The 51403-nt window shown below is 33.4% G+C and carries 43 protein-coding genes and 6 pseudogenes; 34 read left to right on the forward strand and 15 right to left on the reverse strand.

Going from position 1 to position 51403, the window contains the following annotated elements; genetic code table 11:
• Positions 1 to 281: 281 nt before the first annotated feature.
• Both DN410_RS26435 and DN410_RS26440 read right to left on the reverse strand, forming a co-directional pair.
• A complete protein-coding gene (locus tag DN410_RS26435) occupies positions 282 to 1106 on the reverse strand; it encodes a class I SAM-dependent methyltransferase (RefSeq protein ID WP_149178678.1) in 825 nt (274 codons plus the stop codon).
• Between the two features lie 33 nt (positions 1107 to 1139).
• A complete protein-coding gene (locus tag DN410_RS26440; protein WP_149178679.1) occupies positions 1140 to 1580 on the reverse strand; it encodes a MarR family winged helix-turn-helix transcriptional regulator in 441 nt (146 codons plus the stop codon).
• Positions 1581 to 2112: 532 nt separating this feature from the next.
• Here DN410_RS26440 and DN410_RS26445 point away from each other — a divergent pair.
• Entirely contained in the window at positions 2113 to 2523 is a 411-nt protein-coding gene (locus tag DN410_RS26445; protein WP_149178680.1) for a GNAT family N-acetyltransferase, read from the forward strand.
• Positions 2524 to 2632: 109 nt separating this feature from the next.
• Here the strand turns inward: DN410_RS26445 and DN410_RS26450 are convergent, their stop codons facing one another.
• Positions 2633 to 3250: a TetR/AcrR family transcriptional regulator gene (locus DN410_RS26450; RefSeq protein WP_149178681.1), complete on the reverse strand. Its 618-nt coding sequence runs from the start codon at positions 3248 to 3250 to the stop codon at positions 2633 to 2635.
• 123 nt (positions 3251 to 3373) lie between these two features.
• On the opposite strand from DN410_RS26450, the gene DN410_RS26455 reads away from it, so the two are divergent.
• A complete protein-coding gene (locus tag DN410_RS26455) occupies positions 3374 to 5605 on the forward strand; it encodes an MMPL family transporter (protein WP_149178682.1) in 2232 nt (743 codons plus the stop codon).
• A 43-nt stretch (positions 5606 to 5648) separates the two neighbouring features.
• On the opposite strand, the gene DN410_RS26460 is transcribed toward DN410_RS26455, so the two are convergent.
• Positions 5649 to 5831: a DUF4021 family protein gene (locus DN410_RS26460; RefSeq protein ID WP_149178683.1), complete on the reverse strand. Its 183-nt coding sequence runs from the start codon at positions 5829 to 5831 to the stop codon at positions 5649 to 5651.
• 200 nt (positions 5832 to 6031) lie between these two features.
• On the opposite strand from DN410_RS26460, the gene catA reads away from it, so the two are divergent.
• The 5 genes from catA to DN410_RS28850 all read left to right on the forward strand — a co-directional run bounded on the left by catA (position 6032) and on the right by DN410_RS28850 (position 16042).
• Positions 6032 to 6682, forward strand: coding sequence for a type A chloramphenicol O-acetyltransferase (gene catA / locus DN410_RS26465; protein WP_149178684.1), 651 nt, complete (start codon positions 6032 to 6034; stop codon positions 6680 to 6682).
• Between the two features lie 194 nt (positions 6683 to 6876).
• The gene (locus DN410_RS26470; RefSeq protein ID WP_149178685.1) at positions 6877 to 7407 is read left to right on the forward strand and encodes a GNAT family N-acetyltransferase; all 531 of its coding nucleotides are present in this window, start codon (positions 6877 to 6879) and stop codon (positions 7405 to 7407) included.
• A 20-nt stretch (positions 7408 to 7427) separates the two neighbouring features.
• Positions 7428 to 8354 (forward strand): GNAT family N-acetyltransferase, encoded by a 927-nt coding sequence (locus DN410_RS26475; RefSeq protein WP_149178686.1) that lies wholly within the window; start codon positions 7428 to 7430, stop codon positions 8352 to 8354.
• Positions 8355 to 8495: 141 nt separating this feature from the next.
• The gene (locus DN410_RS26480) at positions 8496 to 9008 is read left to right on the forward strand and encodes a GNAT family N-acetyltransferase (protein WP_149178687.1); all 513 of its coding nucleotides are present in this window, start codon (positions 8496 to 8498) and stop codon (positions 9006 to 9008) included.
• A gap of 497 nt (positions 9009 to 9505) precedes the next feature.
• Positions 9506 to 16042 (forward strand): DUF7507 domain-containing protein, encoded by a 6537-nt coding sequence (locus tag DN410_RS28850; protein ID WP_179958649.1) that lies wholly within the window; start codon positions 9506 to 9508, stop codon positions 16040 to 16042.
• A 223-nt stretch (positions 16043 to 16265) separates the two neighbouring features.
• Here DN410_RS28850 and DN410_RS28855 read toward each other — a convergent pair.
• Positions 16266 to 16343 (reverse strand): annotated as a pseudogene (locus DN410_RS28855) (FMN-binding negative transcriptional regulator); the annotation flags it as partial.
• A gap of 135 nt (positions 16344 to 16478) precedes the next feature.
• A complete protein-coding gene (locus DN410_RS26490; protein ID WP_149178689.1) occupies positions 16479 to 17366 on the reverse strand; it encodes a DMT family transporter in 888 nt (295 codons plus the stop codon).
• A 138-nt stretch (positions 17367 to 17504) separates the two neighbouring features.
• Between DN410_RS26490 and DN410_RS26495 the strand changes: the two genes are divergently transcribed.
• The 4 genes from DN410_RS26495 to DN410_RS26510 all read left to right on the forward strand — a co-directional run bounded on the left by DN410_RS26495 (position 17505) and on the right by DN410_RS26510 (position 21008).
• The gene (locus tag DN410_RS26495) at positions 17505 to 18098 is read left to right on the forward strand and encodes a helix-turn-helix domain-containing protein (RefSeq protein WP_370456832.1); all 594 of its coding nucleotides are present in this window, start codon (positions 17505 to 17507) and stop codon (positions 18096 to 18098) included.
• Positions 18099 to 18132: 34 nt separating this feature from the next.
• Positions 18133 to 19080 carry a hypothetical protein gene (locus DN410_RS26500; RefSeq protein ID WP_149178691.1) on the forward strand — a complete coding sequence of 316 codons (948 nt, stop codon included), beginning with the start codon at positions 18133 to 18135 and terminating at the stop codon, positions 19078 to 19080.
• Positions 19081 to 19244: 164 nt separating this feature from the next.
• Complete coding sequence (locus DN410_RS26505; protein ID WP_149178692.1) at positions 19245 to 19394, forward strand: aspartyl-phosphate phosphatase Spo0E family protein; 150 nt, start codon at positions 19245 to 19247, stop codon at positions 19392 to 19394.
• Positions 19395 to 19607: 213 nt separating this feature from the next.
• Complete coding sequence (locus tag DN410_RS26510; protein ID WP_149178693.1) at positions 19608 to 21008, forward strand: protoporphyrinogen oxidase; 1401 nt, start codon at positions 19608 to 19610, stop codon at positions 21006 to 21008.
• 60 nt (positions 21009 to 21068) lie between these two features.
• Here the strand turns inward: DN410_RS26510 and DN410_RS26515 are convergent, their stop codons facing one another.
• Positions 21069 to 21617 carry a hypothetical protein gene (locus DN410_RS26515; RefSeq protein WP_149178694.1) on the reverse strand — a complete coding sequence of 183 codons (549 nt, stop codon included), beginning with the start codon at positions 21615 to 21617 and terminating at the stop codon, positions 21069 to 21071.
• Between the two features lie 444 nt (positions 21618 to 22061).
• Between DN410_RS26515 and DN410_RS26525 the strand changes: the two genes are divergently transcribed.
• Positions 22062 to 22613, forward strand: coding sequence for a GNAT family N-acetyltransferase (locus DN410_RS26525; protein ID WP_149178714.1), 552 nt, complete (start codon positions 22062 to 22064; stop codon positions 22611 to 22613).
• 38 nt (positions 22614 to 22651) lie between these two features.
• Here DN410_RS26525 and DN410_RS26530 read toward each other — a convergent pair whose 3' ends face one another.
• Both DN410_RS26530 and cspD read right to left on the reverse strand, forming a co-directional pair.
• Positions 22652 to 22837 (reverse strand): cold-shock protein, encoded by a 186-nt coding sequence (locus tag DN410_RS26530; RefSeq protein ID WP_000286203.1) that lies wholly within the window; start codon positions 22835 to 22837, stop codon positions 22652 to 22654.
• Between the two features lie 85 nt (positions 22838 to 22922).
• Positions 22923 to 23126, reverse strand: a complete 204-nt coding sequence (cspD, locus tag DN410_RS26535; protein ID WP_000176365.1) for a cold-shock protein CspD — start codon at positions 23124 to 23126, stop codon at positions 22923 to 22925.
• A 381-nt stretch (positions 23127 to 23507) separates the two neighbouring features.
• Here cspD and DN410_RS26540 point away from each other — a divergent pair, with 381 nt between their 5' ends.
• A complete protein-coding gene (locus DN410_RS26540) occupies positions 23508 to 24404 on the forward strand; it encodes a CPBP family intramembrane glutamic endopeptidase (protein ID WP_149178695.1) in 897 nt (298 codons plus the stop codon).
• On the forward strand, positions 24404 to 25063 hold the full coding sequence (locus tag DN410_RS26545; RefSeq protein ID WP_116758437.1) for a DEAD/DEAH box helicase family protein: 660 nt from the start codon (positions 24404 to 24406) through the stop codon (positions 25061 to 25063). The genes DN410_RS26540 and DN410_RS26545 overlap by 1 nt, the downstream gene beginning before the upstream one ends.
• Positions 25064 to 25099: 36 nt before the next feature.
• On the opposite strand, the pseudogene DN410_RS26550 reads toward DN410_RS26545, so the two are convergent.
• A pseudogene (locus DN410_RS26550) lies at positions 25100 to 25866 on the reverse strand (arginase family protein).
• A 316-nt stretch (positions 25867 to 26182) separates the two neighbouring features.
• Here DN410_RS26550 and DN410_RS26555 point away from each other — a divergent pair.
• From DN410_RS26555 to DN410_RS26625, 14 genes and pseudogenes are all read left to right on the forward strand, one after another.
• Positions 26183 to 26956, forward strand: coding sequence for an HAD family hydrolase (locus DN410_RS26555; protein ID WP_149178696.1), 774 nt, complete (start codon positions 26183 to 26185; stop codon positions 26954 to 26956).
• Between the two features lie 103 nt (positions 26957 to 27059).
• The gene (locus DN410_RS26560; RefSeq protein WP_149178697.1) at positions 27060 to 27665 is read left to right on the forward strand and encodes a PRK06770 family protein; all 606 of its coding nucleotides are present in this window, start codon (positions 27060 to 27062) and stop codon (positions 27663 to 27665) included.
• Between the two features lie 121 nt (positions 27666 to 27786).
• A complete protein-coding gene (locus DN410_RS26565) occupies positions 27787 to 28203 on the forward strand; it encodes a MarR family winged helix-turn-helix transcriptional regulator (protein WP_149178698.1) in 417 nt (138 codons plus the stop codon).
• A gap of 139 nt (positions 28204 to 28342) precedes the next feature.
• Positions 28343 to 29539, forward strand: a complete 1197-nt coding sequence (locus tag DN410_RS26570; protein ID WP_149178699.1) for an MFS transporter — start codon at positions 28343 to 28345, stop codon at positions 29537 to 29539.
• 285 nt (positions 29540 to 29824) lie between these two features.
• Positions 29825 to 29944 (forward strand): annotated as a pseudogene (locus DN410_RS28940) (IS200/IS605 family transposase); the annotation flags it as partial.
• Between the two features lie 36 nt (positions 29945 to 29980).
• Positions 29981 to 31336, forward strand: coding sequence for an RNA-guided endonuclease TnpB family protein (locus DN410_RS26580; protein ID WP_149178715.1), 1356 nt, complete (start codon positions 29981 to 29983; stop codon positions 31334 to 31336).
• A 400-nt stretch (positions 31337 to 31736) separates the two neighbouring features.
• Positions 31737 to 32780, forward strand: a complete 1044-nt coding sequence (locus DN410_RS26590; RefSeq protein ID WP_149178700.1) for an aspartate-semialdehyde dehydrogenase — start codon at positions 31737 to 31739, stop codon at positions 32778 to 32780.
• A gap of 166 nt (positions 32781 to 32946) precedes the next feature.
• A complete protein-coding gene (locus DN410_RS26595; RefSeq protein WP_149178701.1) occupies positions 32947 to 34071 on the forward strand; it encodes a C45 family autoproteolytic acyltransferase/hydrolase in 1125 nt (374 codons plus the stop codon).
• 53 nt (positions 34072 to 34124) lie between these two features.
• Positions 34125 to 34388 carry a hypothetical protein gene (locus tag DN410_RS26600; RefSeq protein WP_149178716.1) on the forward strand — a complete coding sequence of 88 codons (264 nt, stop codon included), beginning with the start codon at positions 34125 to 34127 and terminating at the stop codon, positions 34386 to 34388.
• 110 nt (positions 34389 to 34498) lie between these two features.
• Positions 34499 to 34813 (forward strand): annotated as a pseudogene (locus DN410_RS26605) (3-alpha domain-containing protein); the annotation flags it as partial.
• A gap of 271 nt (positions 34814 to 35084) precedes the next feature.
• A complete protein-coding gene (locus tag DN410_RS26610; RefSeq protein ID WP_149178702.1) occupies positions 35085 to 35969 on the forward strand; it encodes a GNAT family N-acetyltransferase in 885 nt (294 codons plus the stop codon).
• Positions 35970 to 36002: 33 nt separating this feature from the next.
• Entirely contained in the window at positions 36003 to 36599 is a 597-nt protein-coding gene (locus tag DN410_RS26615) for a DUF1349 domain-containing protein (protein ID WP_149178703.1), read from the forward strand.
• A 221-nt stretch (positions 36600 to 36820) separates the two neighbouring features.
• On the forward strand, positions 36821 to 38575 hold the full coding sequence (locus DN410_RS26620; protein WP_149178704.1) for an ABC transporter ATP-binding protein: 1755 nt from the start codon (positions 36821 to 36823) through the stop codon (positions 38573 to 38575).
• Positions 38568 to 40364 (forward strand): ABC transporter ATP-binding protein, encoded by a 1797-nt coding sequence (locus DN410_RS26625; protein ID WP_149178705.1) that lies wholly within the window; start codon positions 38568 to 38570, stop codon positions 40362 to 40364. Before DN410_RS26620 ends, DN410_RS26625 begins: the two co-directional genes overlap by 8 nt.
• Positions 40365 to 41078: 714 nt before the next feature.
• Here DN410_RS26625 and DN410_RS26630 read toward each other — a convergent pair.
• A pseudogene (locus tag DN410_RS26630) lies at positions 41079 to 41320 on the reverse strand (hypothetical protein).
• Positions 41321 to 41650: 330 nt separating this feature from the next.
• Between DN410_RS26630 and DN410_RS26640 the strand changes: the two are divergent.
• Positions 41651 to 42388: an N-acetylmuramoyl-L-alanine amidase gene (locus tag DN410_RS26640; protein WP_149178706.1), complete on the forward strand. Its 738-nt coding sequence runs from the start codon at positions 41651 to 41653 to the stop codon at positions 42386 to 42388.
• Positions 42389 to 42637: 249 nt separating this feature from the next.
• Here the strand turns inward: DN410_RS26640 and DN410_RS26645 are convergent, their stop codons facing one another.
• A complete protein-coding gene (locus tag DN410_RS26645) occupies positions 42638 to 43222 on the reverse strand; it encodes a LysE family transporter (protein ID WP_149178707.1) in 585 nt (194 codons plus the stop codon).
• Positions 43223 to 43336: 114 nt separating this feature from the next.
• On the opposite strand from DN410_RS26645, the gene DN410_RS26650 reads away from it, so the two are divergent.
• A complete protein-coding gene (locus DN410_RS26650; protein WP_149178708.1) occupies positions 43337 to 43894 on the forward strand; it encodes a helix-turn-helix domain-containing protein in 558 nt (185 codons plus the stop codon).
• A gap of 518 nt (positions 43895 to 44412) precedes the next feature.
• Positions 44413 to 45576 (forward strand): exosporium glycoprotein BclB-related protein, encoded by a 1164-nt coding sequence (locus DN410_RS26655; protein ID WP_149178709.1) that lies wholly within the window; start codon positions 44413 to 44415, stop codon positions 45574 to 45576.
• A gap of 541 nt (positions 45577 to 46117) precedes the next feature.
• Here the strand turns inward: DN410_RS26655 and DN410_RS28220 are convergent.
• The 3 genes and pseudogenes from DN410_RS28220 to DN410_RS26665 all read right to left on the reverse strand — a co-directional run bounded on the left by DN410_RS28220 (position 46118) and on the right by DN410_RS26665 (position 48634).
• The gene (locus DN410_RS28220) at positions 46118 to 46285 is read right to left on the reverse strand and encodes a hypothetical protein (protein WP_218947491.1); all 168 of its coding nucleotides are present in this window, start codon (positions 46283 to 46285) and stop codon (positions 46118 to 46120) included.
• A gap of 149 nt (positions 46286 to 46434) precedes the next feature.
• Positions 46435 to 47067, reverse strand: coding sequence for a cupin domain-containing protein (locus tag DN410_RS26660; RefSeq protein ID WP_149178710.1), 633 nt, complete (start codon positions 47065 to 47067; stop codon positions 46435 to 46437).
• A gap of 178 nt (positions 47068 to 47245) precedes the next feature.
• Positions 47246 to 48634: pseudogene (locus DN410_RS26665) on the reverse strand (HD domain-containing protein).
• Positions 48635 to 48837: 203 nt separating this feature from the next.
• Between DN410_RS26665 and DN410_RS26670 the strand changes: the two are divergent.
• The 3 genes from DN410_RS26670 to DN410_RS26680 all read left to right on the forward strand — a co-directional run bounded on the left by DN410_RS26670 (position 48838) and on the right by DN410_RS26680 (position 51392).
• Positions 48838 to 49143, forward strand: coding sequence for a luciferase domain-containing protein (locus DN410_RS26670; RefSeq protein WP_149178711.1), 306 nt, complete (start codon positions 48838 to 48840; stop codon positions 49141 to 49143).
• Positions 49144 to 49237: 94 nt separating this feature from the next.
• Complete coding sequence (locus tag DN410_RS26675; protein ID WP_149178712.1) at positions 49238 to 50548, forward strand: phytoene desaturase family protein; 1311 nt, start codon at positions 49238 to 49240, stop codon at positions 50546 to 50548.
• A complete protein-coding gene (locus tag DN410_RS26680; RefSeq protein WP_149178713.1) occupies positions 50526 to 51392 on the forward strand; it encodes a sigma-70 family RNA polymerase sigma factor in 867 nt (288 codons plus the stop codon). Before DN410_RS26675 ends, DN410_RS26680 begins: the two co-directional genes overlap by 23 nt.
• Positions 51393 to 51403: the final 11 nt, after the last annotated feature.

Consider the following 51403-nt stretch of genomic DNA (forward strand, 5'->3'; position numbering starts at 1 on the left):
AAATCCAGAGAGTCTTATTTTTTAAACTTGATGGCTATGGTCCGTATGGGCAGCTTATTGTGATTTTTTATTTAGTTTGTTTTTCTTCAAAAATGCACTGGATTTTCATAGGAAATTGTGTTGTGATGAAATTTTTGATTTTGAAATATTTCAAAGTCTTAGCTAGATGGTTATGAATCGGTACCCCATAATAAAAAGACAGGAATATTTTGTACCTATCAAATATGTTCCTGTCTTTGATTTTATTAAGTTTAACATCTATGATCTAAAAATAAATTTATTTATTTTTTTTCGAATCGCAAATGAACAAATTTCAACATTTTTATTAAGTTTACAATTCTTATCATTATACGTGTGCTTCCATCCCAATCTTTATTTGTAGGTATATCTTTAAAGAACGGGGAACAATTTAACACTTTTATGTTAGATGACCATTTTTCTATTGTCTTTGGATTGTTTACGTAAAAATACATCATTGCGCCGCTATTACCAGATTTTTTTACAGTAGAATTCGAAAGCTTAAGTGCGAATTTTGATTCAGCATCAAAATATAATTCTCCTCCAGGAAACTGGTTTGACATAGCGACTATGATTTCTTTTAAATCTTCTTCTTTAAAGTAATAAAACACACCTGCTGATATAAAAAGAATACCATCGTTCGGATCATATTTTATATCGCCAAACCAAGAAGTATCAAAAAAGGATTTAGAAATGCTAATATTTCTCGGTGTATCTTCAATTAACGTTTTTCGAAAAGAGATTGCATTGGGTAAATCAAGGTTATACCAGTGTATTGTACCATTATCAATTCTTGAAAAAGTAGTGTCTAGTCCAGAACCGATATTTACAATAGTAGCATTCGGATGTTTTGTTATAAATCTTTTTATCGTATCGTCTATTTTTCGTGCCCGGGTAATGTATGTGATACATCCGTATTCACCAAAGGTATTTGCTATTGTTGAAAAGTTAAAATCATATTCTTTAATAATCCGAATAGCTTCTGTATCATCTAAAATATCCTTGTTTTTCTCACTACCATTTGCTCGCCCCCAGAATGGAATAAGCATCGTACCTTGTACGGATTGTAAATCTAATTCTTTAACCATGAAACATCCTCCGTTTAATAATAAACAATATATTTAGTCGTTATTTAACATTTTTGAAAGCATTCTATTTGTTTTATATAGTCCGTAAGTTAAATCTCGTTGCTCTTCTTCAGATAATTTATCGAGATTAACTGTGAAATTATTATAAATTTGTTTCCACCTCTCATAGTGCACCTTTTCAGCTTTTTCTGTCAGAGAAATTAATATAGCTCTTTTGTCTATAGTATCTTGTTTTTTTACAATATATCCGTTTAATTCTAAGTTACGTACTGTCACACTTAATTGTTGCTTAGGGATGTTTAAATAACTAGCAATCATTTTTAAATTTACAGGCACCTTTTGTTGAGCGATATACTCCACTACATGTTGCTCCAAATGTGTAAATTCAGAGGATTTCTCCGATAGTAATTTAAAAGTACCTGACATGTTTAATAATAAATTCATGTATTCGTTTAATAATTTTTTATGGGCCATTGTTTTCTCTTCCTTTATGAATTTAGTCATTATTTTATTACTAATTTAACTATAAATCAATTAATTAAATTTAATATGGTAAATTTTTATTTGCTAATTTGTCGTTTTTGAATTTATGTGGACTGAAGTGGATGTGTTTGAGTAGTTGTTTTAGGAAAGGAAAATATGATCGAAAATAAAATATTACTAAACGTATATAACTAATGAATATAATGTCTTTTTCAGTTATTATGTTGTAAATCATTTTATGATAAAATCTATTACATAATTTAATAAAGGGGTAGTATTATATGGGTTATTTCTCAAATGGTTTATTAGTTTTGTTTGTTCTTATCGTATGTAGCTGTATGATTTTTGGTTGATAATATAATGGTAGTTTTATATAAAAGAAGTTAACTGTGGTGAGGTTAACTTCTTTTTATTATATGTTGAGAAGGAATTATATCGTTCATATGGAAGTTTGTTTAAGTTAATTTCATATTAAGGGTAATTTTACGAAATACAAACAAACGAGAGAATAAGGAGTATTCACATGAATAATAGTATAAGCTACACAATTGAACACCCAACAGACCTCAATGGATTATTAGCGTTATATGAATCTTTAGGATGGAACTCTCTTAAATTAACGGTTAACGAGTTAGAACGAATGTGTAAACAAAGTTGGTATGCAATTTATGTTTTTGATGATAAGAGGTTAGTAGGGATGGGGCGTGTCATATCAGATGGAGTCATAACAGGCATTATTTGTGGAGTGGGTGTATTGCCAAAATATCAGTCTAGTGGCATCGGGAAAGAAATAGTGAAACGATTAATCCAGCATTGTGAACAACATAAGGTTATTCCGCAACTTATGTGTGTAGAAAAATTGCAATCTTACTATGAAGCTATCGGATTTGAAGCATTCTCGATTGGGATGACAAAACACATTAAACGATGTTAAAAAAATAATTTAATTACTATTTTATAAATCGAACTCTTAATAAATAATAAAAGAGCATGTTTAAAATTACTTCAAACATGCTCTTTTATTAGAGTGGATATATTTCATATTAATGATTTAACCCGTTCCAATAAAAAGAAACGATTTCTTGTGCTAATTCATCTATATTTGGAAGAATAGGATTGTGATTTTCATCTTTAAAATTCCCGATTGATAATAAAGATACGAAAGCATGAGCGGCAAATTCAGCGTTTCTTTTCGGGATTTCTCCAATCTGCATTGCATTCTCGATTGCTTTTTCTAATACTTCATACATGCTGTCTTCAGCCTCTTTTAATTCTTTCAATTGCTCTTCAGATAACGATAGTTTTGCATCTTTCATAAAATTCTTCATATCAATATCCATCGTTGCATGTAAATAGACTTTAGCGAAGTCCAATAATCTTTCTTCTAAAGTCTTATTTGTAGAGAGTATTTGAGACATATTTTCTCGTATACGCACCATCATTTCAATCATAGTAGCGGTAAATAAATCGGCTTTTGTTGAATAATAATAGTAGACGGTTGCTTTCGTAACACCGCATTCCTTCGCGACCTCATCCATGGAAACTACTTGAAAATTTTGAGTAAGAAATAATCGAGTTGCAACTTCTAAAATTAGTTCTTTTGTAGATTTTGTATTTTTATTTTGACGAGGCCTTCCGAGAGGACGTTGTTTTTGTTCCAAATTCATTCGCTCCTGACATGTATTGTTAAGATAATTATAACACAAATTTTTATTCATTCTTGATTAATTAACCGACCAGTATATATAATTAATAATGGAGGAAAAAAGGAAGGTGGGTTTTTTATGAAAAAGCACCCGTTACATATGTTAGGGAGGCTTGTAGCAGGGAAGAATACGCAATGGATAACTTTATCGGTTTGGGTTCTTATTACATTATTACTTTCATTTACGTTACCACAAGTAAATAATACGAAAGAACCGAATCCGAAAAATTTACCTGAAACTGCTATGTCGCAGCAAGCTGAAGCAGTAATGAAAAAAGAATTTCCTAATAATGCAGGAAATCCGCTGTTAGTAGTATGGCATAGAGATGGTGGACTACAGTCAAAGGACTATAAACTCATACGGGACGTTTATAAAGAGTTAAAGACTAGTCCTTTAAAAGAACAATCAACGTTACCACCATTTGATACAATTCCAGAGCAAGTATTATCAAAAAGCGCATCAAAAGATGGTACATCGTTCGTTACACCGGTATTCTTTAACAAGTCAGCTGGAACAGATATATTAAAAGGAAATCTTGATGATTTAAGAAAGATAGTGAATAGTAAGGTCGATGAAGATCCATTTAAACAAAAAATAAGTGATTCTGGGTTACATGTTCGATTATCTGGACCAGTAGGTATTCAAACGGATGCAGTTAGTTTATTTAGTCAAGCAGATGTGAAATTGTTAGTTGCTACTGTATTACTCGTATTGGTTCTATTAATTTTATTGTACCGTTCACCAATTTTAGCAATCTTACCTTTACTTGTTGTTGGCTTTGCATACGGTATTATTAGTCCTACACTCGGTTTTTTAGCTGATCACGGATGGATTAAAGTAGATGCCCAAGCGATTTCAATTATGACAGTATTATTGTTTGGTGCTGGAACGGACTATTGTTTATTTTTAATTTCAAGATATCGAGAATACTTGTTAGAAGAAGAAAATAAATATAAGGCGCTGCAACTTGCAATTAAAGCCTCTGGCGGGGCAATAATAATGAGTGCATTAACTGTTGTACTTGGATTAGGAACGTTATTACTTGCTCATTATGGAGCCTTTCATCGATTCGCAGTACCATTTAGTGTTGCTGTATTCATAATGGGACTTGCTGCTTTAACAATTTTACCAGCGTTTTTATTAATTTTCGGTAGAGCGGCATTCTTCCCATTTATACCAAGAACAACTTCGATGAATGAGGAATTGATAAGAAAGAAAAAGAAAGTAGTAAAAGTTAAAAAATCAAAAGGTGCCTTTAGTAAAAAGCTTGGAGATGTTGTAGTACGAAGACCGTGGACAATAATTATGCTTACTGTATTTGTATTAGGTGGATTGGCATCATTTGTACCACGTATTCAATACACATATGACCTATTAGAATCGTTTCCTAAAGATATGCTTTCACGTGAAGGGTTTACGTTAATTAGTGATCATTTTTCAGCTGGTGAACTAGCGCCAATAAAAGTTGTTGTTGATGCGAAAGGAAAAGAGCTTCCTGTTAAACAAGAACTGGAGAAATTTTCTTTCGTAAAAACAGTGAAAGAGCCAAAGGAGGGTAAAGAAAATAAGCAAATTAAAATGTATGAAGTTTCTTTAGCTGAAAATCCATACTCAATTGAAGCATTAGATCAAATCCCTAAATTGAGAAACAGTGTAGAAAAAGTATTAAAAGATGCAGAGATTAGTAATGCTGAAGATCAACTATGGATTGGTGGAGAAACGGCTTCATTATATGATACAAAGCAAATTACAGAACGTGATGAAGCAGTTATTATTCCAGTAATGATTAGTATTATAGCTTTATTGTTACTAGTTTACTTACGATCAATTGTTGCGATGATTTATTTAATTGTAACGGTTGTTTTATCATTCTTCTCGGCATTAGGAGCAGGATGGATATTACTTCATTTCGGTATGGGAGCACCGGCTATTCAGGGTGCAATACCGTTATACGCATTCGTATTTTTAGTTGCTTTAGGTGAAGATTATAATATCTTTATGGTTTCAGAAATATGGAAAAACAGAAAGACACAAAATCATTTGGATGCAGTAAGAAATGGTGTTATACAAACAGGTAGTGTCATTACATCGGCAGGTTTAATTTTAGCAGGAACTTTTGCGGTGTTAGGTACACTTCCAATTCAAGTACTCGTTCAATTTGGTATTGTAACAGCAATTGGTGTATTATTAGATACATTTATTGTTAGACCATTACTTGTACCGGCAATCACAGTCGTGTTAGGCCGCTTTGCTTTTTGGCCAGGAAAACTTTCAAGAAAGAATGAAGAAATCCAAAAAGTGGATGCATAGTTGAAAAAGCCAAGGATACTTTCCTTGGCTTTTTTCAATGTAATTAATTTTTTGAAGTCAAATCATCAGTTGCAGCATGATCAGAATCTTCAATATCGGTTTCTGGCATTCCATATAAGCCGTTCATTGCTTGTTCTTCGATAGTAAGATTTACAGTGTTATTATTTTGAATTGGTGTAGCGTTTTCGATAACATTTTCTTTTTTATTTATATTTTTGTTATTCATGTATGAATCCTCCAAATTTCATTTGATTTATTTATAGTATGTGGATAGCTTTCCAGAAATATGTGAATAGATTCTTATAGATGTTATATAATTAAATAAACAATTAGGGTGAAATGTAAACTGTTAGGAGTGAACAAGTATGGTGAAAGCAAGGAAATTAGCCTTCTAAAATAAAAAGAAAATTTTAGGAGGCTATTAAAATGAAGTTTCATGTAATTGATAGAGAAAATTGGAATAGAGAGCAGTATTTTGAACATTATTTAAAATTAAAATGTACGTTTAGTATGACAGTAAATGTTGATATTACGCTTCTGATAGAGAAAGTACATCAAAAGGGAATTAAATTTTATCCGACTATTATTTATATAATTTCGAGAATAATAAATAAACATAAAGAATTTCGAACATGTTTTAATGAAGAAGGAGTTTTGGGCTATTGGGAGAAAATGATACCTAGCTATACAATCTTTCATAAAGATGATAAGTCTTTTTCAAGTATATGGACGGATTATTCAAGTGATTTCCACATTTTCTATAAAAATTATGAAGAAGATATGAGATGCTATGCTAGTATTCATGGTCTTTTCACGAAAGAAAATATTCCGCCTAATGTATTTCCGATTTCTAGCATACCTTGGACTAGTTTTACTGGATTTAATCTTAATATTAATAATGATGCTGATTTTCTATTACCAATTATAACTTGTGGGAAATATTTTAATGAAGAAAATAAGGTTATGCTACCAGTTTCATTGCAAGTTCATCATGCGGTTTGTGATGGATATCATGCGAGTCGATTTATAGAAGGTTTGCAGGAGTTAAGTCATACTTGCAACGAGTGGCTGAAATAACAACTAATTTTTAATTATATACAATTGAAAATGAATAATAGAAGAGATCCTGTTTATATTGCATGGTCTCTTTTTATTATTCATTAATACTAAGTAATTGTGGAAAATATAGGGTGATTTGTAGTTTAATAGTAAAGAGAGTGATTAGTGTTAATTTTCTTTGTTTTTAAATGTTTTAATAAGGGGGAATTAAAGTGAAATTCGTAAGCATTGAAAGAGATGAGATCCTAATTCATAATATAGCAAATTTGTATTGTAAAGCATTTGAGAAAACAAATTTCAATGAAATGATCGAGCGAGTGAAAAGACATATAGAATATGAAGATTTTAAAGGTATAGTAGCGATAAATGATGAAAATGAAGTAGTTGGTTTTACGTATGGTTATCGCTCATTAGAAGGACAGTACTATAATCAATTAATGAGGGAAGCGTTACATCTAGAGCAAGTAAACGAATGGTTACAGGATTGTTTTGAATTTGTAGAGTTAGCAGTTCACCCCAAATATCAAAAGGAAGGTCTTGGAACGAAATTACATAATAGATTATTAGACGGTATTTCAAATAGAACGAGTGTATTAACAACACAAATAAACAATGTAAAGGCACGTTCGTTATATGAAAGATTAGATTGGGTAAATATATTGGATCCATTTTATCCAAGTAAAGATGATGTTCCTTGTGTAATAATGGGAAAAGTATTAAAAACAAAAGTTATTGGTTTGTAAGCATAAAGGAGAAAACAAAAATGACGATAATATCTATAGAAAAAGCTACAATTTTAGACGCAGAAGAGTTAACGGAAATAATGAAAAGAACTTTTGATGAAGAAGCAAAACAATGGTTATGTGGCCAAGAAGATGTCATTGATTATAACATTCAACCACCAGGGTATTCTTCCGTTGAAATGATGAAATATTCGATTGAAGAATTGGATTCTTTCAAAGTGATAATGGATAAAGAAATAATCGGAGGAATTATAATTACGATCTCTGGTAAATCTTACGGCAGAATCGATCGTATTTTTGTAGATCCTAAATACCAAGGAAGAGGAATAGGATCACAAGTTATAAAATTAATAGAAGATCAATTTATAAGTGTAAGGATTTGGGATCTCGAAACATCGAGTAGACAAATTAATAATCACCACTTTTATACAAAGATGGGCTACCAAACAATTTTTGAATCGGAAGATGAGTATTGTTACGTGAAAAGAATAGGGACGAGCTCAAACAAAGAAAGTGTATTTAAAAATGAAGACATGAAAAATAGCCAATACGAAAACTGTAACTTGGAAAATACAGGGTATTATCAAGTGAATTTAAAAAATAGTTCATTTGTTGGTAGCAATGTAATGCATATGAATATGAGTAATTGTAATGTAAGTCAATCAAAGTTTAGAAATATTAATTTTAGAAGTTCTTCATATGCAGATTTAAATCTTTCTGGCAGTAAATTTAGTTTGGTGGCTTTAGGTGGAGTTCAATTTAAAGATACAAATCTTGGGGAAGATAAGGCCCCTATTTCGTTTAATAGATGTGAATTGGAACGTAGCAAGCTAAGTAATAGTAATCTTAAAAATATGGAAATAGAAAATTGTGATGTGACCGGTATGAAAATAAACGGTATTCCAATAGAAGATTTGTTGGCGTTGTATAATCGAGTAAATAATTAAACAACCCAACCAATTAAGGGAAGTTAGTTAGTTGAATGATATATAAATATAATTATATAAAAATAACATAAAGAAATACGAATGAGAAGGAATTTAATATGGGTCATAAGAATGTAGGTTGTTTATTTGGAGGGAAGAAAAATGGAGATTAACGTTAGAGCAGTAGAAATACAAGATGCTAGAGCGATTCATCGTATATGTGTTCAAGATGACGTTTTACCTTATATGGTTTTCTTACCTAGCATGCGTGTGGACGCGATGGAAAATAGAATTCGAAACTTAGCACCAAATCAATTTGAATTCGTTGCAGAGTATGATGGGAAAGTTGTAGGTTTTATTGGCTTAACTCAAAGTACGGGACGAAGGTCTCATTCGGCTGATTTGTTTATCGGGGTAGATAGCAAATACCATAATAAAGGTATAGGGAAAGCTCTTCTTACAAAGATGCTTGATTTAGCAGATAATTGGTTAATGTTAGAGAGAGTAGAACTTGGCGTTTTAGAAACGAATCCGAAAGCAAAAGTATTATATGAAAAATTCGGATTTGTAGAAGAGGGGGTAAAGGTAGGAAATTTAAAGGCTCACGGAAAGTTTATTAATGAAATTATGATGAGTCGTTTTAGACCTGATGGTTTAATTGTACAAACTAAATAGTTGTGGACTTAAAAGAAAGTAGTACAATTCAAAACAAAGTTGTAGACTTATTGTGAAGTTAAGAATAATACATAACAAAAAGGATGATATATAACTGTCATCCTTTTTTGAAATTGTAAAAAAGTAATCTTACCTTTTATTACTTAGTAATTTAAGATATAGGCTTTTCTTATCAATCCATTACGGGTTTAATGTATATTTAACTTAGCACTTTGTAATTTTTATTTAACTTCACTTTTTCATCTTACTATAATTTAATATGGGGACAAACTCTCTTTAATCCACTGTACCTCTTTGTAAGAAACCTACAAATTTGCTAATTACTCACATAAAAACATACATTGCATAAAATACAACGAAATTACAGGGAAAACAATTATATCTTCATTAGCATGTCCTTCTTAAAAACCTAGGGATCTCAGCATATATATGACATTTAGCATGATTTTGTTTCTTTAGTGTGAAGAATGTGAAAAGCAAGACAGGAGAGGATGAGCATGGCTGCAACTATTACCGGAACAGTATTCAATGATTTGAACCACAATGGTCAATTGAATCCTGGAGAACCGGGAATACCTAATGTTTTTATTGTTTTATTTAGCAGTTTGGGTGGTACATGTGTTACCACCCAAACTGACATAAACGGAAATTATAGTTTTATTGTCAATACAGCAGGAACTTATACTGTATATGAACCTGTGGCTAATCCAGAAGGTATTTGTCCACCAACTGTTTTTACTCAACCCAGTGGATTTACAATGTCAAACGGACCGAGAAAATTAACAATCACAGTTACCGCGACTCAAATTACTAATAATGCAACAATTGCTAACCAAAACTTCAGTCATGATACAGTGAACAACCCATTAGGTTGCACGACAAGTATGATTCAATTTGCAGGCGCCCCTACGACTTGGTTTGACATCAATGTCATAACTGGTCAAGCAATAAATCAGGGTACAGTTACTCCTTCTGTTACTGTAAACGCCATTGGATATAACACTTTGGATAATTATATTTACGGATATGACCAAACAAACGATAACATTGTACGAGTAGACGATGATAAAAATGTAATAACACTTTCTCCACGACCACCAGGATTACCTACGGGTGACTTCAACGTAGGAACTTTCGATCTTAACGGTTTTTTATATATTACTATATTTGATACCGCAAGATTCTATGTTGTCGATTTGCGGCCAAACTCCGCAACATTTATGAAGCTAGTGAATCCAGCAACAGGATACACAGAACAAACTAGTAATTTCGGCGTCGCTTTAAGCACAACTCTAGATGCTAGTGACTGGGTGTATAATCCGACAGATAATTTTTTATATGGAATTACTGCAACAGGAGTTATGCGGAGGATTTCTCCAACCACAGGACAAATCACTAATTTATCTACAACGCCACTAAATCAGGGTCCTTTCGGAGCGATTGCAATGGACTCAAGCGGTATAATTTATGCAATTTCCAATCAAACCGGGAATATATATAGATATTTAATTTCTGGCAATACAGCAACTGCGGCAGTGTTCTCCTCTACGGTAATCACCTCAAATAACGATGCAACTATGTGTCTACTAGCTGAAATTAAAGTTGATTTCGGTGATGCCCCAGATACCGGTCCAGGTAACGGACCAAATAATTACTCTACGTTACTTTCTGAAAATGGGCCCCGGCATGGAATTGTAAATGAATTATTTTTAGGTCGAGTAGTAACAGCAGAAACAGATGCCCATCAAAATCCTACTGCAACAGGCGATGATATATTACTAGGGATTCAAGATGACGCCTTATCATTTATAGAGGTACATTCTATAAGTGCAGTCACTTATACGTTAAATGTAACTGTAACTAATAATTCAGGCAGCGCTACTAATTTATATGGATGGATAGATTATAATGAGGATGGAATATTTCAAGGTAATGAAGCAGCAGATGTTATTATAGTTCCTTCTGCACCAGGGACTCAAAACTTTTTTCAAACCTTTACGGTACCTCCGGGCACAATCTTAACCCCTAGTCAAACCTTCATAAGACTTAGACTAACAACAGACGCACTTATAAATCAAAATACTGGTATACCAACGTTAGTGGATACAAGAAGCATTGGCCCAGCATCTGATGGCGAAGTAGAAGATTATATGCTACAAGTGAATAATGTTGCAGATTTAATGGTGTTTAAAGAGAACGATCCATCGCCAGTACAACCGTTACAGCTACTTACCTATTCAATAAAAGTAATTAATGATGGACCTGATGATGCTCTAGACGTCATCTTGGTGGATAATATCCCCCCTGAAATTTTGAATCCAGAGTATAGTCTAGATGGGGGCAACACCTTCCAACCTTGGCCCGGAATTTTACCCCTAGGAACACTTCCGCCAGGTTTTTCACTACCCATTTTAATACAAGGAACAGTTGCTGCCACTGCTACGGGAGTGATACAAAACACAGCTACCGTGCATACTAGTTCATTCGACCCAAATTTAAGCAATAACACCGATACCTCTTTTGCTTCAGTTAAATTTGCAGCAGATATTTCTGTTGTAAAAATAGCAAGTCCGACACCTGTTGTAGCTGGCGAACTACTCACATATACATTAACAGTATCAAATGCAGGACCAAATGATGCAGAAAATGTAACACTAACAGATTTTATACCAAGTGAAGTAGTAAATCCGGAATTCTCAACAGACGGTGGTGTTACATTTAGTCCGTGGCCCGGTATTCTCCCTTTAGGAACATTGCCAACTGGTTCCACACTACCCATTTTGATTCGAGGAACAGTAAATTCCACAGCTGTTGACTCCATCACGAACACAGCGACAGTGGAATCCTCTACACCTGACCCTGATCCATCCAATAACAGCTCAACAACCACTACCCCTGTTATCACGTCAGCAGATGTCGCTATTATTAAAACAGCAAGTCCAAGTCCAGTGACCAGTGGAGATTTGCTCACTTACACATTAACTATTTCTAATTTTGGTCCATCAGTTGCAGAAAATGTAACGCTTACCGATCTTATACCAAGTGAAGTAGCAAATCCGGAATTCTCAACAGACGGCGGTGTCACATTTAACCCTTGGCCAGGTATCCTTCCTTTAGGAACATTGCCAATTGGCTCAACAATAACCATCTTGATTCGAGGAACAGTAAGTTCCGCAGCTATTGATTCCATCACGAACACAGCGATAGTGGAATCCTCTACCCCAGACCCAGACCCATCTAATAATACCTCAACGGTCACTACCCCAGTTATTAATTCAGCAGATATCGCTATTGTTAAAACAGCAAGTCCAAGTCCAGTGAATGGCGGAGACTTACTCACTTACACATTGACTGTTACTAATTTTGGTCCAACAGATGCAGTTAATGTAACGTTAACAGACGATGTGCCAAGTGAAATTTTAAATCCGGAGTATTCCATTGACGATGGAATTACGTTTAACCCTTGGCCGGGTGCAATCTCTCTAGGAACTTTGGAAAGTGGCGCAACAACAACCATCTTGGTCAGAGGAACAGTAAGTCCTTTAGCTACGGGAATCATCACGAACACAGCAACCGTAGATTCTACTACACCAGATCCTGATCCAACCAACAACACCTCAACAGTTGATACACCAGTGAATGCATCGGCGGATATTTCCGTAGTCAAATTAGATAACCCTAACCCAGTGCTTGCAGGTGAAACCCTCACGTATACAATCGTAGTTTCAAACGCAGGACCATCGGATGCAGAGAATGTAACTCTAACAGATGCTATACCAAGTGAAATTTTAAACCCTGAATTTTCAATTGATGAAGGAATCACATTTAATCCATGGCCGGGTGTTATCGATTTAGGCACAGTGCTAAATGGCACAACAAGAACAGTGTTAATTCGAGGAACAGTAAGCCCTTCTGCCACTGGATTTATAACGAACACAGCAACCGTAGATTCTACTACACCAGATCCTGACCCGGACAACAACACCTCTACCTTCGAAACACCAGTTGAAACTTTAGCTGATATCTCAGTAGTGAAAACGGGCAGCCCGAATCCAGTACTTTCGGGAAGCGTGTTGACCTACACAATCTTAGTATCGAATGCTGGGCCATCAGACGCTCAAGATGTTACTCTCTCAGATGCAGTACCAAGTGAGATTTTGAATCCTGAATATTCAATAGACGGGGGAATTACGTTTAACCCATGGCCAGGTTTTATTAATCTAGGTACACTTGCAACTGCGGCCTCACAAACAGTTATCCTAAGAGGAACTGTGAACGGGTCTGCTACGGGATTAATTACAAACACAGCGGTAGTAAGTAGCGCTACCCCAGACCCCGATCCGACCAACAACATCTCCACTGAGTTTACCGGGGTAAATACTTTGGCTGATATTTCTGTGGTTAAAACAGACAGCCCAAGTCCAGTACTTTCTGGAGGTTTACTAACTTATACTGTGGTAGTATCAAATGCAGGTCCAAACGATGCATTGAATGTAACTTTGACAGATGCAATCCCCAATGAAGTTTTAAATCCAGAATTCTCAACAGACGGGGGCGTTACGTTTAATCCATGGCCGGGTGCTATCGTTATAGGTACACTTGCAAACGGCACTTCACAAACAATTATCATTAGGGGAACCGTAGATCCTTTGGCTACTGACTTGATAACGAACACAGCAACCGTAGATTCTACTACCCCAGACCCTAATCCAGAAGACAACACCTCAACAGTCGTTACACCAATTAATGCCGAAGCTAATATTTCCGTGGTTAAAACAGCTAGCCCAGACCCTGCTATTGCTGGTGAAGTATTAACTTATACTGTGGTAGTATCAAATGCAGGTCCAAACGATGCATTGAATGTAACTTTGACAGATACTATCCCAGGTGAGATTTTAAATCCAGAGTTTTCGTTAGATGGAGGCGTTACGTTTAATCCATGGCTTGGTTCTGTCGATTTAGGAACAGTGGTAAATGGAGCTTCAGTAACTGTCTTAATTCGTGGAACGGTAAATGCTTCTGCTACGGGAACAATCATAAACACAGCAGTCGTAGATTCTACTACTCCTGATACAGATCCAGAAGATAACACAACAACAATTGAGACACCTATTATTTCTTCAGCTGATATTTCTGTGGTTAAAACAGCTAGCCCAACTCCAGTAATTGCAGGAGAGCTGCTCACTTATACACTGGTTGTTTCAAATGCTGGACCGTCAGATGCAGACGCTGTATCATTGGTGGATGCTATATCAAAAAGAATCCTAAATCCAGAGTTCTCATTAGATGGAGGAGCTACGTTTAACCCATGGCTTGGCTCTATCGAACTAGGTGCATTGGCAAATGGAGCTTCAGTAACTGTCATAATTCGAGGAACAGTAATTACATCTTCTACTGGATTCATTCGAAATTCGGCAGTTGTAGTCTCTCCGACACCAGATCCAGATTTATCTAATAACACTTCGGATACTCTTACGCCTGTAACTGAATCAGCGGACCTTTCAATTGTAAAATTGAGTCGTCCTAACCCAGTAATTGCAGGAGAACTACTCACTTACAGATTATTTATCTCAAATGCAGGTCCGGGAGATGCACAAAATGTAACGCTTACAGATACAATACCAAGTGAGGTCTTGAATCCAGAATTTTCAATAGATGGTGGAAATACATTTAATCCATGGCTGGGTTTTATTGAATTAGGAACTTTAGCAAGTGGAACATCATTGTCCGTCTTAATTCAAGGAAGGATAAGTTCATCTGCAACCGGAACAATAGAAAACACGGCTATCATAGATTCTACTACTCCTGACCCAGACCCAACCAATAATTCCTCTACTAACGTTACAACAGTCGCTTCTTCTGCTGATATTTTAGTTGTAAAAGTGGGAAGTACTGTACCGGCGACAGTAGGTCAATTCCTCACGTATACTATCTTGGTTGTAAACGCAGGACCATCAGATGCAGAATCTGTAATTATAAATGATATAGGTCCAAGTGAACTTACAGACCTAGAATTTTCAATTGACGGAGGAGCCACGTTTAATCCATGGCCGGGGTCTACCAATATAGGGAACTTAGCAGCAGGTGCAATATATACGATCTTACTAAGAGGCATAGTGGATTCTACTGTTAGTGAATTGATTACTAACACTGTAACTGTAAGTTCTATAACACCGGACCCAAATCCCGATAACAACACATTTACTGTTGTTACGCCAGTAGAAGATTCGGCTGACCTTTCTATTATTAAAACAGCAAATACAACCTCTGTCTCTCCAGGTGGTCTCTTAACTTATACTATATTCGTATCAAATGCGGGTCCATCAAGCGCACAGAATGTAGTTGTAACAGAGGCGTTACCTTCTCAATTAGACAATGCGGAGTTTTCAGTCGATGGAGGAGTCACATTCAATGCATGGCCGGGTGCTATTAATTTAGGAACTTTAGCAAGTGGTGCTTTGGTCACTATATTACTAAGAGGAACTGTAAATTTAAATGCAACTGGGTCTATAACGAATACAGCTGTTGTTAGTAGTGATACCCCGGATCCTAACCCTGACAACAACGTATCCACAACTGATACGCCAGCAAGTGAATTAACGGATGTTTCAATTATAAAAACTGTAAACACAAATACAGTCCCTCCAGGTAGCTTCTTAACTTATACCTTATTCGTATCAAATACTGGTTCATTAAGCGCACAGAATGTAGTAGTAACGGATGTAATACCTCCTCAATTAAATAATGTGGAGTTTTCCATTGATGGAGGGGCAACGTTCAATGCATGGCCGGGCGCTGTTAATTTAGGAATTTTAGCAAGCGGCTCTCTTCGCACTATAATAATAAGAGGATTCGTAAATCAAAATGCTATCGGGTTTATAAGGAATACAGCTGTTGTTAGTAGCGATACACCAGACTCTAATCCTTCAAATGACTCTTCAACTGTTATTATACCGATAGTACCTGAAATTGTTACAGTTCTACCTTGTATTCCTAAACCTGATTGCAACAAGCACAAGCGTAGAAAGTGTTGATCTTTATCTAGATTACTTTCATATAATTACAAATTTACTAAGTTAAAAAAGTGGAGTCTATTTTTAGACTTCGCTTTTTTTAGAAGCCTTGTCACATGTCCAAATTAAGATATTGTGTATTAACCTTTTTTACAGCTCTTAGTGTAATTTCTAAAAAACAAGTTATACAACAAGAAAACCACAAAGGATGATCAGTTGATTTTTATGAAACTGCATTAGACATATTTCGGTTTTGACTTAATTTATATGCAGCCTGAATGTCCCTCACCTTAATTTAAAATCCAACTATACCTCTCAGTTCACCTTATAAGAGATCAGGACAAAGTTTATTCTATAGGTAGAAAAGGTACAGATAAAATGACCACAGCAAATCGTGAAAAAATGCCATTGCTGTGGTCAAAGAAGCATGGTGAATTGTCGCCATGCTTCTTTATTGTTATTTATGATTTGGAAGCTTCGGCTGTAATAAAAATAATGCCAATCCAATGAAAATAATTGAAATTCCTAGTGCTTGTTGTAGAGAAATGGTCTCATTCAAAATAAAATAGGCTAGAACACAAGTGCCAATTGTTTCTCCTAAAATACTCATTGAAATTACAGTAGTACTCATCCATTTTAATAACCAATTGAATATCGTTTGTCCTAAAATCGTTGCAAGGAAAGCTAATCCTATGAAGGACAACCATGTTTGTGTAGAGTAATGGAAGAAAGATTCTTGCTGCATGTAAGCAAATATACCGAGAAAGCAGGCACTACTTCCATAACTAATTACCGAATACGGAATAAGTGATAAATCTTTACGAACGTGTTGGCTAATGAAAAAATAAGCAGTAATTATTCCGGCTGCAATAAATGCTAAAATATCTCCGTATAAAGCTTCTCCACTAATTTGGAAATCTTGCCATCCAATGACGATACTTCCTGAAATAGCGATGAGGCAACCAATAACCGCTCCTTTCGTAAACCTCTCCTTGAATAAAAAATAACCACCAATCATTGAGAATAAAGGTTGTAACGTCACGATAACTGTCGAGCTTGCTACAGAAGTATATCGTAATGATTCAAACCATAATACATAATGTGCAGCTAAAAATAGCCCAGATATGAAACCGAATCTCCACTGTTTTTTCGTTAATGTTTTTAGCTCATTTCGATTATTTTTATTACATATTAGAAATGGTAGTAGAATGATTGTTGCAAATAATAAGCGGTAAAAAGCAATGATTACCGCAGGAGCATCGGCCAATTTTACAAAAATGGCTGAAGTTGATAAGGCGAATACACCGAAAAATAAGATGAAATATGAAAGAGTAGATGATTTCAAAGTCTGTCCCTCCGATAGTTTGTTTATTATAATGAAATATTTACGATATAATGTACAAAGGTAAGTATATAAGGGCTAGAAGATGAAAGGAAGTATTATTTGACTTTGTTTAATATGTCAGCACAACGGGAATGAAACATACATTATGATGGACGAAAGGGAGTAGTTATTTTGATTCACTATCGACTTGGACAAACTGTTTTAAGTTATCGTAAGAAAAATAATATGACAATTCGTGAATTCGCTGAGTATGCAGGGATTAGTACGTCACTAATTAGTCAAATTGAAAGAGGACATGCGAATCCTTCTTTAAGTGTTTTGGAATTAATAGCAAAAGCATTGAATGTACCACTATTTACACTGTTTATTAACGATATTGATACAGATTCACTCATTTCTAGGAAGAAAGATCGAAAGAAAGTATATCGGGAAAATAGCGATCACATAGTATATGATGTGTTAACACCGGATTTCATGAAAGCACGTATTGAAATGTTAATGATGGATTTAAATAAACAAGCAAATACAACAGAAAGTCACTATTCACATGAAGAGAAGGAAGAAATTGCTGTTGTTATGAAAGGAGAAGTGTATGTGGAATTAGAAGGAAAAGAATACTTTTTAGAAGAAGGTGATGTTGTGCGTATCCCGCCGAACGTGAAGCATCGCTTTTTGAATAAGGGTGATGAAGTGAATCACATCTTGTTTGTGTTAACACCATCTCTAGGATGAAAATAAATTGAGTTTTAGTATGGGGGAGAGAAAGATGAAAGATAATAGTGTTTTAAAAGATGGGCTTTCAATTATATCTCAATGTAAAAAAGAAACAAATGATATTTGGCACGCACATTTCGGAGCAGCTGCAATTGCTAGTTATTTTTTCATGAAGGATAATAATATTGATGAAGAAACAGCACGTAATATTTATTCGCAAACAAGGATGATGTTGAATAAGCAAAAAATAGGTGGAATTATTAATCATAAAGAAGAAATTGATTTTCAAATTGCTGAGAATATGATTCTAAAATCTTTGGAACAAACGATTGATGAACTTCATTGGGTGGGCCATAACGTCATTTATGCAGCATTAAGCTTATTAGCTATGCAAGAGTTGCGAAATTGGGGAAATCATCAAGATATTGAGGGGATTACTAACTTGATATTATCGTTTCAAAAAACAATTCCCGGTAGATCATGGATTGGTTTTAAGACGAAAGAAGTAAAACAATTAAGTATAGAGGGGGAGATACAAAGTGAATTGAAAAGTCCGAAACAATTATCTAAATTTATTTTAAATGAGCTAACAAAATTTAATATTATTTATCGAGCGGAATCGCATCATGATTTAATTGGGCATATGCTTACTTATTCTCACGCAATTAATATCATGTATGATTTAGGGCATAGAGATATATTTCAACGAGGGATACGTCCACTTTTGAAACTAGTATATGTACTGCGAGCGAGCCAAAAACTCAAGCCGAATACTGAAATAACTTTACACTCACCTATAGATCGATTACCTTTAATCCAATCTAAACGTGCAAATGTATTACCAATTGAAAATATATTTTGGGAAAAAGACTATAGTGAATTAGATTGGGATTTTGGGCATATCTTTAAATTTTCATATAGTTATTTTGATCATATAAAGAGGGCCCCAGAATATAAAGATATAACATTAGAAAAATTTTGTTATATTATAAATTCTTAATGGTATGTGATAATCGGAAGGGACTTAATTTGAGTCTCTTATTTATTAGTAGTATATTATTTTAAAATTTGTAAGATTTTACATGCGCGTTTTGCTTTTACTAATTATGTAAGTAGGCTATACTAAAATACATACATTTTATTATTGGAGAGAAATAAAACGACATGGAATTATCGAAATTAGAAAAAGTAATTGAGGTTAAAAAAGAAGAGCTATTATATTTAGTATCGGATTATGGATTTCAACATGAAAAAGTACTGGCATTGAGTCAAGAAATAGACAAATTGATTAATTACTTTATGTTTGTAAAATAGAAAGAACTATGACGTGATTTGAAACTGTTATAGTTCTTTTTTATTGAGTAATAATACATTTAGGACATTTATTAATTAAGAGTATAAACATAAATGTGTTCGTATATATTGTCTAATTTCTTACAGAATGATCAAGCTGCTAGTCGGATATGAGGACTTTTGGGTATAATAAAAAAGGAATTATTAATTGTATCGGTTAGGAGCGCAGCAAATATGAAAACAGTTGTTGTTATCGGTGGAGGTATAACTGGACTTTCTACTATGTTTTATTTAGAAAAATTAAAAAAGGATTATGATATCGATTTAAATTTAGTCCTTGTCGAAAAAGAAGAGTATTTAGGTGGTAAAATCCATAGTGTAGAAGAAAATGATTTTATTATGGAATCAGGAGCAGATTCTATCGTTGCACGTAATGAACATGTTATGCCACTTGTAAAAGATTTAAATTTAGAAGAAGAAATGGTATATAATGAAACGGGTATTTCTTACATATATTCTGATAATATGTTACATCCAATTCCTTCTGACACTATATTTGGGATACCGATGAGTGTCGAGTCGTTGTTTAGCAGTACGCTAGTCTCGACGAAAGGGAAAATTGTTGCTTTAAAAGATTTTATAACGAAAAATAAAGAGTTTACGAAAGATACATCACTTGCTGTATTTTTAGAAAGCTTTTTAGGGAAAGAGTTAGTAGAAAGGCAAATTGCCCCTGTACTTTCAGGTGTATATTCTGGTAAATTGAATGAACTTACAATGGCATCTACATTGCCGTATTTACTGGATTATAAAAATAAATATGGAAGTATTATTAAAGGTTTTGAAGAGAATAAAAAACAATTTCAATCAGCAGGAAATAAAAAATTTGTATCATTTAAAAGAGGATTATCTACTATAATAGATCGCTTAGAAGAAATGCTGAATGAGACTGACATAAAAAAAGGTGCTGTAACGACAGCTGTAAGTAAACGAGAAAATCGATATGAGGTCTCTCTTGCGAATCATGAGTCAATCCAAGCAGATTATGTTGTTTTAGCAGCTCCGCATGATATCGCACAAACTTTATTACAGTCTAATGAGTTGAATAAACAGTTTAATACATTTAAAAACTCATCTCTTATAAGCATTTACTTAGGTTTTGACATACTAGATGAACAACTACCGGCTGATGGAACAGGATTTATCGTGACGGAAAACAGTGATTTGCATTGTGATGCTTGTACATGGACAAGTCGGAAGTGGAAACATACATCGGGTAAACAAAAGCTATTAGTAAGAATGTTTTATAAGAGCACAAACCCGGTATATGAAACGATCAAAAATTATAGTGAAGAAGAATTAGTACGAGTAGCTTTATATCATATTGAAAAAAGTCTCGGAATAAAAGGTGAACCAGAAGTAGTTGAAGTTACGAATTGGAAAGATTTAATGCCGAAATATCATTTAGAACATAATCAAGCAGTTCAATCATTACAAGAAAAAATGACGGATCTTTATCCGAATGTATACTTAGCTGGCGCTTCTTATTACGGTGTTGGGATTGGTGCTTGTATTGGAAATGGAAAAAATGTGGCTAATGAAATAATAACTACATTAAATGAACAGTCAAAATAATACTGTAGCATACATCTGTAAAAACTGTCCCTTCAGCATAATAGAGGGACAGTTTTTTATTTATTTCACTTGAATTGTAACCTTGTTACTTACTGTGTTATTTTCTTTAATTGTTAATTTGATTTTTCCAGACTCTTTAAATGAATATGGCGAGAGGTGATAAATCTCTTTTATACGATGTTTTTCTTTTAAATTATTTGTAGATATTGATACTATGTTTGGTTTCCATATTTCTTGTTTGCCTGAAGGATAATCTATTAATATTTCTGGATTTTTAAACTGCAGTGTTTCCCAAGAAGTGAAATAGAGTTCTACTTCTGCATCTTTTTTTGGTAATTCCGATGAGAAATAACCGAACTCGCCCACTTTACCGAAAACGGTGTAGTTTTGATTTTGTAATTTAATATCTAAATAGTTAGGTTGATATGTTGCGGCATGGTATATTCCGTAAGAAAGCGAGAGGGTAGCTGCGACTAAAATACTAATTGAAAATATCTTAAAGCTATTTCCTTTAAAGCTAGTCATCATGAATGAGTTTGGTGTGAATTTTTTAGCGAATAAAAAAATGAGTAATATGAGTAAGAGGGATAAGCCGATGAATATATACATAATAGGAAATTTACACCTCCGCAAATAATATATTAACTATATTTTACCATAAATGTATGGGGTAGGGTGTTATTTTAGAAGGGAAAAGTGAGGATGGAATCGAAAGTATAAGGTATATTATTACAGGCGGAGTGATGGAAATGAGTTAGATACACTACTTAGAGAAACTGGTTTTTCAAGTATAAATTGGAGACAGACAGCTCCATGTCATTGGGCGTTAGTTGCACATAAATAGGGAATAAAGAGATAATCATAGTATTTTGATCATCTCTTTATTTTTTCTAATCATGCAAAAGCAAGAAGGGTTCCTCTTAGTTCGTATTGAATTAAGAGGATAAGCTTCTCTTGAAATATTTGATTAATGGGACATTGAGGACTTTCCTAATTATAAATATGTTTTCTGCTATAATAAATGAGTAGAGAGAAAGGAGTGATCCTATGGTTATGGCATTTCCTATATTAGAAACAGAACGCTTGCGTTTAGTAGAAATAGAACAATCTTATTGTCAAAAAATATATGAAATCTTTTCATTGGATGAAGTAACATGTTATTATGGTATGAATTCTTTTACAGAGTTTGGACAAGCTTCTCGTATGATTGAGTCTTTTTCAAAAAATTACTTTGAGAAAAAAGCGATAAGATGGGGGATTGTGTTAAAAGAAACAAATACCTTAATAGGAACAATTGGACTAAATAATTTACAACTATGGAGTAAACGATCTGAGATTGGATATGACTTACACCCTCAATATTGGGGAAATGGTTATGCGTCAGAGGCAGCTAGAGAAATTATTCATTACGGATTTCGAGATTTGGGTTTATTTAGAATAGGAGCTATTACATATCCTGAAAATATAACTTCGTGTAATATGTTATCTAAAATAGGATTTCACAAGGAAGGATTGTTACGTGGGTATATTCATCAAGGAAATAGGCAACATGATGCATTAGTATATTCTGTTGTACGAACGGATTTAGAGGACATAAATTTATAATAAAAAACCCCTCTTATTAAAAGAGGGGTTAAGTAAAATTAACCTAACTTAGGTAATAAACGTTCTCCGCTTTTCATGCTACTTTTACATAAAGGGCATTTAGGCTCTTCTTCAAATGAAAAGTTCTTTCTCATCCATCCTAAACAATCCTCTGATTCACATTCCCAAACAGGGGTTTGTTCTGGTGGTACTTCTGCTACATCGTTCTTTCGATTGCGATACATGTAACCACTCCTTTTATGTAAAAATTTTAGTTATATATTAAAAAGGTTGTTAACCGAGCTGGTAACAACCTTTTTATTGTTTGAATTATAGCTTTACAACGTTTTTAGCTTGAGGTCCACGGTTACCGTCTTCAACTTCGAAGCTAACTTCTTGACCTTCGTCAAGAGACTTGAAGCCGTCGCCAGTGATAGCTGAGAAGTGAACGAATACGTCGTTACCGTCTGCAACTTCGATGAAACCGAAACCTTTTTCGCTGTTAAACCATTTTACTTTACCTGTTAATGTCATGGTAATGCCTCCTAAAATTTAAAAAGATTACAATATGATCGGCCTTATTTGAATGAAAATAAAATTTCACATATTATCAAAGACCCATAAGGAGGACGAAATGTCCCTGATTGATACTTGATAATATGCAAAGAAAATGCAGTGTTAAATTGACCTTAATTACTATCTTACAACAAATGGTGTGAAATAGCAAGTGCTGGTAATACCAGTAAGAAATAGGATGGGAAATTGGTAAAAGACACAAAGGCATCTCTTTTATTTATATATTATTCCTAATTTTGGTTTATGCTAAACTAAGAACATTTTTATTAAGAATTTGTATGAGGGAAACGATATATATTTAGGAATAAAAGTGATGTATTTGTTAAGGAGGAAAGAGTATTGCAACCTAATCAATTTAAAATAATTGAAGCAGCAAAAGAAGGAAGAAGAAAGGTTCATCCTGTATTCGCTGTTATACTTGCAATTGTATTTTTAACGTTAGGTGAATTATTTATGTTATTTATGCTGTTTTTACCGAAAGCAGAAACAACGTTTTCTAAGGCGATTTATAGTGATATTGAGATGATACTTACGTTTGGCGGGGCTATATTTTTTGTGTTTTTTTGGATTAGATTTGTAGAGAAAAGATCAATTTCATCAATTGGATTTTGGAGAAATCAGTGGATTGGAAAATATTTGAGAGGTGCATTAATAGGTTTTGTTTTTATTTCAATACCAGTAATGCTACTTCTATTAACGGGAATTGTACAACTACAAATGCAACAAATTACACCAACCGCTATACTTGGAATTGTGGGATCTTTAGTTGCTTTTTTAATACAAGGTGCGACAGAAGAGATTGTTGTTCGAGGGTGGTTATTCCCAGTTCTTTCTGTTAGAAGCCGTATATGGGTTGGGATTATTGTGACGTCTTTTTTATTTGGTTTTCTTCATTTACTTAATCCAGGTATTACAATTCTTTCGATATCGAATATAATATTAGTTGGTGTATTCGCAGCTTTTTACGTTTTAAAAGATAGTAGTCTTTGGGGGATATGCTCGTGGCATTCGCTGTGGAATTGGTCACAATATAATGTATACGGCTTTGCAGTTAGTGGCATGACAATATATTCAACGCCATTATTTAAACCTGTAACAAATGGAGCAGAAATCCTTCATGGAGGTTCATTCGGAATCGAGGGGAGTATCATTACAACAGTAATGCTCTCTATCGCTTCAATTGTTTTATGGAAACAGTTATGGGGGAGAAAAGCGAAACAACAAGATTTTAGTTAATGAAAGAGGGAGAAACTATGGGGATTATAGCGTTTGAGGGAGCAAGTGCTGTTGGTAAAAGTACAACGTGTCGTGAATTAGAAAAAAATTATGGTGCTTATATTATACCTGAAGTGAATTTTTTATTTGAAAGACCAAAAAATGAACATAGAACATGGTATTTTGAAAAACAAGTAGAGCGCTGGAAAATAGCAGTGCAGAAGTCAGAGCAATATGAATTAATAATACTTGATGGAGACATTTATCAGCCGCTTAGTTATAATTGGTGTTTCCATTTTGAAATATTTGATCAGCCATTATCTTTAATAGAAAACTTTTATAAAGAAAAGTTGGTTAATAGGGAAATTGGTTTTCCTGATCAATATTTTTATTTATACACGAATGATGAAGAACTTAGAAAACGGAAAGAATCTGACGAGACAAAAAGAAGAAGAAACTTCGAAAAACATTTACATATATCAAAATCATTTCAACGTTATTATGAAAATTTAAATACTGTTACAGATGGGTACTGCAAAATAATTGAAGCGAAAAGTGTAAAAACGAATGAACTAGAAATTGTAAAAAAATTAAACAGTTTAAATGTGTGTGAAGAGAGACGTTTTGATGTTTCAAGGTTAGATAATATTACGAAGTGGTTAAAAGAACATCGTGCGTAAAACAACGAGCGCCATATGAGGCACTCGTTGTTTTTTTTATGTATTATATATTGATTGTAAAATTTGTAAGTTTGCTTTTTCATTTTTCTTAATAGCATTTGTATATTTAGCTAGAAAGAGCTGAGAGGGATAAACCGGTAGTTCACCACAAATATCGATACCATACACATCTTTATTCCTAATAAGCGAATGAATACATTTTAATAGTGTAGAGAGTTTCATATGCCCTTGATCCCAATTCGTAATAGTTACTTTTGGATCTAAAACATCTTTAACAATGCTTACATATATAGTTTCTGTATGAATATGCGAAAGTATTGTATGTGCAGATATCTCGTTAGCTGTATCTATCGGGAAAACTTCTACGCATGAATAATCATTAGAATGTATTGTTAAAGAAGAAGGACCAATAATAATTACTTTCTTTAATTTCGGGTTATTTTGAAGAGCGAATGATACCCAAGACCCGCAAGAAATAAGAGTATGTTCATTTTCTTCCTTTAAGTTCATGTCAGTGTGATGATCAAATAAAATAAAATAAGGCTAAATGGTTCATCTATTTCTTTTAGTAGTAAATAAGATACATAATGATAATTTCCAGAACCGATAAAAGTGACTCCTTTTTGCTTTCTACGATATAACTCTCGTTTTATACGCATTAAAGAAGGAATCTCGCAATACAGATTTGAGTGCTCTAAATGGCTGAAATCAATATCTTCATGTGAATAAGAATGAAGTTTATTTTGTAATAAATACGTATCATCAAAGTTTAAAAAAGTTAAACCGCTATACAATAAACTCATATTTATTCATCTCCTTTATATTTAGGCTAGCATATATTTTTAAAAATTTAAAACGAAATGCTTTGAGATGGATTTGTATTTGAAAAAGATGGTGATTTTTGACAGAATAATCTTTTAATTTATAAAAGAAAGAAATATAATATAAGGAAATATATATGTGGTTCAGGAAATAGGAAATATGTAATAAATGAAAATGAGATATGAAATTGAATTGAGGAAAAAGTAGGTAAAGATTAACTACCTGCAGAAGATCTGTTGATTCAATCAATAATCAATATTTCGAGTTATTATTTGTGAAAGGAGAATAAAGGTAAGTATGAAAAAGATTATTATTTCAGATCTTGATGGGACTTTATTAAGAAGTGATAAAACAATTTCAGAGAAATCTATTAATATTTTAAGGGAATGTAAAAATAATGGAGATGAATTAATTTTTGCTACAGCAAGGCCGCCAAGAGCTATAAAACAGTATATTCCCAGCGTGTTAAAGAGTGAGATTATTATTTGTTATAACGGGGCTATAGTTCTTAAAGGTAATGATATTTTATATGAAATGAAGATTTCTAAAAATGACATTTTAGAAATCATAGAAATAGCAAAAAAGTACAATCTTCATCAGATTTGTCTTGAAATAGGTGATAAGTTGTATTCAAATTTTGATGTTACTGATTATTTTGGTAATGTACCATGTGAAATTATGGATATAAGAGATTTAGACTTTGAAAAAGCTTCTAAGGCAATTATTTGTACTAAAGGCTCAATAAATAAGGAATTCATTAAAGAATTGCCTGATGAATGCAAGGCAGTCATTACAGATGACGGAACATTGTGTCAAATTATGCATGCAGAAGTTTCAAAATGGAATAGTATTCAACATGTTCTACGGCACTTAAATCGAGACGTATCTGAAGTTATTGCCTTTGGAGATGACTACAATGATATGGAAATGATAGAGAAGTGTGGGATTGGTGTAGCAATGAGCAATGCTGTTGAGGAATTAAAGTCAGTGGCTAAATTTATTGCTAAAAGTAACGATGAGGATGGAGTTGCTACATTTCTAGAAAGTAAAAGTTATGTTTATGTTAATTAGTATGAAAAAATTGCAGTAAGCTTAAGTTGCGAAAAAAGAGATGCTACATCTGTTTTTGATAAATAGATATTATGAATGGGATATGCGGGAGGAAACAAGTAAGATGAAAACATTCTTTAAAATAATAGGAATTATAGCTAGTATGGCGGTAATCGGAGTAGGTTTAACATACGGTATGCTGTATTATTTAAATAATAGTAAACCAGCTGCGAAAAAGATATCACCAGCTGCTCCAGCAGTAGAAGTACTAGCTGATAGTAACGTAAAGGCAGAAGATGCAAAGCTTTTAGAAAATGGCAATCATTCCTTACCGAATAGTGGTTTTAATAAAAACTTTAAATGGACAGATGAGAACATACAGACAGCGTTACATGAAATGGCGCATCAAAAAACGAAAGCCGATCAAAAATGGGGCTATATTTTTATCACACAAGAACGTATTGAGAGTTTACTAGATATCATAAACAGTAATGATCTAAAACAGAAAAGTACATATGTGGATATTTTAGAACGATGGAAACAAGGTAAATACGAAAAGGTTGATGCGGATCACAATAAGATTTGGAAATTACAAAGTGGGAATTTAGGCGAAGGAAAAGGAGTAATGTCAGAAAAGGAGCAAAAAGAATTAATTAATCAAGTGTTTATACAAAAGGGTACATATTCAGGTAGTAAATTAATTGCAGGTGGGGGACAGCCTAATAAATAAGAGATATGCTGATTTTGAAGCACCTTTGTTGTCATAATTACAAAGGTGTTTTTGTTGACACAAGAAATAAATAGGAATATGATTCATATGTGAAATAAATTAGAGGGGCTTAAATATACATATGAATAATAGAGAGCTTTACGGTAATATTCGTGATGTTTATCATTTACTCCAAAAAAATCTAGATAAGGAAATTGAACAGTATGATATAAGTTACGTACAATTTGGAGTGATTCAAGTACTCGCAAAATCTGGGAAAGTATCTATGTCAAAGTTAATTGAAAACATGGGATGTGTTCCAAGTAATATGACAACAATGATTCAACGGATGAAGCGTGATGGTTACGTAATGACAGAGAAGAACCCGAATGACCAACGTGAAACGCTCGTTTATTTAACTAAAAAAGGTGAAGAAACGAGAAAGCAAGTAGATGTACAATATAGTCATTTTTTAAAAGAGAATTGTGGTTGTTTTACGAAGGAAGAAGAAGGGCAATTAGAGGCTTTATTATTAAAGTGGAAGAAGCATTTGAATTAAATATAGTAAAAATGTAACACTCTGTTACATTTTTATTTATATAAATACTTCATACATGAAATAAAACTAGTGCAGTAAAAATTGAAGAAGGGATAATAATAAATAATTATTTCATATATGAAATAAAGGGGAGTTATATATGGAGTTAAAGTCAATGATACGTATTTTAGCAATTGTAGCTTTTTTTGTTGGGTTAGATTCATTATTAGTAGCACCTTTATTACCAGTAATTACTGAAACGATCAGCATCCCTGATGGGAGTGGAGGGTTATTAATTACTATTTATGCACTTTGCTATGGAATAACTGCACCCGTATTTGGAACGATATCTGATAGAGTTGGAAGGAAACGTATGATCATAATAGGGTTTGCTATTTTCTCTATTTCTACATTTTGTACGGGATTAGCGAAGAATTTTGAAATACTTTTATTATTTCGCGGTCTAACAGGTTTATCTGGTGCGATGATTATGCCAAGTATTTTTGCATTAGTAGGAGATAAAGTTGCATATGAGTCAAGAGGAAAAGCGATGGGAACAATTATGGGAGCAATGGTAGGTTCGACAGTCATTGGAGTACCTATAGGTGCATTTTTATCTGAAGTAGGAAAGTGGCAGTGGACATTTTATAGTATAGGACTATTAACTTTATTTATTACATTACTAGTTAATCGCATGTTAAGAAATGAAAAACAGAGAAATGTTGTGCATGTTTCTATAGCGAAAACGTTAGGTGCACCATTTAAATTAGTTTTAGTAAATGTTTCAGTTTTATTTGCATTATTAGCAACGTTTCTATGGACAATTGGATTACACGGCATGTTTTCGTACATAGGTGTTTATTATGGGAATAATTTTGGACTTTCCGTTGGTGAAATAGGTATTGTAATCTTTCTGGCGGGAGTTGGTAGTGTAGCTGGTAATATTTCGGGTGGAAAGTTTGCTGATAAAATTGGAAAGAAGAATGTTATATTCATTGCCAGTATTGCAACCTCAATAAGTGTAATATTATTCTCGCTGTCCATAAAAAATCTAGTAATTGCAATTGCTTTACATATAATTTGGAGTTTATTTATTGGATTTGGCCAAGCATCATTAACGGCACTAATTTCAGAATTAAAACCAGATGTGCGGGGGACTGTGATGGCATTAAATAGCTCTGCCATGTATATTGGGATGACTATTGCTTCTGGCGTAGCGTCACTTACCGTAAGTAATGGCTTTCCATTTTCTTCTTTGGGAATAATGTGTGCAATTGCTAGTTTACTTGTCCTTCCGATTATATTTGTTCTAGTTAAAGAAAAAGCATCATCTAATAAAAAGAAGATGACTATATAAGTAGTATTAAAGAAAACGTGGGTTGATATTCTTCAAAGGATTTCAACTCATGTTTTCTTTAATATTATTTTTATACTTTTATCCTTTTCGGCAAGAAGACTCCATCTGATTTGTGTTACGGGTGAAGCCCATCAATTCAGGTGGAGATGAATTGCCGTCAGCAGGTAGACGAAACAATTTTGTTTCTTTTGTCTTACGATATAATCTACCCTAGATAAGGAGGGGATATATCGTAGGACAACGAAATTGAATAATGATAATCATTTGGCTACTTGAACCAAAAGGAATTACGATGAAGACCATGTTTACATTTTGTTCCGTTCTAAATATTGATTTGTCAAAAGTAATTAACAGTTACAAAAATATTTCTTTCCTAAGAAAAAACACGATCTTAGGAAAGAAATAATTGTAATGAACTCTCTGAGAAAGGTGGTGAAAACAATGGCTAGAAAGAAAGCAGTGAAAGTATTACGGAAACAAAAGAAAAAAGAAACCATGCAACGATTCACGCAGAAACAGAATATCGGACGAGCTTGTCTCACAGCTAAAGAATTTCGTTTACTTCAGCGCATGTCGCATAGTTCCAAAGCGTTGCGAAATGTTGGATTGTACACCATTAAACAAAGTTATTTGACCCATAATAAAATGGCTACTGTAAAAGAAGTGGACAATGCCATGCAGGCTGATACGAACTACTGGGGTGTTCAATCAAACTCTGTTCAAGCCATTCGTAGAGCCTTATTTACAGAAGTGAAAAGCTTTTTTAAAGCGTTGGAACAGTGGAAGAAACATCCTGAGAAGTTCACAGGTCGTCCGAAGTTTCCAAATTATTCTCGTTCCACTGACAAACGAATTATTGAAATCTATCAAGTGCCAAAAGTGGATGAGAACGGATATTGGATCATTCCGATGAATGTTGCATTCAGGAAAAAATTCGGTTCCATTCAAATACGTATGCCTAAAAATGTAAGAAATAAAAAAATCTCCTACATTGAGATTGTACCGAAGCAAAAAGGTCGGTTCTTTGAGGTGCATTACACATATGAAATGCACGTTTCTCAAATGAAGAAACCATCCACGACTACTAGTAACGCTTTGAGTTGCGATTTAGGTGTAGATAGATTAGTAAGTTGCGCAACGAATACAGGTGATGCCTTTTTAATTGATGGAAAAAAACTAAAATCAATTAACCAGTACTTCAACAAAATGATACGTAATCTAGGGCTGAAAAATATGGAAAACGGGCTTTCTAAACGAGTTGTAACCAATAAAATGGCTGCACTTTGGCATAAACGAGAACGAAAAATAAATGGTTATATTTCACAAACGATAGGCTTGTTGTTCAAAAAAGTGAAAGAATTCGATATAGATACGATTGTTGTAGGGTATAACACGGGTTGGAAACAAAAATCTGATATGGGGAAAAAGAGTAATCAAACATTTGTTCAAATCCCATTCCATAAACTGATTGCAGCAATTGAGAATAAATGTATAAAAGAGGGCATCCGCTTTTTAAAACAAGAAGAAAGCTATACTTCAAAAGCTAGTTTTCTGGATAAAGATCCGGTTCCAGTTTGGTCTAAGGACGATAGGACGCAGTATCGCTTTAGTGGCAAACGGATCACGCGTGGTCTGTATCAAAGTAAAGCAGGAACATGTATCCATGCGGATATGAATGGTGCGTTGAATACATTGGAAAAATCAAAAGTTGTAGAATTAGATGACAATCTCAAGGTAAAAACGCCGATTCTATTAGAAGTGCAAAAACGTAAGGCTGTTGCTTTGCGCATAGCTTAGTGGGTGCGTCAACCATCCATGTGTACTCGACTTGTCGGGGCTTGTAGCACACGCCGGATTCATCTGAGTGGTGGCTTCTTCCATAAGGAAGAATTGCTCTTTTTCGGAAGGGTGGTGCAAGTGGGAAAACAATCGTTCGTTGCCAGTACCAACCAAAAACATACTTGGGGTGTTACCATAAGGTGGCATGAATGCTAGAGCGTCAAACTGTCTAGCGATAGACCGAAAAGACCTAGTGTTCTAACTCAAGCCCCCACTGAAAGGCTTTATCTCAGTGGGGGTAGTTGACTATCATGATTTGTGAATGATTATATCATGTATTTCAATTTTCCAAATGATTAAATTCTTTATAAAATAAAATTATAGAAATATTTATTCATTTAATATTGGAGGAGAAAAAATGAGTGAAAAGGGCTATCATATAGCTGTAGTTGGGGCTACAGGAGCGGTTGGACAGAAAATCATTGAGCTGTTAGAAAAAGAAAGAAAGTTTAATATAGGTGAAGTTACGTTGCTTTCGTCAAAACGCTCTGCTGGTAAGGCGATACAATTTAAAGGGCGGGAGATAGTCGTAAAAGAAGCAAAAACAGATAGCTTTATAGGTGTAGATATTGCTTTTTTTAGTGCCGGGGGAGAGGTATCTAGACAATTTGTTAATCACGCAGTCTCAAGTGGTGCAATCGTAATTGATAACACGAGTGAGTACCGAATGGCGCACGATGTACCACTCGTTGTTCCAGAAGTAAATACGCACACTTTAAAGGAGCATAAAGGTATTATAGCGGTGCCGAATTGTTCAGCATTGCAGATGGTAACAGCGCTCCAACCACTTCGAAAAGTATTCGGCTTGGAACGAATTATCGTTTCCACATACCAAGCTGTATCAGGTTCTGGCATTCATGCGATTCATGAATTAAAAGAACAGGCTAAGTCTATGCTTGCAGGTGAGGAGATGGAGAGTACCATATTACCAGCGAAAAAAGATAAGAAACATTACCCAATTGCGTTTAATGTACTGCCTCAAGTAGATATATTCACAGATAATGATTTCACCTTTGAAGAAGTAAAGATGATTCAAGAGACGAAGAAAATTTTAGAAGACTCCAACCTAAAAATGGCAGCTACTTGTGTCCGGGTTCCAGTTGTATCAGGACATTCAGAATCGGTTTATATTGAACTTGAAAAAGAAGCAACTGTAGCGGAAATTAAAGAAGTATTGCAAAATGCACCAGGTGTTATTTTACAAGATAATCCTAGTGAACAGTTGTATCCAATGCCATTATATGCAGAAGGGAAAATAGAGACATTTGTCGGGAGAATTAGAAAAGATCTTGATACGCCAAACGGATTCCATCTTTGGATTGTTTCAGATAATTTATTAAAAGGTGCAGCTTGGAATTCAGTTCAAATCGCAGAAGCTTTGGTGGAAGAGGGAATCATTTAGTATTAAGGAAACTAGGGAACTGTTAAAGATTACAGTTTCCTAGTTTTTATTTTTATAATTGTTTACTTTATCCCAGCCGCATTTGATTTGAAAGACAGTAAAAAACATCAAGAATTTATAAAGTTTATTTGGTACGATATGGATGAATTCAATAAGGGAGAATTAGATGTATCAAGTAAAGGGGTATTTTTCATCACTCAAAGGAAGTCATTATGAAATCGGTAAGCGACAAGGGGGATTTGTAAAACAACATCCTTATCTCATTCCGCAATTTATACAGAAAGAAAATTTAATATTGCATCACCATTGGACAGAATCTAGGAATATATTACATAAATATTGTCCAGGAATTAATGAAGAGATTGAAGGATTTTGTGAAGTATTAAAAATTCCATCTGAAAATATGATGTATTATTATCAAACACTATTAAAAGCAGGTTGTAGCCATTGTGCCGTTTTACCTAAAAAGACAGATTTAAAGCATACTTATGTATTAAGAAACTATGATTTGTCACCAGTAATAGATGATATGCGCTTTTGTTCGACTCATGTTGAAGGTGCATATGCACATAGTGGCTTTTCTACTCAATATTTCGGCCGAACGGAAGGGGTTAATGAGCATGGATTAGCTGTTACATTTTCAGCATGTGGTCAACCAGTAGGAAATATTGAAGGTCTACGAAAGCCAGTAGTAAGTGGTTTACAATGTTTTGCGGTCATTAGAGTATTATTGGAGAAATGCAAAAATGTGCAGGAGGCTAAGTCACTAATAGAAGAAATGCCGATTGCTAGTAATATTAATCTAATAGTAGCCGATCCTTTAGATGCAGTACGTATTGAAATATTTGATGGATATAAATCAATAATCACAATTGTTGAGGAAAGCCAAGATTTTATCGTATCAACAAACCATGCAATCAGTTTACCTATTCAAAAATTGAATAGTAGAAGATTAGAACAATCTACAAACCGATATCACACATTGTATGAACATTTAAACCGAAATGAACAAGTGAGTATAGAGTCTTTAAAAGGATTAGTAGAAAGAGAGTATCCTACTGGGCTGACAGTACATAATTATGAAGAATGGTTTGGGACTTTACATTCCGTATTATTTGATTTGCATGAATGCACAATGAATATTTGTTTCGGGTCTCCACTTTTAAATGACTGGTACTCGTTGGAGGTTGGAGGGAGTCTTCCTTTTTCTGAGGTGAATGTGAACTTTGAAAATAAAACTTATACTGATTTTTGGAGAGAAGAGAATAATAAATTGATTCCAAAAGGATAAATGGGATAATATGGTAGAGTTAGAGAGGGGGATTTATACTGGAGGGATTACCGATACTAAAAATTTTGTTAACGATTGTTTTTATTATTTTTTTAGCCGTTTCCATGTATATTGCGTATCAAAAAAGAAAAAAAGCAGAAATAAAAGGATTGAAGAGTGCATTAACTTTAATTTGTTTCTTTACACTAGCAATCTTAAATTTACTTGCATATTGGTTAAACTTTGGTGGGGTTTTTATTTGGTTAATTTCAATTGTTTTATTGCTAGTAGCGGTATATTTTACGAAGTATATTCCGATATCTAAAAAGGTACATTGAAATCTTAAAATATATAATGTTTTACTTTGCTTTGAAAAGAGATTATTCTACTAAATCGTTGTGAAACGGTTCAATAGGATAATCTCTTTTGTTCGTTTAGCTTTGTAAAAATTGTACAAGTAACGCAGACAAGACAACCTTGTTTTAAATTAGCTAAGAAATACAATACTCCAAAGTTACCATTATATTCTCAAGAAACAGGATATACAGGGTTTTATTTTCGCGTATTAAAAGATAGATAGGTATCACCTGTTGATACATTAAAGTTACTGAAGTCGGTCGAATCCGAAAGGTGTAACATTAGCATTTGCTAATCGTATATGCATAAAGAAAAACAAAATATGGAAGGGTTAAAAAGAATCTTAGAAGTACATGCGCTTTCTACTAGTTGGCAAAATACATTTGAAAAGCGAAGGAAAGGCTAGAAGGAAAAAATAAAAAAATTTTATTTATAAATGGTGCATTTCTATTAGTAAAAACGAATTAGAAAGCACTATTTTTATATAATAAACTTATTAATATTCAAAAATCTTAATATTGTTTTATTCGGCTTATTTTGGAATAGTCCAAACATAAAATTAATTAGACTCTTTTTTTATATTTTATGATAGTATATTGATTGGTAAGACCTATTACTTTAAGAGCAGGTTCTACAACTATATCTAATTTGATGGAATTAACGTATGGAGGGACAACATGGGGAATGTTGAAAATTTTGAAAAACTTCTTTTAGAAGAACCGAAAAGAGAGCAGTTATTTCCTTTATTTGAAGAAGTGTTTGGAATTACAATTCAAACATTGAATGATTTTTCAGAGAGTGGTTATTGGGATGATACATACAAAGCTTTATCATTTTTATATGAAAATAAAGCGATTGCAAATGTTGCGGCATTCTCGCTGCCATTGCTAGTAAATGGTGAAAGAATAAATGCAGCGGGCATTCAATCGGTAATGACACACCCTAATTTTCGTGGACAAGGACTCATGACACAATTAATGAGTAAAATGATAGAAGAAATCGATAAGACATGTGAATGTACATTATTGTTTACGGAAAAACCTGAACTATATACATCATTTGGTTTTAAAGTTGTGCAGGAATATTTGATGACTATTCAATATGATAAAAAGAATAATAATGAATCCTCACTTAGAGAGCTAGATTATTATATGGAAGAGGATAGAAAGTTAATACATGAAACTATAGATAGTAGTCAAAGACTTTCAAATAATTTTTCAACATTAAACTTCCGTCCTTCGTTTTATTTGAATATGTATGATTCCGAATGGAATGAAAAATTGTATTATTCAGAGAAACTAGATGCTCTAATTGTGTATGAAGCAAATAATGAAAAGTTGAAATTATATGGAGTGTTTGCACCAGTAATTCCAGTTTTAGATGAAATATGTGGGGAAATTGCTGAAAGATTTACAGAAATTCAATTTTACTTCTCTCCAGATCAATTAGGGGTTGAGGATGTACAGTTTACAGAATTACAACCAAGTAAGTATTTAATGGTTCGAAGTAATAGAGAGTTGGATTTGAAAGGTTATAAATTCCCAGTATTAATAGAATTTTAAATGTGCATATAGATGCTTTATTATGGAGGAACTATGAAAATATCACATATACCAGAACATATCGAGCAACTTACTATAATGAATGTACCTGAATATTATAAGCTTAATAACAATCATGCGCTTATTGTCCGCTCGAAAGCCGAAACTGATTTTTGGCTTAAAACACATTATGGATTCGAAGTAATGAATGGTCATGTATTTTATACTGAGACGATGACAGACTTTCAAGCTGAAGTTCAATTGCGTATGAATCCAAATTCAAAATTCGATCAAGCTGGTCTTTTTGTTATGATTTCAGAAAAGTGTTGGTTGAAAACTTCATTAGAATATATTCCAGATGGTCCATCTCATTTAGGAGCTGTTGTAACGAATAATGGATATTCCGATTGGTCCACACAAGACTTTCCAACAGAATTAGCTAACGAGCAACTTCGTTTTCGAATTGTTCGAAAACGTGGTGATTATACAATATATGTGAAGAAGATCCACCAATGGGAACAAATAAGAATCGCTCATTTGATGGAGGATATAGGGAATGAGCCTGTTAAAATAGGTTTTTACACGTGTAGTCCTTCTAAAAATAATGGATTTGAGACTGAGTTTCTAGATTTTACAACTGAAAAAATATAGATGAAAAACCGTATTCTTTTCATTAAGAATGCGGTTTTTATATTTATATAATACAAAGCACATTTATTGACCGAAAAGTCATTAATGCTTATCATTTAATAATGTTAAATATTAATTTACATAATATAATAAAAGTAATGAAGAAATTACAAACTATAGCGCTTAAATAAGGAGGGATAAAGATTATTCAGTGGTAATTTCATGGGAAAAGGAGATTATGTATGAAATCATTTCGTAAGCTATTACAGTATTTAAAACCATACATGTTCTTCGCTATTATTGGACCGCTATTTATGGTACTTGAGGTTGCGATGGACTTAATTCAACCGACTATTATGCAACATATTATTGATGTTGGGATTGCAAATCGGGATTTAAATTATGTAATAAAAATGGGGCTTCTTATGATAGGAGCAGCGGCGCTCGGTTTAGTTGGAGGACTTGGGTGTATGATGTATTCTACAAAAGCAGCTGTTAATTTTGCAACAGACATACGAAAAGATGTTTTTGCGAAAATAGAAACTTTTTCTAGCAATAATCGTGATTCATTTGGAACAGGAAAATTATTAACGATTGTGACAAATGATATTACTTCAATTCAATCGGCGATGACGATGACATTACGTGTTCTTGTTCGTGGCCCGTTGTTATTTATAGGAAGTATAATTATCGTTTTTGTAACAGCTCGAGAGTTATTTCCTATATTACTTGTAGTCGTTCCGATTTTATTACTGGCGATTATATTAATTGCAAGTAAAGCAAGCGGAACGTTTAAAAAAGTACAAGAAGCATTAGATAAAGTGAATACAAAGTTACAAGAAAACTTATCTGGTGTCCGTGTTATAAAAGCGTATGTAAGACAAAAATATGAAATTGGTCAGTTTGGAAATGTTAATACAAATTTAACGAAGATAAATATTCGAGCTGTACAGCTTATTTCCATAATGATGCCAATCATTATGCTAGTTGTAAGTGGTGGGATTGTTGCGACATTATGGATTGGTGGAGAAAAAGTATTTAATGGAACTCTCCAAGTGGGAGCGATTTTGGCATTTATTAACTACTTGAATATTATTTTAATGTCACTTATGTCTATTAGTATGGTATTTATTCAAATTGCTCGAGCTTTTCCATCTGCAGACCGTGTACAGCAAGTTTTAAATACGGAAGTTGATATTATGAGTGATACAAAAGCATTTGTTCCTGTGGAAATCGAGGGGAATGTTGACTTTAAAAATGTTAGTTATAGTTACACGAAAAATAATGAATATGTTTTAAAAGATATTTCATTTAGTATACGAACAGGGGAAAAAGTAGGGATTATTGGATCAACAGGTAGTGGGAAATCTACTTTAGCTAAACTATTACCACGTCTTTATGATGTTGATCATGGTGAAATATGTATAGATGGAATAAATGTTAAATCATACGATTTACAAAAATTGCGTGCTTCAATTGGTTTTGTACCCCAAAAGGCATTGTTATTTTCAGGCAGTATAGAAGGGAATTTACGTTATGGTAAAGAAGATGCCACATATGATGAACTGGAAATAGCAGCTTCATCAGCTTGTGCGACGGAGTTTATCAACAAGCTGGAAGAATCTTATCAATATAATTTAACACAAGGTGCGACAAATTTATCAGGTGGACAAAAACAACGCGTATCTATTGCAAGAGCACTTGTAAGAAAACCATCGATTCTTATATTAGATGATTCTACATCAGCGGTTGATGCTAGGTCAGAATCCAAAATTCAATCAGCATTAAGAACAGAATATAAAGGAACTACGACATTATTAATTGCTTCTAAAATCTCATCTATAATAGATGCTGATAAAATTCTCGTACTAGATAATGGTGAATTAGTTGGTGATGGTACCCATGAACAACTGTTAGAACAATGTGAAGTATATCAGGAAATCTATCTTTCCCAAGGTGGCAACTTAGATAAAGAAGGTGGGAAAGAACATGCGTAATTTTCAAGGGCAATTTGCAAATAAAGGTGGACGTAACGCACCGAAGATGGGAAAAGCGAAAAATACTAAAGGAACAGTAATGCGGGTATGGAACTATATGGGGTATCAAAAGGCAGCGCTTATGTTCGTTATATTTCTAGTAGTTGTTACGACGCTACTTGGGTTATTAGGTCCTTATTTTATGGGTGTAATTATAGATCAATATATTGTACCGAAAGATTTAAGTGGTACAGCAAGAATGTGTATGCTACTTATAGCAATTTACGGTATAACGGTGTTTTTAACATGGTTACAAACATACGTCATGATTAACGTTGCACTAAAAACTATTCAAAAAATACGTCAAGATATTTTTGAGAAGATCCAAACGCTTTCTTTACGGTTCTTTGATGTACGTTCTCAAGGTGATTTAATGAGCCGTGTGACAAATGATATAGACAATTTGAATCAAGCGTTGACACAAAGCGTTGTGCAAATTATTTCATCAGCGTTAACTTTTATTGGTGTGACGATTGCGATGTTTGCATTAGATTGGATTTTAGCAATTGTAACTTTAATTACAGTACCTATTATGTTTATTGTTACAAAAAAACTAGTCGCCTATAGTGGTAAAAATTTTGCGAAGCGTCAAAAAGATTTAGGGGAATTAAATGGATTTATTGAGGAATCTATAACAGGTGCGGATGTTACAACGTTATATGGGAAAGAAAAAGAAACCGTACAAAATTTCAATAAAATTAATGAACAGCTAAGAATTTCAGCTACGAAGGCGGATACATTTTCAGCCTTTATTTTTCCGAGTATGAACTTTATTAATAATTTAGGAATGGGGCTTGTAATTGGAACTGGGTCAGTTATGGTTTTAAACGGAATGACAACAGTAGGTGTCATTGCGGCTTTTATTAATTATTCGCGTCAATTCTCAAGACCATTAAGTCAATTTGCAACTTTAATGAATACAATTCAAGCAGCAGTTGCTGGTGGGGAACGTGTTTTTGAAATTATGGATGAAGTACCAGAAATTCAAAATAAAAAAGATGCATTTGTTGTACAAAATTTACAGGGGCATGTCGAACTTGAGAATGTTTCATTTGGGTATGAGGAAAATAAAATGATTTTAAAAGAAGTGAGCCTTCAAGCGCGGCCAGGGGAGACAATCGCTTTAGTAGGTCCGACTGGATCGGGAAAAACAACAATCATTAATTTGTTAACTCGTTTTTATGATATACAGCAAGGTCAAATTCAAATTGATGGAAAAGATATAAAGGATTATGACATTAATTCTTTACGAAGTAAAATAGGAGTAGTTTTACAGGATACGTATTTATTTGCTGGATCGATTATGGATAATATCCGTTATGGCCGATTAAATGCTAGTGATGAAGAAGTAATCAATGCAGCGAAAGCAGCATCAGCACATTCTTTTATTAAACATTTACCGAATCAATATGAAACAGAAATTGCCTCAGAAGGATCGAATTTAAGTCAAGGACAGAAACAACTTCTTGCGATTGCACGTGCAATTTTAGCGGATGCAGATATTTTAATTCTTGATGAAGCGACATCAAATATTGATACGAGAACAGAATTACAAATTCAAGCAGGGCTAAACAATTTAATGAGTGGTCGAACAAGTTTTGTAATCGCTCATCGACTCAAAACAATTGAAAAGGCAGATCAAATCCTTGTAATAAAAGATGGAAGTATTTTAGAGCGAGGAGATCATGAATCTCTTATGGAGGATCGAGGGTTTTATTTCGATTTATATATAAGTCAGTTTAAAATTTAATGAAAAATTCATATGGTGCGGTTTCTCTGGAAAGGAGAAATCGCATTTTTAATATTTTTGCACATTCATTATATGTAACGTAGCTCAGTTCAAATGAATGAATTTTGTATGAAAATAGAAATGTAACAAAATGGAGTTTTTTAAATTACGAAGAGGAATTAACAATGAAAGAATTGGATGTAAATAATGAGTCGGATTTAAGGAAGTAGTATTTTGTTTGTGTTATCAAATCATTATTTGACATGGCATATACACAAAGAAGAGCCTGATATGGCTCTCAGGCTCTTCCCTCAATAGCAAAGAGTAAGTCTTTTAATTACCCTTCTGCTACATAATACACAAAATATATGTGGATGTATAGAACAGGAAATTCCAATATAATTATTCGAATATAATGTTTAAAAATAAAATTAGTAAAATAAAATATGGGGTTAAATTGTAAATGTTGATTTACCGCATGATAAGAATGAGTTTTTATTAATTGAAAGTTAATAAAGTAATATTGAGATAATAAAATATGAAATATTGCATATTTTATTACAGAACGCGAAGGAATGAATTGAAAAGGCTGTATTCTATTATTTAAGGAGAAACAATGAGTGGGGGAGGAATAAAACTTTCACTCATTAACGTTTCATTTTTAAAATTGCAACGATAATTAGAAAATAGATATCCATCTCTATACATGTTACGTAAATAGAAACGAAATAGAAATTAAGTCATAAATGGAAGAAATAATTTACGTGGTATTGTAACAATTTCAAGAGCTATTTTGGTTGAATAAAGAAGAATATGCGTTAACTCTAAAGCTTGTGTTAATAGTAATATGAAGCTGGTCAGAATTACAAAACTTCCCCAAAAGAAACTTTTTGAAGTGTTACGGAAATCTTTTATTAAAGAAAAGAAAGAAAAAATGTTATAACAATGAGAATGAAAAATTTATATTTAACAGCCATTATAATCCTCATAAAGAACAGTACCTTATTATAATAAGGAAATTTACAAATGAGTATTGTGAAAAGGTGATAAGTGGCAGGATAAATCGAAAAATAAGTACAAAAGAGGTTAGTAAACTATGGACTTTTTCAAAATAAAAACCACAACTTAAAATAGCAGTTGTGGTTTTTATTTTGGGGGTTCTTTGTTTTAGAGGATAGATAATTTAGAATTAAAAAATTTTCAAACTGATTAGCGCCCTATTTATTGTTTGTTGTAACTATATTGAATATTTGGTCGGACAATAAGACGAGCTTTGAATATAGTAATAAAAAAGGGGATGTAGAACAATGGCTAGATATAGTTTACATGGAGGCCACAATAGTATAGTACAGGGTGCAAATTATGGGAATCGGAAAGAGCACATTATGGATCGACAAGTTAAGGATGCAGTTGTAAATAAATTAAGAGCATTGGGACATACAGTTTATGATGATACTGATGAGGTAGGAACAACACAAGCACAAAATTTAAGTAACATTGTAGCAAAAACGAACTCGCACGATGTAGATTTAGTCATTTCATTTCACTTAAACTCGTATGATACGAATGCTAATGGTGTTGAAGTGCTTTATTATGACCAGCAGGCGTTAGCAGCAAAAGTAGCGGCGCAACTTTCAAAAGATATTGGTTGGTCAAACCGTGGTGCGAAGGAACGAAAAGATCTTTATGTGTTAGCGAATACGAAAGCACCTGCAATCTTAATTGAACTTGGATTTATAGATAATGAAGCAGATATGGCAAAATGGAATCCAGATAAGATTGCAAATTCAATTGTATACGCATTAACTGGACAATCAGGTGGAGCAACTCCACCATCAAAAAAAAATATCATCCAATCAGGAGCTTTTTCACCATATGAAACGCCTGATGTTATGGGGGCATTAACGTCCTTAAAAATGACAGCTAATTTCATCTTACAATCTGATGGTTTAACGTATTTTATTTCTGAACCAACTTCAGATGCCCAACTTAGTGGAATGACGGACTACCTTGATCGTAAAGGTTGGTGGTATGAAGTTAAATAAAAAGATTTTGGTTTAGTGGCAGAGTTAAATATCGATAGATCGAAAAAGAGGACTACTTGTTTTTAGTAATCCTCTTTTTCTAATTTTATCCCGCTATTTGCTGGGCAGTAAGATGCCTATCTTAAAATTAGGTGAATGCAAAGGAGTTAGGTTAAGTGGTAGACTGCCCGTAAGTGGAAAATACATTGAGAATCTCAACTTTATTGGTGAAAAATATCTTTAATAAGAAAAGAAATATAGCATTTGAATTTAATTTACTACAATTGAAAATGCACTGAAAACTAATAAAATAGCCATAATGATGTTAAATAATCGATTATGTTTTAATAATATTTTTTGAAACATTGAACCGAATAGGCTCCAACTAAACGTACTCATTAAACCGACTAAACCTAGAAATAAAGAAAAGAAAACGTAGCTTAAATAAGATTGGTAATAAGGGAGTATAAAAGTCGATACTACAGTCAGTCCGAATAATATCCCTTTAGGATTAACAAATTGAAGGGAAACCCCCACTGTAAATAAGTTTGTATTATTTTTTTCAGTGGGCTCTGTATTGCCTTTACTAGTAAGTATTTTAAAAGCTAAATATAGCATGTACGCTACACCTAAAATTTTTAAAGGCAATTCGATTATGGGTAGTATATTAATGAGTACAACATTAAAGAAACTGCATAAGAAAGTGAGGATGAAAAAACCGAGAGCTACGCCAATGCAAAATTGTATGCTCCTCTTTAAACCATGTTGATTGGCATATGTCATAGCTAAAAAATTGTTAGGACCGGGTGTGAAGCTACTTATAAAAACAAATAATAAAAAAGAAAATATAGGCATTTCAAAACCCTCCTGATAAAATAGTATGTTATAATGACCGAAAAGAACAATATAACGTGTGCTTTTTATTATACATAACGGTCGTTATATTGTATATAGTGTAGAGGTGTTTTTATGGAAGAAATTCAACTTATTCTGGCGAAAAATTTAAAAACAATTCGAGAGAAAGAAAAATTAAGTTTAGAAAAGGTTTCACAATTAACTGGTGTAAGTAAAACGATGATTGGACAAATTGAAAGAGGAGAATCAAGTCCGACGATTACAACAATTTGGAAAATCGCTAATGGACTTAAGATCTCCTTTACTTCTTTAATAAATAATCCAAAACCAGATACGAAAGTTGTTTTACGAAAAGATGTTCAAGTATTAGCTGAAGACAATGGGAAATATAAAGTTTATCCATCTTTTCCTTTCCAAGATGATAGACATTTTGAAATCTATACTGTTGAAATTGAAACGGAAGGAAAGTTAAGTTCTGAAGCGCATAAAGAAGGAACAGAAGAATTTATTATAGTGTTTGATGGCGAGTTAACTATTGAAGTAAATGAATGTAAATATAATTTGAGAAGTGGTGATTCCATTAGATTTCGAGCAGATCGACCACATATTTATTACAATTCAGGAGAAGGCTTAACAAGATTGAGCATGATTATTTATTATCCGAATTCTTAATTTTTAATGAAAAAACTGCCTCTAGTAAGGTAGTTTTTTGTTTTTAAAAGATAATCAGATGAGGAACGGAAAGGATTTTCTTTTATATTTATATATATGGATATTATTTTGATTTGGAAGTAGTTAGTAAAGATATTGATTATTTCTCTCTGTTTTTATGAAAGTCAAGCTAATTATAAAAATTCAATGGCGGGAGGAATACTTAGTGGGAAGTGAAGAAATTAGCTATTACATTTATAACTTGAAGAATTTTGAAGATAAATTTAAGGTGTTAAACGTGGAAAATTAAAATAGGTCATTTAGTTTAGGTATATAATCTAAGCAATAAGATTATAGGGACATATAATTTATAGTAGAGTCGTGAAGATAATTAAAACAGCATTTTTAGTGTTTAATTATTAGTAGCACTTTCCTTTCTAAGAGGAAATAATAAATCAAAGTTAATAATATATAACAATGTATTCAATAGCTCTTAGAATAGCAAGGGACTCGGAAATTATTTAAATAAGGAGGAAAATATGAAACATAATGATTGTTTTGATGACAAAGACTGTGATCAAATTATTGTTACAGGTGGTTGTTGTGAACCGAAGACAGTTTGTCCTAGCAATTCACAATTAATTGAATTAGAGAGTATACTAGTTGCTTTAAGCACAGCTATACCAGCATTTTTGACGACCCCAAATGCTACAAATAAAGCGGCACTAGTCAATTTGTTTAATCGATTATTAATTTTACTAAATTCACTACTACCTACTACAGAAGTAGATTTTTTGAAAGAATTAGTTGAAGGTATTTTAGCTGTATTAACACCTATTAATCCAAACACGGCGCAATTGATTGTACTATTACAACAATTTTATAGCGCTCTTGCAGATTACTTCTTCTCTATAAAGACTTGTTTTGCACCATCAACTTTCCGATTTTTATTTGATCTATTAACGCTACTAATTAGTCTTACTCCAATTCCGCCAGGAGCAACAGGAGCAACAGGAGCAACAGGAACAACGGGAGCAACAGGAGCAACAGGAGCAACAGGAGACACAGGAGCAACTGGTGCAACAGGAGCAACAGGAGCAACAGGAGCAACAGGAGCAACAGGAGCAACTGGTGCAACAGGAGCGACGGGGATAACTGGTGCAACAGGCTTGACAGGAGCGACTGGCGGAGGAGCTATTATTCCGTTTGCTTCGGGGGTACCTGTTGCATTAACGACGGTTGCAGGTGGTGCAGCTGGTACGATTGAGGTTATCGGATTTGGAAATTCAGCGCCTACTGTATTTGCACTTGGTTCAACAATTGATTTAACAGGTGCAGCTGGAACACTTCTTAATATGGCTTTTTCGGCACCACGTGCTGGGACAATTACCTCTATTGCGGCATATTTGAGTGTAACGGCGGCTACAATTGTAGGTGGAACCGTTACCGTTACGGCGCAGTTATATGAGTCTACAACACCTAATAATATCTTCACAGCGATACCAGGTGCTTCAGTAACGCTAGCACCTGCTCTAACAGGTGTTGCTACCCTTGGTACGATTACCAATGGTATCACAACTGGATTATCGATACCAGTAACTCCACAGACACGTTTGTTAATGGTTTACTCTATTACTGGCGCAGGATTAACGGCAGTAGCTGCTGTAGCTGGTTATGCGAGTGCAGGGGTAACTATTCTTTAGGTACAAGAGAATGTTACTATATTAAGAAAAAAAGGCGTAATCTTAATGATTGCGCCTTTTCTGTTAAATAATTGTACTTGAGCACCTAATGGAATTAGGTGTATTTAGATACGGTTATAATTTTAGGATATAGTTCTAGCATTTATACAATTTGTATACTAGTATAGATAATTATATTCTTAGCGTGCTAGCTTGAACTTTTAAAAAATTTCAAAAAGGAATACTAGTAATAATCTGTATCATTTGTAAAGGACATTTTGAAAAAAGTTAGGCAACAGCAAGAAGATGATTTTTGTATCCAGTAGGAGTCATCTTCTTTACATACCTTTCTGACTTACAGATTTTATGTATGGGTTATTTGATAGAATTTGAATATTTCTTTTTGTAAAAAAATTATCATTTTGAACTTTCTACGACTTCAATTTTCTCTCATTATACAAGAAATATCCTATAGAATAGACTTTTTAGTGTCTATCCTATAGGTACATTTTATAAAAAAAGTATTAATTTTTATGGCTGAATATGGTGTTTTTGAAATGTTTTACTTATTTTTATTACAGTTACATCCTTTTTTCTTTACATAGCCTTGCTCGGCTAAATCTTTTTGCGATTGAGAATTGGAAGATTGAGAATTCGAAGACTGAGAGGATGCTGACGAGCTACTATTTTTATTATGAGAGTAGTTTTTTCGATAGTTATAATTACTCATAGTACTATCACCTCCAATTAATTATATAACTATTATATGTATGTACACTATTAATTGTTACGATAAAGAATAGGAAGAGAAGGTACAATAAAATATCTCCTCAGTATTTTCCGAAGAGATAAATGATGATTCTATTAAAGTGATATTTATTAATAACCCCAGTAAGGAGGGAAGTAATAAGTATCTTGATAATATAGATTATGTTGTTGAATAGGGGGCTGAGTTGGCTGGTTTTTTATTTCACGATTTTGATTGCAGTTTACCGGAGGACCAATTACAGTAGTGGATTGAATAGGAGATACTGCTTGTTTCCATTGTTGTTCATTGAGACAATACGTATGAGCCATCATATTAGCAGGAGTTAATCTTAAAATATCAGAACCGAAAATAACTTCTGGCGTTGGGGCGTCGAAAATAGCTAATAAATGAGTATTATCTGCTGAAGCAATTTCATAATGCCACCACGCTTGTGGAATATTAGCAACTTGCCCTGGTTGAATTGGTAAGTTTAATATTTGATTCGTAAATGGATTAAGTAAAGAAACAACAGCGGATCCTGAAATACAGTAAACAAGTTCAGCTGCATTTTGATGAATATGTGGTTCTACAACATTACCTGTACTTAAATAAATATCTAATAAAGAAGTGTTTTCTAAAGTATTTAATTGTTTCATGCCAAGTACGTTTATATAATTTTGGGCATCTTTTTTAAAAAAATTACTTTTATTTAAATCATGAGTGAAACTGGTTGAGGGGGAAGTATAGTCGATATTAGAAGTCATTTGTATTACCCGCCTTTCTGTAGGTAAGTTAGGTTACAAAATTAGGATATGTGTCTAGTGTTTGTTATGTGCTGTTGTTGGTATCATAATAAATTTGCCTATTCCATAAAGAATATGGGTAGTATTTCGTATTTTGAATAACAGACCAATACTTTTTATAGAGGTATTGGTCTGTTATTTAAGATAGTTTTTGCTGGATAATTAATTGTGCTTTAGCGGTATTGGCGTAATTTAGCCAATCTAATTCCAAGTTTTGTTTTAAACCAAAATAAATATCTATGACGTCAAAATGAGATACCTTTGTTTTAAGTGGAACGGGTATTCCATTTACTATTGCTTTTTTCATGTTATGTGCAATTTTTGGAAATGCAGAGAAAGAAAAATCAATAATTGTAGCACCATCTGGTAAATAAACGGGTTGTAAATCTGAAGTATAAGCCGTAATGGTATTTTCAAATAGTTCATACGATACTAAATTGTGGAAAGCGATTGGATCTGTATTTAATAAATTATTATTCACAATTGTATCATTCATTATTTTATAAGATATTGCTTGAACATCTACAATTCTATTATTCAATAAAGAAAAAATACCATTGTTTTTTAATGTTTTTGCTAATTGTGTTTAAATGATAATTGTTTGTTCAGTATCATTCATATTGATTTTAGTTTTTAAATTGCTATTAAAATGGCTATTTTCAAGTGCTATGTTGTCTTCGAAATAGTTGATAGTTGGTTTGTATAATTGATGTATTATTCCAAGAATTTTATAGCAATCTAGTACACTTGTAGTTGTAATACAAATTTGTGAAATACTTGATACGTTTTGTACTTCTTGTAGTTGTGAGTAAGCAGTATAAATTGGAGGGAACTCATAGCTTATTTCAAATGAAAGGTTAGTTTCATAACAAGAATGAATTCCTTTTCTCAAATCAGTTATATTTTTTTGAAGATGTGGCACATATCCCGTTAAAAATTCAAGTACCTTGTTATATCTTTCTTTATGTAAATATTGAAAAGCAAGATTTTCTAATTCATACTGGATTGTATATAATCCTAGTCGCTTTGCAAGTGGCGCAAAAAGTGTTAATGTTTCATTCGCATATGCTACTTGTTTCGCGGGTTTTTTAACATTCAATGTTTTTATATTGTGAAGGCGATCTATAACTTTAATAATGCCAACACGTATATCATGTTGAGAGGATAATAGTAATTTTTTTAAATTAATTGCTTCGTATAATACTTTGTTTTGATCTTGTTGTTTTTTTCCTTTTGTTAATCCATTTACAATATATCGAACAGTCGCACCAAAATGTGATTCAATTTCTTCTAGAGAATATTCGGTATCTTCTACAACATCGTGTAATAAAGCAGCAATCAATGTTGTAATGTCAGCTTTATAATTTAGTAGTATTTCTGCAATTGCGAAAGGATGAATAATATATGGTTCTCCAGTTTGACGATATTGCCCATCATGCGCTTGCTCTGCAAATTGTATAGCTTTTTTCAAAAGTTTTAATTCATCAAATTGTAGATAATTTGCCTTTTGTAATAATACCTCACTCATATATATCCATCCCTTAAAATTATTTTTAATAATAATTCTATATAATAGAATAAATACCCTTTGAAATTATTTTAATTATGAAAAAATAAAGGTATTGAGATTAAACTATATTCGTATTCCCGTTCATACTTTGGATTGATGGAAAAAAGTAATGAAAATGTTAATTTAAAATTACATCAATCATTTATAAGGGGTGAATGTTCATGTCATTTAGTGAAATGATTAGAAATGAAGTGCTCAGCTGGGCGGGTGTTTCTGAAAAACCGCATCGATTTGGTGGTATTGAAATAAATTATGGTAAGAAAGAACTCGGTCATCTGCATGGAGATAAGTTAGTTGATTTACCATTTCCAAAGTTAAAGCGGGACGAATTAGTGAAACAAGGATTGGTGAAACCACATCACGTATTACCTGAATCAGGATGGATAAGTTATTATATAAAGAGTGAAGAGGATATTCCATTTGCAATTGAGTTATTTCGTATGCAATATGACAGAATAAAAAAATAATGAAATAAAATAGATAAGTAAAAATATATTTTCATGTCACATCCCTCCTTAATCGTTCGTCTTGTATGTAGAACGGATAAGGAGGGATTTTATTATGAAAAATTTTGATGTAGCAATTGTTGGTGGTGGGCTTGCTGGATTAACAGCATCTATATATTTAGCGAAAGCTGGAAGAAAAGTGATTGTATTAGAAAAGTCCAGTCACTTAGGTGGTCGAGGGATGACTATAAATAGAAATGGCATTTGTATGAATCTTGGTGCACATGCTTTATATAGAGGAGGAGCAGCATTTTTAACTTTTAATGAGCTCAGTATGAATCTACCGGGTGGAATACCATCTACAAAAGCACATGGAATATGGAAAGAGGATATATTCACCATCCCAACAGATTTTCGCTCAATTTTATCAACCCCGTTACTTTCGTGGTCTGCAAAAGTCCAGTTCTCTCGTCTTATGATTCGGTTAGGAAATTTAGATGTAGGAAAAATTCCGAAAATGAGTCTAACTACATGGGCAGAAAATGAAATAAAAGATCCAATGGTTCGAAATATATTTTATGCATTATGCCGAACAACAACATATACGTTTGCTCCAACAATACAATTAGCATCTTCAGTACTAAAGCAAATACAGCTTTCTATGAAAGAAGGAGTACTTTATGTAGATGGGGGTTGGGAGACGATAATAACAAATTTAAGGGATATAGCGAATACGAATGGTGTGCAATTTCTAGCTAAAAAGCATGTTTTGAAAATAGAGCATTGTGAAGGGAAACAAAGAATATACTGTTTTGATGATGAAGTATTTGAAGCAGGTGCAGTCATTGTAACAACTCCACCGAAAGAGGCTTGTAAAATGATAAAAGGTGCAGAAGGAACAAGTTTGCAAAAATGGAGTGAACAATCTATACCAGTGACTGTGGCAGCGTTAGATATTGGTTTAAAACAATTGCCGAATCCTTTGCATCATTTTGCATTGGGATTAGATCAACCTATATTTTTTACGAATCAATCAAGAGCAGCTAAATTAAGTGAGGATGGATCAATTGCAGTGAGTTTAATTAAGTATCATAATCCTGTGTTAAAGCTGAATCATATTTATGAAGATAAAGAACAGTTAGAAAATACGATGGAATTGTTACATCCAAATTGGAAAAGGGAAGTTGTTGCAAGGCAATATTTACCGAAAATAACGGTAGTACATGATTTTCCTCATATTGACCGTGTTGAAAAACCGGGCCCTAATATACCTGAAATGCCAGGTGTTTACGTCGCAGGAGATTGGGCAGGGCATGATGAAATATTAGCTGATGCTGCGGTAGCAAGCGGAAAACGTGCAGCCTTACACATTTTAAAGCAATCCGAAAGTGGGGCAGTTTATCATGGAAACGGAACAATTATATGAAACGTATCAATCATTATTATTTTCGTTAGCATACAGAATCCTTGGGAGTGTTATGGATGCTGAGGATATCGTCCATGATGTATTTATATCGTTTAATAATATGGAGGATGTTCAATCTATAGAAAATATGAAAGCATATTTATGTAAGATGGTAACCAATCGCTCAATTGATAAATTACGTTCAGCGGCACATAAACGTAACGTTTATGTCGGAATGTGGCTACCAGAGCCATTTGTGGAAGAGAGTGATGACCCATCAGAGTCCTTTGTAATGAAAGAATCAATTTCTACAGCATATTTATTACTTTTACAACAATTGTCTGAGGTTGAGAGGATTGTTTTCATATTAAGAGAGGTTTTCGGTTATGACTACGAAGAAATCGCTTCGATTGTTGATAAGAGTAGTGTGAATTGCAGAAAGATCTTTCAACGTGCACGAAAAAGCATTTTGGAGAAACCGAAGGAATCACAATTAAGCACAAAGAAAATGGCTGCTTATGTTGAAAAGTTTGTATCATCCTTACAATGTGGAGATGCACAAGGTATGTTAGAAGTATTAAAAACAGATGCGATATTCAAATCAGATGGTGGCGGTAAAGTTACAACGGCTATTAATCCGATTTATTCTGCGGATAAAATTATACGTTTGCTCTTTGGAATTGCAAAACGATTGACAGAAGAGTATACAGTTGAATTCAAAAAGGTAAATGGTGCACCAGGAGTTATAGTTTCAATAAATAATAAAGTGACTTATGTACTTTCATTTGCATTTGAGGATGAGAAAATTTCAAACATTTATATGATGGTTAATCCTGAAAAACTTATGCATTTAAATATAAAATAAAGACGCATTTC

The sequence above is a fragment of the Bacillus sp. SH5-2 genome, from assembly GCF_008368905.1.
Taxonomy (GTDB): Bacteria; Bacillota; Bacilli; order Bacillales; family Bacillaceae_G; genus Bacillus_A; species Bacillus_A luti.

What these genes read in the sequence shown, in the direction of transcription:
- DN410_RS26675 (WP_149178712.1), top strand. Translation starts at nt 49,238, where the DNA reads ATGAAAAATTTTGATGTAGCAATTGTTGGTGGTGGGCTTGCTGGATTA.
- DN410_RS26440 (WP_149178679.1), bottom strand. Translation starts at nt 1,580, where the DNA reads ATGGCCCATAAAAAATTATTAAACGAATACATGAATTTATTATTAAAC.
- DN410_RS26645 (WP_149178707.1), bottom strand. Translation starts at nt 43,222, where the DNA reads ATGCCTATATTTTCTTTTTTATTATTTGTTTTTATAAGTAGCTTCACA.
- DN410_RS26525 (WP_149178714.1), top strand. Translation starts at nt 22,062, where the DNA reads ATGGCATTTCCTATATTAGAAACAGAACGCTTGCGTTTAGTAGAAATA.
- DN410_RS26670 (WP_149178711.1), top strand. Translation starts at nt 48,838, where the DNA reads ATGTCATTTAGTGAAATGATTAGAAATGAAGTGCTCAGCTGGGCGGGT.
- DN410_RS26460 (WP_149178683.1), bottom strand. Translation starts at nt 5,831, where the DNA reads ATGAATAACAAAAATATAAATAAAAAAGAAAATGTTATCGAAAACGCT.
- DN410_RS26620 (WP_149178704.1), top strand. Translation starts at nt 36,821, where the DNA reads ATGAAATCATTTCGTAAGCTATTACAGTATTTAAAACCATACATGTTC.
- DN410_RS26480 (WP_149178687.1), top strand. Translation starts at nt 8,496, where the DNA reads ATGGAGATTAACGTTAGAGCAGTAGAAATACAAGATGCTAGAGCGATT.
- DN410_RS26545 (WP_116758437.1), top strand. Translation starts at nt 24,404, where the DNA reads ATGAAAGAGGGAGAAACTATGGGGATTATAGCGTTTGAGGGAGCAAGT.
- DN410_RS26555 (WP_149178696.1), top strand. Translation starts at nt 26,183, where the DNA reads ATGAAAAAGATTATTATTTCAGATCTTGATGGGACTTTATTAAGAAGT.
- DN410_RS26565 (WP_149178698.1), top strand. Translation starts at nt 27,787, where the DNA reads ATGAATAATAGAGAGCTTTACGGTAATATTCGTGATGTTTATCATTTA.
- DN410_RS26595 (WP_149178701.1), top strand. Translation starts at nt 32,947, where the DNA reads ATGTATCAAGTAAAGGGGTATTTTTCATCACTCAAAGGAAGTCATTAT.
- DN410_RS26660 (WP_149178710.1), bottom strand. Translation starts at nt 47,067, where the DNA reads ATGACTTCTAATATCGACTATACTTCCCCCTCAACCAGTTTCACTCAT.
- DN410_RS26680 (WP_149178713.1), top strand. Translation starts at nt 50,526, where the DNA reads ATGGAAACGGAACAATTATATGAAACGTATCAATCATTATTATTTTCG.
- DN410_RS26445 (WP_149178680.1), top strand. Translation starts at nt 2,113, where the DNA reads ATGAATAATAGTATAAGCTACACAATTGAACACCCAACAGACCTCAAT.
- DN410_RS26570 (WP_149178699.1), top strand. Translation starts at nt 28,343, where the DNA reads ATGGAGTTAAAGTCAATGATACGTATTTTAGCAATTGTAGCTTTTTTT.
- DN410_RS26435 (WP_149178678.1), bottom strand. Translation starts at nt 1,106, where the DNA reads ATGGTTAAAGAATTAGATTTACAATCCGTACAAGGTACGATGCTTATT.
- DN410_RS26580 (WP_149178715.1), top strand. Translation starts at nt 29,981, where the DNA reads ATGGCTAGAAAGAAAGCAGTGAAAGTATTACGGAAACAAAAGAAAAAA.
- DN410_RS26625 (WP_149178705.1), top strand. Translation starts at nt 38,568, where the DNA reads ATGCGTAATTTTCAAGGGCAATTTGCAAATAAAGGTGGACGTAACGCA.
- DN410_RS26560 (WP_149178697.1), top strand. Translation starts at nt 27,060, where the DNA reads ATGAAAACATTCTTTAAAATAATAGGAATTATAGCTAGTATGGCGGTA.
- DN410_RS26530 (WP_000286203.1), bottom strand. Translation starts at nt 22,837, where the DNA reads ATGTATCGCAATCGAAAGAACGATGTAGCAGAAGTACCACCAGAACAA.
- DN410_RS26650 (WP_149178708.1), top strand. Translation starts at nt 43,337, where the DNA reads ATGGAAGAAATTCAACTTATTCTGGCGAAAAATTTAAAAACAATTCGA.
- DN410_RS26610 (WP_149178702.1), top strand. Translation starts at nt 35,085, where the DNA reads ATGGGGAATGTTGAAAATTTTGAAAAACTTCTTTTAGAAGAACCGAAA.
- DN410_RS26655 (WP_149178709.1), top strand. Translation starts at nt 44,413, where the DNA reads ATGAAACATAATGATTGTTTTGATGACAAAGACTGTGATCAAATTATT.
- DN410_RS28220 (WP_218947491.1), bottom strand. Translation starts at nt 46,285, where the DNA reads ATGAGTAATTATAACTATCGAAAAAACTACTCTCATAATAAAAATAGT.
- cspD (WP_000176365.1), bottom strand. Translation starts at nt 23,126, where the DNA reads ATGACATTAACAGGTAAAGTAAAATGGTTTAACAGCGAAAAAGGTTTC.
- DN410_RS26640 (WP_149178706.1), top strand. Translation starts at nt 41,651, where the DNA reads ATGGCTAGATATAGTTTACATGGAGGCCACAATAGTATAGTACAGGGT.
- DN410_RS26500 (WP_149178691.1), top strand. Translation starts at nt 18,133, where the DNA reads ATGAAAGATAATAGTGTTTTAAAAGATGGGCTTTCAATTATATCTCAA.
- catA (WP_149178684.1), top strand. Translation starts at nt 6,032, where the DNA reads ATGAAGTTTCATGTAATTGATAGAGAAAATTGGAATAGAGAGCAGTAT.
- DN410_RS26615 (WP_149178703.1), top strand. Translation starts at nt 36,003, where the DNA reads ATGAAAATATCACATATACCAGAACATATCGAGCAACTTACTATAATG.
- DN410_RS26475 (WP_149178686.1), top strand. Translation starts at nt 7,428, where the DNA reads ATGACGATAATATCTATAGAAAAAGCTACAATTTTAGACGCAGAAGAG.
- DN410_RS26510 (WP_149178693.1), top strand. Translation starts at nt 19,608, where the DNA reads ATGAAAACAGTTGTTGTTATCGGTGGAGGTATAACTGGACTTTCTACT.
- DN410_RS26455 (WP_149178682.1), top strand. Translation starts at nt 3,374, where the DNA reads ATGAAAAAGCACCCGTTACATATGTTAGGGAGGCTTGTAGCAGGGAAG.
- DN410_RS26515 (WP_149178694.1), bottom strand. Translation starts at nt 21,617, where the DNA reads ATGTATATATTCATCGGCTTATCCCTCTTACTCATATTACTCATTTTT.
- DN410_RS26505 (WP_149178692.1), top strand. Translation starts at nt 19,245, where the DNA reads ATGGAATTATCGAAATTAGAAAAAGTAATTGAGGTTAAAAAAGAAGAG.
- DN410_RS26590 (WP_149178700.1), top strand. Translation starts at nt 31,737, where the DNA reads ATGAGTGAAAAGGGCTATCATATAGCTGTAGTTGGGGCTACAGGAGCG.
- DN410_RS28850 (WP_179958649.1), top strand. Translation starts at nt 9,506, where the DNA reads ATGGCTGCAACTATTACCGGAACAGTATTCAATGATTTGAACCACAAT.